Raw genomic sequence first — 57357 nt, 5'->3', positions numbered from 1 at the left:
CCGAATTTGGCGCCCAGCCCAAGCAGCAGGGCTGCCACCCGTTCCGGCCCGTACACCGCCCGGCGGGCAGCACTGACCTTCCCGCCGCCGTCGGAATGCAGCACCACGTCAGGAGCCAGCACGTCCAGCAGTGCCTGGGTCTGCCCGGTCAGCGCAGCTTCCAGGAAACGCTCGACGGCGGCACGGTGCTCATCCTTGTCCGGCAGGCTGCGCGGCTGTGGTGTGCGCACCCGGCCCCTTGCGCGGTGGACCAGCTGCCGGACAGCGGGCTCGGAGGACTCCAGGACCGCTGCGACCTCCGAATACGCGAATCCGAAAACGTCCCGCAGCACCAGGGCCACGCGTTCGGGTCCGCTGAGCTGCTGCAGCAGCACCAGCATGGCGGTGGATACTTCCGCCTCGGTCAGTGCTGCCGCCTCGGGGTTCAGCCTCCCGCCGGCGTCCGGTCCGGTTGGCAGCGGCTCGGGCAGCCATTCACCCTGATAGTCCTCGCGCCGCCGTGACGCGGCGCGGACTGCATTGAGGGCCTGCCTGGACGCTGCCCGCGCCAGGTATGCCCGCGGATGCGCCGGGGCCTGGGCAACGGCGGCATACCGCAGGTACGTTTCCTGAACCACGTCCTCGGCGTCGGCTACCGAACCGGTGACGTTGTACGCGATGGTGAACACCATCCGGCGGTGCGCGAGGAACTCCTTCCCGCGGTCTGCCCTCAGGCTTCCGCCAGTGCCGGTGCTGGGGTCATCCGGGGTCCGGCCGGCCATGTGTACGCTCCGCTTCTCTTGGCTTCGCCGCGGATCCACTTCAGAGTCATGCGGCACAGTATTTCTTTTAGCATTGCGGCGGCCCTCCCGTGCAGGTGGATTCTGCGTGGGGTGTAGCCGGCGTGCAGGAATTGCAAAGCGCCGTCCTGCCGTCCGAGTGAGACACACTGCCCCTGGAAGCCGCTGTTGTGAGGCGGGAGCGGTTCCCCTGCCAGAGTGCGCAGGATGTTCGACGCCGCTTCGGCGCCCATCGGCATGGCGGTGGCACAGGTCTGCGGCAGGTATGAGTATCCGGGGTCGGTAATGACCGCGGCGTCGCCGGCTCCGAAGATCCGTTCCCGGCCCACCGCCCGCAGGCGTGAATCAACCGCCAGCCGCCCTGCGGCGTCAACTGCTAGTCCGCTTCGTGCTGCCAGGTCCGGGACCCCAAAACCGGTGCACCACAGCACTGCTGCTGCTTCGGGCAGGCGGTCCGCCTCCACCATCTCCTGCCGCACGGAAATTCCGGCGCGCTCCAGGCTGCGGAGCACACCATGCCTGGTACTGTCCGAAAAGTGTTGGATCACCGGCCCGGCGGCGTAGATCGTCACGGGGTTGTGCGGATAGGCGTGCGCCGTTTCCGCAGCAACTTCGACGGCGGTCAGTCCGCCTCCCACCACCGCTACCGGGTCCCCGGGCTTTAAGCTTCGCAGTTTGTCCCGCGCTGGACCGGCACCGGAGAGACAGCTCGGTGCTTCCGCTCCGGCGGGCACGGAGCTGTTTCCGCTTCCCACGGCGTAGACCAGCCAGTCGTAGTCCAGCACCGCCTCATTGGAAAGCGCGACGCGGCGCGAAGCTGCGTCGATGTCCTCCGCAACGCCGTACACCATCTCAATGTCCGGATGCAGCAGGCTGCTGAAGGGAACGGTCGGGTCAGCCCTGGTGCCGGCGGTGAACTCATGGAGCCGGATACGCTCCGTAAAGCGCCGTTCGGGACTGACCAGACGCACCCGCACGCCCTGTCCTGCCAGCCTGTTCGCTGCCATGACGCCGGCGTAGCCGGCGCCAAGAATTACTGCTGTCGTGTCCACGGATCTTCCTCCTGCTCTTGGGTGCCGCACCGTATTTGCGGTTGCACATAAGACACCGCCGGCAGCCGTTTTGTGACAGCAGGCACACGCGGTTTTCAGGATCAGCGCTTTGGCTAGGGCTTATCAGGATTTTCCTAGGAAATAACCGTAAGCTCTTGGCTACTATGGACGACCCTTCTCATAAACCCATGCCCTCCCCTGACCCAGATGAAGTTCTGGATGATTTGGTTCGAGGAGGGCACCCCAATTGAACGACTGGTATGAATGGCTGATGATCGGCGTCGGCCTTGTGCTGACGGTCGGTACCGGCCTGTTCGTTGCTTCTGAATTCGCCCTGGTCAACCTCGACCGCAGTGACCTCGAGGCCCGCCAGGCCGCCGGGGAGAAGCGTCTTGGTCCCACGATCAAGGCCCTGAAGATCACTTCCACCCATCTCTCAGGTGCCCAGCTGGGCATCACCCTGACCACCCTGCTTTCCGGTTACACCTTTGAACCGGCCATCAGCTCCCTGCTCCGCGGCCCGCTCACGTCGGCGGGAGTGCCCGAAGCTGTCGTCGGCGGCACCGGAGCGGTCATCGCCATCGCGGTGGCAACCCTCCTCTCGATGATCATCGGTGAACTTGTCCCGAAGAACTTCGCCCTGGCCCTCCCGAAGGCCACCGCAAAGGTCGTTGTGCCTTTCCAGGCCCTGTTCACCACCGTTTTCAAGCCCGTCATCCTGCTGTGCAACAACACCGCCAACAAGGTGATCCGCTCCTTCGGCATCGAACCGAAGGAAGAACTCTCCGGCGCCCGCAGTGCCGAGGAACTAAGCTTCCTGGTCCGCCGGTCCGCCCTGGAAGGCGTGCTGGACCAGGACCATGCCGAGCTGCTGCACCGAACCCTGCGGTTCTCCGACCACACGGCCGAAGACGTCATGACCCCGCGCGTGCGGATGGTCGGCGTCCAGGCCACGGACACTGCTGAGGACATCATCACCATTGCCGTCTCCACCGGCTACTCCCGCTTCCCTGTCCTCGGCAGGGACTCCGATGACATCCTTGGTGTGCTGCACGTGAAGCAGGCGTTCGCCCTGCCGCTGGACCAGCGTGCCACCACAACCGCGGCAGACGTCATGGTCCCGCCGCTGCGGGTCCCCGAATCCATGGGCGTTGACTCCCTGCTGGCCATCCTGCGTTCCCAGGGGCTGCAGATCGCTGTGGTGACCGACGAACACGGCGGAACTGCCGGCGTCGTCACCCTCGAAGACCTGGTAGAGGAAATCGTCGGCGAGCTGGAAGATGAACACGACCGCGCGCGCGTCGGAGTCGTCCGCACCGGACGCGCGGTCACCTTCGACGCTTCCCTGCGCCCGGATGAACTGCTTGACCGCGCCGGCATTACCGTGCCGGAAGGCGAGGACTATGAAACCCTCGCCGGCTTCGTCACGCACTGCCTGGACCGAATGCCTGAACTCGGCGACGAAGTGGAGGTTGACGACGGCGTCCTGCGCGTCGAGCGCGTGGTGGGCACGCATGTCGAGCGCCTGCGCTTCACCCCCAACCCCGGTTCGGAATCACCGCGCAGCGCGCACGACCGCCTGGTCGACACCCTGACGAAGGAAGCCATCCATGAGTGAGTACCTGCCCGGCATTATCTGGCTGTTTGTGCTGCTTGCCGTCAACGCCTTCTTTGTGGGTGCCGAATTCGCCGTCATCTCTGCCCGCCGGTCCCAGATTGAGCCCAAAGCCGCCCAGGGCAGCAAGGCCGCCAAGACCACGCTGTGGGCCATGGAACATGCCACTTTGATGCTGGCAACCAGCCAGCTGGGCATCACCGTATGTTCGCTGCTGATCCTGAACGTCTCCGAACCGGCCATCCACCACCTGCTGGAAATCCCTCTGGCCGGCACTCCGCTGACTCCGGAGGCAATCAGCATCACCGCCTTCGTCGTGGCGCTGCTGCTGGTGACCTTCCTGCACGTGGTGGTAGGCGAGATGATCCCGAAGAACATCTCCTTCTCGGTGCCGACCCGTGCGGCGCTGCTGCTGGCTCCCCCGCTGGTGCTCGTGGCAAGGATCTTCAAGCCCGTGATCTGGAGCCTGAACTCCACCGCGAACGGCGTGCTGCGCCTGTTCAAGGTGGAACCCAAGGACGAAGCCACCAGCGCCTACACCCTGGATGAAGTGGCGACGATTGTGGAGCAGTCAACCCGCGAAGGCGTCCTGGACGATACAACCGGCGCCCTGACGAACGCCTTCCAGTTCACGTCCAAGACCGTTGCCGATGTTGAGGTTCCCCTGGCCGAGATGGTGCTTGTGCCTGCTGAACCCACCCCCGCGGATATTCAGGCGGCGGTAGGCAGCCACGGCTTCTCCCGGTACATTCTGGCCGATGCGGACGGCGGGCTGACCGGCTACCTTCACCTGAAGGACGTCATGGACCTGAATACTGCGGAGAAGTTCAATGCTCCGGTTCCGGCCAAGCGGATCCGCCGCCTCGCCTCTGCGTTCCGCGGCAGCGAGCTTGAGGACGCCCTGGACACCATGCGGCGGACCGGAGCGCACGTTGCCCGCGTGTTTGACGCCGAGGGCAACACCACTGGCGTGCTCTTCCTGGAGGACATCATCGAGGAATTGGTCGGCGAAGTTCAGGACGCCACCAGCGTCTAGCTTCTCCGCCCGGTCACAAGACCCGGAATCCGCGACTCGCGGGTTCCGGGTCTTGCCGTATCTGCCGGAATTTGCTGGGCTGGAGGCGGCCTGCGCCACGCGGCGGCAACCCTTGCAGCCTAAGTTACTGGCTAGTAACATTGAGCGTGAGCTAATCCACATCTCAAAGAGGAGCAGTACGTGAGCCCACAGAGCCGAGCACGGCAGATCAGGGACGTAGTTTTCGTCGACGGCGTCCGCACGCCTTTCGGACGCGCCGGCGAGAAGGGCATGTACGCCGACACCCGTGCCGATGACCTGGTGGTCAAGTGCATCCGCGAACTCCTGCGCCGCAACCCTTCACTGCCGCCCGAGCGCGTTGACGAGGTGGCCATCGCAGCCACAACCCAGACCGGCGACCAGGGGCTGACCATCGGCCGCACGGCTGCCCTTCTGGCGGGCCTGCCCCGCACTGTTCCCGGCTTCGCCATTGACCGCATGTGCGCCGGCGCCATGACCGCCGTCACCACTACCGCTTCGGGCATCGGCTTCGGTGCGTACGACGTCGTGATTGCCGGCGGCGTAGAGCACATGGGCCACCACCCAATGGGGGCGGACGCAGATCCCAACCCGCGCTTCGTCACCGAACGCCTGGTGGACCCCGCCGCCCTGAACATGGGCAACACCGCCGAGAACCTGCACGACCGCTTCCCGGACATCACCAAGGAGCGCACCGATGCCTACGCGGCCGCCAGCCAGGAGAAACTGGCCAAGGCCTACGCCGGCAACCAGATCCAGCCGGACCTGGTTCCCGTTGCCACCAAGAAGGCCGGTGCCGGCTGGACCCTCAGCACCGTTGATGAAGGGCCCCGCCCGGGAACCACAGTCGAGGATCTCGCGACCCTGCGCACCCCCTTCCGCCCGCACGGCCGGGTCACCGCAGGCAACGCCTCCGGGTTGAACGACGGCGCCACCACGGCCCTGCTCGCTTCCGCCGACGCCGCCGAGGAACTCGGCCTCCCGGTCAAGATGCGCATGGTCGGCTACGCCTTCGCCGGCGTCGAGCCGGAGGTGATGGGCATTGGCCCGGTACCGGCCACGGAGAAGGCACTGAAGCAGACCGGCCTGTCCATCGAGGACATCGGCCTGTTCGAAATCAACGAGGCCTTCGCCGTGCAGGTGCTCTCCTTCCTGGACCACTTCGGCATTGCGGACGACGATCCCCGGGTGAACCGCTACGGCGGTGCAATCGCCGTCGGGCACCCGCTGGCGTCCTCGGGCGTTCGCCTGATGACCCAGCTGGCCCGCCAGTTCGAGGAAGACCCCTCGGTGCGCTACGGCATGACCACCATGTGCATTGGCCTGGGCATGGGCGCCACCGTCATTTGGGAGAATCCCAACCACCCCGAGTACAACACCGAGTCCACGGAGGCTTCGAAGTAAATGACTGCCACTGATTTCAAGCGCCTCGCCGGGTTGTTCCCCAACGAGGTTGTCACCCACTCCTACGTCTCCGATGTGGAGCTGCCCGGCGGTGCCGGCACCTTCGCGCTGATCACGCTCGACAACGACGTCGACCACTCCCGTCCCACCACCCTGGGCCCGAACACGCTGCTGGAACTCGGCGGTGTCCTTGATGCGCTCAAGGAGCGCGCAGACAAGGGTGAGATCGTGGGCGTCGGCGTCACTGGAAAGCCGCACTACCTGGTGGCCGGCGCGGACCTGTCCGCAGTGAAGACCCTCGGTGAGTACGAGGACGGGGTAGCCATGGCGGCACTGGGCCACGAGGTCTACGCCAAGCTCGGCAACCTTGGGGTCCCCAGCTTCGCCTTCATCAACGGTGTGGCACTGGGCGGCGGACTCGAGATTGCCCTGCAGTCCGACTACCGGACGGTCTCCACCGGTGCCGGGGCCCTCGCCCTGCCCGAGGCATTCATCGGCCTGGTTCCGGGCTGGGGCGGCGTCTACCTGCTCCCGCGCCTGATCGGTCCGGAGAACGCCGTCAAGGTGATGATCGAGAACCCGCTGAGCAACAACCGGACCCTTTCCGGCCCGGCTGCCTACAAGCTCGGCGTCGCCGATGCTCTGTTCGAACCGGCCGACTTCCTGGAGCAGTCCCTCGCCTGGGCCTCCCGGGTGATCACCGGTGCTGAGAGCGTGAACCGCCCCAACGCCGTCGAGCCTTCCGAGGTTGCTGACCGCTGGGACGCCGCCGTTGCCGCCGGGCGTGCCTTCGTTGAAGCGCGCACCTCCAACGCCGCACCGGCTCCGGCCAAGGTGCTGGACCTGCTCGAAGCGGGCAAGGACTGGACCCGTGAGCAGTCCCGCGAAGCCGAATGCGATGCCCTGGCAGAACTGATGCAGACCCCGCAGTTCCAGTCCACCGTGTACGCGTTCCTGGATCTGGTGCAGAAGCGGGGCAAGCGCCCCGCCGGAGCCCCGGACAAGAAGCTGGCCCGTCCGGTCACCAAGGTCGGCGTCGTCGGCGCAGGCCTGATGGCCAGCCAGCTCGCCCTGCTGTTCGCCAAGCAGCTCAAGGTGCCGGTGGTCATGACGGACATCGACCAGGAGCGTGTGGACAAGGGCGTGGGCTACGTACATGCCGAGGTGGACAAACTGCTCGGCAAGGGCCGCATCTCCCCCGACGCCGCGAACCGCACCAAGGCCCTGGTCACCGGATCGGTGTCGAAGGAAGCCTTCGCTGACGCGGACTTCGTCATTGAAGCTGTCTTCGAGGAAATGTCGGTCAAGAAGCAGGTCTTCGCCGAGGTGGAGGCCGTCGTCTCCCCCGAGTGCATCCTGGCCACGAACACCTCCTCGCTGTCGGTGACGGAAATGGCTGCTGACCTGCAGCACCCCGAGCGCGTTGTAGGTTTCCACTTCTTCAACCCGGTTGCCGTTATGCCACTGCTGGAGATCGTGCGCGCGCCGAAGACCGACGACGCCGTGCTGGCTACCGCGTTTGTCCTTGCGAAGCAGCTGAAGAAGACCGCCGTACTGGTCAAGGATGCTGCTGCGTTTGTGGTGAACCGGATCCTAGGGCGTATGTTCGGCGAGATCACCAAGGTCTTTGACGAGGGCACCGATGCCGCCACGGCGGACAACGCGCTGCGCCCCATGGGCCTGCCGATGACCCCGTTCAGCCTGCTTGCCCTGGTGGGCCTGCCGGTGGGACAGCACGTGCAGGAATCCCTGCGCACTGCGTTCGGTGACCGGTTCTACGTCTCGGAGAACTCGCAGAAGCTGATCGACGCCGGCATCAAGTCGCTGTGGCAGAAGGACGGGGACGGCAAGCCGTACGTGCCGCAGGAAACCCTGGACCTGCTGACGTTCGGTGACTCGCCGTCCACTTCCGAGGAAGTCCTGCGCCGCACACAGGACGCCCTCGCTGAGGAGATCGGCATGATGCTGGATGAAGGCGTTGTGGCTGGTCCGGAGGACATTGACCTCTGCGTCATCCTGGGCGCCGGCTGGCCTATGCACCTGGGCGGAATCACTCCGTACCTGGACCGCGTTGGCGCGTCGAACCGCGTGAACGGGAAGCTGTTCAACGCCGGTGCTGTTCCGGTGGCTGCTGCCTAGTTCTTCACCTGTTTTGCCCGCTTAGCCCGCTTGGCCCGCTTGGCCCGCTTGGCCCGCTTGGCCCGCTTGGCCCGCTTGGCCCGCGCCGGGCGGACCGGAACGGCGGCAACGAAACTCCTTTGCTCGCAGAGCTCGCCGGAGTATTAACGCCGCCTAACCCGGTCCGTCCGGCGCTTTTTGCGTGTGCTGCTCCCTGCTTGTCTCAGGTGCGTGCCCGGCGGAGCAGGACGGCGACGGTGGCGCCGAGCGCGGCGGCCAGCAGGAGACCGGCGGGGATGAGCCGCATCCCCGTCGGGGCATCCGCCACGATAAGAATGATGTTCAGAGCGGTGAATACGCCGAGGAATGCCGCTATTGGCCACCACTTAAACCTGGAGGCGGCCTGCGGTGGCTCGGCGTCATTCCCCGTTGATACACCGTGCTCGCTGTCATTTCCTGCTGAGTCGCTGGCCATGAGACCCAGTATGCATGGGTCCCGCCATTCACGGCCGCCGAGGTTCTCCCGCCGCCGACGAACCTTCGGGGAGATAACGCTGCAATGGGTCTTTCGCGCCCAACCTTCGGGGAGTTGACGCCGGAATACGGCTCCCATAAGGGCGGTACCTCACCGAAGGTTGCGCCGAAGCGTCCCTAAAAGCCGTTATCTCCCCAGAGGATGGGGGAATCCCTCGGATCCCCTGAGGTGTTTGCCTCGGCTCGAACCGGGCAGCCCGATCGACGGCACGCGGCGGCCGGTGGAGCCGGCGATATGCAAGGATGAGCGGATGAAAACAGAGCCTGGCCTGCTGCTCGAGGGTCCCCGCGGGCGGCGCCTGTGTCTTGAACTCGCGACGGAACTTGATTCCGGCGTTCGAAGCGCAGTCTTCCATCTTGGGTATGACCTGGACCCCGGCAAAGGAACCTCCACAGTCATGTTCGCCTTGTCCAGCTCCAGTTCAGACGGCGGTACACCCAGCGAGGACCCGTCCGTGGAGGGCCTGGCAACAACACTTCTATCGATCGATACGTCCAGCATCACGGACGAGAACGTCGCGCGGGCCCTGGAACGAGCTGTCGGTACGGCACGCTACTGGCAGGAGCCTGACGGTGAGGATGTGCTCGCCGGGATTCCAGCCATCGCCGACGCGCTCCGTCCGATCGCCGGGCAGGTCCTTGCCACCCATGCCGGGCAAACATGGTCGCAGGAGCATCAGGCAGGGCAATGGGCCATCGACTGGCGTTCCGCAGAGGATCCGGCACCGCTGCCCCGGAATCCGCAGGAGGTACTGAACAGGTGGGCGGAAGAAATCCGCGCCGACGAAGCGCAGGCCGCACAGGACCGCCCTGACAGTGTTCATGCCAACGTCTCCGGCAACTGGTGGTCTTTCCCCCTCGGCCTCCTCCGGACAACCGGTGCCATCCCCGCCGCCCTGAACCTTGTGGAGGACTCTATGGGCTGGCAGGAAGCAACAACCATTCCGGTCTACGCGGTCGGCCGGACTTTCGAAATCCGCACCGCCACTGACTGGAGTGCACTCTGCCGGCGCTTTCCCCTGGACGTCACTGCTTCCCGCCGCCATGACTGGTTCCGCACCACCGGACGGGACGGCCCCTGGGTGATCCCGGATTGGCAGCGGGTTGCCAATGAATGGGACGCAGTACATCTGACGACCATGGGCTACCTGAACACGGCTGGCCGGGCGCTTGATGTGGACGCTGACACTGCCACAGTGCTCGCCGGGTGGGATCCCGACAGCACACTGTGGCTGACCGACGTCGTCCGTGAAGCAGAGACGCCGCGGCAAACATGGTCCCGCAGGCCAAACGACGACCTTTGGTCCCGAACGCGCTGACTCCACACATGGACAGGACTATGTGCCGGAACCGTCGTCAGCGTGGTGCTTTTAGCCCTCCTCACGGGCGGAGCGCCCGTGGGCCAAACCAGTGGGTATACCCAGGAAAGCCGGCTCCGGTGCAGCACAGCAGGATGACTCCGCTTCCTCATCAGCCGCAGGCGCATCACAGCAGCTGCCGCCGAGGTCCGTAGAGCAGACACCGGTTTCCGGCAGGACAAGCTCCACCCTCTCCGCAGCTTCCCGGTCTCCCGCCAAGGCTGCGGCAATGGAGCGGACCTGCTCGTAGCCGGTGGCCATCAGGAACGTGGGAGCGCGACCGTAGGACTTCATGCCCACAATGTAGAAGTCCTTTTCCGGGTGGGACAGGAGCCTGGCACCGTGCGGCTCCACGGTGCCGCAGCTGTGGAACTCGGGGTCGATGAGCGGTCCGAGCTGCCGCGGGGCTTCCACCGCCGGATCAAGGTCCAGACGGACCTCACGCAGCATGTCCAGATTGGGACGGAAGCCGGTGGCGGGCACCAGCAGGTCCACGTTCAGCTGACGTTCGCCGGCAGGAGTACTTCCCACAACGGTGAGGCTGTCCGACGTCTTGAATCCGGTGATCCGGAATGAAGTGTGCAGTTCAATTCGTCCCGCTTCGACGAGGGCACGCAGCCGGGTTCCAAGGGCGCCGCGGGCGGGCAGTCCGTCCAGGTCGCCGCCACCGTAGACCCCGGCGGGCGAGCTGCTGCGGATGGCCCAGCTGATCCGGGTATCCGGCTCCAGTTCAGCCAGCTCCCCCAATGCCAGGAGCGTATTGGCAGCAGAGTGGCCGGCGCCCACAACCAGGACATGCCTGCCCGCAAACCGGTCACGCTCACGGCCGGCTCCATCAGGAAGCGGGGCAGTGATGACGCCGGCAGCGCAAGCCTCTGCTTCGCCGGCGGCAGGAAGTCCCGACTGGCCGAGCGGGTTTGGGGTGTTCCAGGTACCGGAGGCATCAATGACTGCGCGGACCCGGTAATCAGCCACACTGCCGGATGCTTCCCGGACCCGGAGCAGGAACGGCGCGCTCTCCCGTCCGCCGGTTCGGGTCTTGTCCAGGCCGTCACGGGTGACGGCCAGGACTTCACTGTTCAACCGCAGGGCGGCCCTGAGTGCAGGGACGGCAGCAAGCGGGCGAAGGTACTGCTCCACGAGTTCGTTTCCGGTGGGCAGCGACTGCGCATCCGGTTCCTGCCAGCCGGTGCCTTCCAGCAGGCGGCCGGCGGCGGCGTCGACGTCGTACTGCCACGGTGAGAACAGCCGGACGTGCCCCCAGGCGCTGACGGCGGCGGCTGGTGTACTGCCGGCCTCGAAGATGACGGGATTCAGTCCGCGTTCGAGCAGGTGCGCGGCGGCAGCCAACCCCACCGGGCCGGAGCCGATGACAGCGACGGGAAGCTGGGACAGTGCGGTGTCGGTCTGCGACATTGGATTCCTTAGGCGAAAGGGGTGGGTTGGGATGAGTCGCCGGCCAGCAGGTCGGCAACCAGGGCTTCGATGCGGGACCGGATGCTGTCGCGGATCGGGCGGACGGCGTCGAGGCCCTGTCCGGCGGGATCGTCGAGTTCCCAGTCTTCGTAGCGTTTTCCCGGGAAGACCGGACAGGTGTCCCCGCAGCCCATGGTGATGACGACGTCGGACTCCCGCACCGCGTCGGTGGTCAGGACCTTCGGCAGCTCGGCGGACATGTTGATGCCGTCTTCGGCCATCGCTGCAACGGCGGCCGGGTTGATCCGGTCCGCGGGCTCGGATCCGGCAGACCGGACGTCGATGCGCCCTGCGCCAAGGACCCGGAGGTAGGCGGCGGCCATCTGCGAGCGGCTGGCGTTGTGGACGCAGACGAACAGGACGGATGGTTTGGCTGCGGAGGTCATCGGCGTGCCTCTTCTGCCGGAGCTGCGGGGGCTGGTGTAGCAGCAGGCCAGTATTTCTTCCGTGCCCACACGGCGACGTAGACAAGGGCTACGAGGACGGGAACTTCGATCAGCGGCCCTACGACGCCGGCCAGCGCCTGGCCGGAGGTCGCACCGTAGGTTCCGATCGCCACGGCGATGGCGAGTTCGAAGTTGTTTCCGGCGGCAGTGAAGGCCAGCGTGGTGGTGCGCGGGTAGCCCATCTTCAGGATCCGGCCGAGCAGCATCCCGGCACCGAACACCACTACGAAGTAGACCAGCAGCGGCAGGGCGATGCGTGCGACGTCGAGCGGGTTCGCGGCAATCTCGTCGCCCTGCATCGCGAACAGCACCACGATGGTGAACAGCAGCCCGTAGAGTGCCCACGGGCCGATCTTCGGCAGGAACCGCCCCTCATACCAGGCGCGCCCCCGGGCCCGTTCACCGAACGTACGGGTGAGGAATCCGGCCAGGAGCGGAATGCCGAGGAATATGAGCACACTGAGCGTGATGGCCCAGAAGGAGAAGTCCGTGCTGGTTGTCTCCAGGCCCAGCCAGCCGGGCAGGACCTGCAGGTAGAACCAGCCCAGCGCGCCGAAGGCAAGGACCTGGAACACCGAGTTGATGGCCACCAGCACCGCCGCGGCCTCACGGTCGCCGCAGGCAAGATCGTTCCAGATCATCACCATCGCGATGCAGCGGGCCAGCCCCACGATGATCAGCCCGGTGCGGTATTCGGGCAGGTCCGGGAGGAAGATCCAGGCGAGGGCAAACATAAACCCAGGCGCCGCCACCCAGTTCAGGATCAGGGACGTGACCATGAGTTTGCGGTCAGCCACCACCTTGCCGGTCTCGCTGTAACGGACCTTCGCCAGCACCGGATACATCATCACCAGGAGCCCGACGGCGATGGGCAGGGACACGTCTGCGACCTTCACTGAGTCCAGGGCGGCTCCAATACCTGGAATGAAGCGGCCCAGAAGCAGACCTGCCGCCATGGCAGCGACGATCCAGACCGGCAGGAACCGGTCAAGGGTGGAAAGCCGTGCGGCGGCCTGGGCGGCTGCTGGTGCGGCGGCGGGGTTGGGCACGGTGCTCCTCAGCGGAAAGGGGTTTGGCGCGGCCGGGCGCGGCCGGGACCTATATCGATATCTGTCAATGTCGACTATCCCGCCAGGCATCGATGAATGTCAATCTGAGTGCATAATGGTTCGGTGGACACTGCCGAGAGAGCTCCCGAGCCCGTTGCCGATGCCTGCTGCCCGTCCGTGACCCAAGAGATACTCAGCGCCGAGGACGCGCAGCGCTTCGCCCAGCTCCTCAAGGCCGTGGCGGAGCCAACTCGGCTGCGCCTGGTGTCTATCATTGCCGCGCAGGAGAACAAAGAGGCCTGCGTCTGCGATCTCACGGAACCCGTCGGCCTGGGACAGCCCACTGTCTCCCACCACCTGAAGATCCTGGTGGACGCCGGAATCCTGCGCCGCGAGAAGCGTGGAGTGTGGGCGTATTACGCCATCATCCCGGGCGCCCTGGAGAGGGCTGCAGCTGTCCTGTCCCCTGCTTCCTGAACCTGGCAGCCGACGTCACACGGGCCGGATTTATCAGCATCCTTGCTAGACTGGACGCCATGACTGCCCGCCGCCTCCTGTTTACCCGTGCTTCTGCACAGGTGCTGACGGCGTACCTGAAGCGGCTGCTGCTGGCCAAGCGGGCCAGCGGAACCAACGGCTGGATGAGTTCCTGGGGCACCAACGCGCACGGCGAGATCGCCGGCTGCCCGCCGCCACGCACCTGCTAAGCACCTGCGTTCTGATCTGAGGACGGACAGGTGCACTCTGCCCTGCCCCCGGTACCCCGCGTGAAAGAACCAGCCATGTCCCACTCTTCCCCTGCCCTACCCGAAAACCAGCAGCCGCACTCAATTTGGCGCGGTGTCCACCAGACCCTCGGCAAGGACACAACAGGAGGTGCCCTCCTGCTGGGCGCCACCGTGATTGCACTCATCCTGGCCAACTCGCCCCTGGCTGACTTTTACGAGTCAGTACGGGAGTTTTCCTTCGGCCCCGAAGCCCTGCACCTGAATCTCAGCGTTGCTGCCTGGGCGGCGGATGGCCTGCTGGCCGTCTTCTTCTTTGTTATAGGCCTTGAGCTGAAGGAGGAGTTCGTCGCCGGCAAGCTCCGCGACCCGCGCACCGCCGTCGTGCCTATTGTCGCCGCCATGGGCGGAGTCGCCGTCCCGGCGCTGATCTTCACGCTGATCAACCTCAATGCCAGCGGAGACGCCCTCAACGGGTGGGCGATTCCGGCCGCCACCGACATCGCCTTCGCTGTAGCCGTCATCGCAGTGGTGGGCAGGATGCTGCCGCCGGCACTGCGGACCTTCCTGCTGACCCTGGCCGTCGTGGACGACCTGCTGGCCATCTCCATCATCGCCGTCTTCTATACCGACGAGATCGCGTTCCTTCCGCTGCTGGCCGCCCTGCTGCCGCTGGCGGTCTTCGCTGTGCTGGTCCAGCGCGGCGTCCGGACCTGGTGGGTGCTGATTCCCCTGGGTGTGTGTGTCTGGGCCCTGATCCATGCCTCCGGCATCCACGCTACGGTGGCCGGCGTCCTGCTTGGCTTTATGGTTCCCGTTATTGCGAAGGGCCGTGCCAAGGTTCCGGCCGGCACGCGGGAAGACGGCACCCCGCTCTTCGAGGGCCTGGCCGCCCATTTTGCGGACAAGTGGTCCGTGTTCTCCAGCGCCGTCGCTGTGCCGGTCTTCGCATTCTTCTCCGCCGGGGTTACGGTGGGCGGCTTCAGCGGACTGCTCGAGTCCCTCGGAGACAGCATCGCGCTCGGCATCATCGGCGGGCTGGTCCTCGGCAAGGCGATCGGAATCACCGGAGGTACGTTCCTGATCACGAGACTGCGCGGAATCACCATAGACAAGTCCCTGGCCTGGATCGACATCGTGGGGATGTCCTTCATCGCCGGCATCGGCTTTACCGTGTCCCTGCTGGTTGGCGAGCTTTCCTACGATCCTGCCGGCGCCGCGTCAGACCACATGAAGGTGGGAGTCATCGTGGGATCGATGATTTCCGCGACGATCGGCGCCGTGATCCTAACCGCCCGGAACCGTCATTACCGCCACTAGTCACCGGCGTCGAGCCCCGTCACCGGAATCCCCGAACGTTCATAGACCAGGCGGACAACGCCGGATGGGAAAGCCTGCGGTTCTGCGGCAAGGGTGAAGGCAGCGGGAACACCGGAACCGTTGGCGAAAACGCGTTTCCCTGAGCCGAGCGTTATGGGATAGAGGAACAGGTTCAGCCGGTCCAGGATTCCTGCCGCCAGGAGCGAACCGGCCAGTGCCCCGCTGCCCACGACATGAATGTCCTCATGGCGTTCCTTCAGCTGCGCCGCCTTGTCCGCGGCGGACAGGACCGTGGTCCCGTCCCAGCCGGCGCCTTCCAGTGTCCGGGACACCACGTACTTGTCCATCGAGTTGAACTTCTCCGCGATCGGGTTGGAATTCCCGCGCTGAGGCCAGTACCGGGCGAAGATGTCGTAGGTCCGCCGTCCCAGCAGGAGGGCGTCCATGTCATTGATTCCCTCCATGATCGCGGCGCCGGATTCAGCATCGGCGAAGGCAGCCTGCCAGCCGCCGAGGGTGAACCCTCCCGAGGGGTCCTCATCCGCTCCGCCGGGGCCCTGGTAAACGCCGTCCAGTGTGAGAAACAGGTCAAGGGAAATCGTTCCCATGGTTCACTCCCCCGCCTGCCGGCGGACGATCTCCGTAATCCACACTGGTGCGTAGGGTGAGGTGCAGTTTGGCGGCGTGGGATAGTCCTTGAGCACTTCCAGCCGTTCGCCGATGGCTATGGCGCGGGAGCGAAACTGGGGGTGAGCGATGCCGATCTGGGCCAGGCAGGTGTTCATGGCCCACTGCAGCCGGCTGGGTGCGTCCTGCATGTGCGCCTCTATTGTGTCCAGGAGGGCTGGCAGGTCCAGGCCATCGGCGTTTCTGGCCACCTGATCGCTGGTCAGCGCCCAGCCGGCGCTTGCCACCACGGGATCGGCGTCGGTGAACCAAGCGCGGCGCAGGTCTTCGACGTGCTGATTCTTCTTGACGACATAGTTCACCAGCCAGTCCTGCACCTTTGGACTACGTGCCTCGCGCAGCATGGAATCCAGTTCGTCCTGGGTGAAGGACTTGGGCCTGGAGATCAGCAGCGCCAGCAGGCGAGCCGCGGTGTCACCGGTTTGCCAGAGCTGACGGGACAGGTCCTGCTGCGCCTTCAGCTCCTTGGCGACGGCGCGAAGCCGGGTCAGGTTCACCCCGTGGTCGTCACCGTGCCTCTCGTTGATCGCCCGCATCTTCGGGTCCTCAAGGGAGGCCAGCTGGTCCATCACCTCATTCACCGTGGTTCCGGTGCTTGTTACGGGCATGCTGCTGTTTCCTCTCACGTCCAGTGGGCGGGCCCGGGGATCTCTGCGGTGCCGCTGCTGCCTCGCAGGACCCTGTTCCGCAGCGCAACCGCAGCAGGAACGAGCGCCAGCCCGGCAAGAAGCCCCATGAGCATCAGCGGGCCGCCCACGGAGGCTACGGACCCGGCGTGTGCGCAAATCCCGGCAACGGTTATGCCGGACAGACCGAGAGACGCTGCGATGACGTTTGCCGGTTCGGCTGCGCCGAGAGTCAGTCCGCCTTCTGCCACCACGATGCTGAGTATCCGCCACGCCGCCAGCAGCGCCGCTTCAAGGCAGGCTACTGCCACAATCGCCGCAATCGCGTACGGGACGGCGAGATGTGCGGCCTGCGGATACGCCGCGGCGTACTCGCCCGCAAGGCGCGGCAGCAGCACTGTCTGTGACAACAGGGCCAGGAGTCCCAGGGTCACCAGGACAAAACGGAGCGGCAGTGCTTCGTGCTTGGTCATAGCGCAATGCTCGTCAGGTCCGTTCGTACTGTCAACCACACGTTTGTGGGCCCTGCTCGTTCGTTCGGGCCAGCAACCTTCGGGGAGATAACGCTGGAAAGCAGCATCCGGGTTTAGCCTTCGTGGAGATAACGCTCGTATGGAGCTCCCAATACGGCGTTATCTCCCCAAACGTTTCGCGGAACCCGCTCCAAAGAGCGTCAAGTCACCGAAGGTTGTTGTGCCAACCGTATTGCCGGCGATCTCTACGGCAGTGGGGCTTGGGCCAGGCGGCACGCCGGTTGCCGATCCGCCGGTCCGTTCCTTCCGGCCGCCCTGTCAGAGTCTCGTCAACGCAGCAGCCAGGTACGGCGCCGTCCGGCTCGCTTCACAGGCAGCAACTTCCTCGGCGGGTCCGGCACAGATGATCCGGCCGCCGTCGCCGCCGCCTGTCGGACCCATGTCGATCACCCAGTCAGCAGACGCCACCACGTTCATCGAGTGCTCAACCACTACAACGGTGTTGCCCGCGTCCACGAGCCGGTTCAGCTGGGCCAGCAGAAGCTGCACATCCTGCGGGTGCAGGCCGGTAGTTGGCTCGTCCAGCAGGTAGAGGGTGTGCCCGCGCCGGGCGCGCTGCAGTTCGGTGGCCAGTTTAATGCGCTGCGCTTCGCCGCCGGAGAGCTCCGTGGCGGGCTGGCCGAGCCTCAGGTAACCGAGGCCGACGTCGAGCAGGGTGTGCAGGCTGCGGGCTGCGGCCGGAAGGTCGGACAGGAACTCCGCCGCGGTTTCCACCCGCATGCCAAGGACATCCGCAATGGATTTGCCCCGGTAGGTGATTTCCAGGGTCTCGTCGTTGTACCGGGCACCGTGGCAGTCGGGCCAGCGCCTGAATTGAGGGGCGCGCCACTACCGCCGCACTCCCCGCACCACAAGATCCTGAACCCGATTCCAGCGTCCGTTCCTTCAAATGGATCCGACACGGGCCGGCTTTCTCCGTCGTTCAGCGATGCGGCATAGCGTAAGCGCACCTCACTCACACTCGCATTCACTAAGGGGATCATGTGAAGCAAGAATTCAGGCAGCGCAATCTGCGGTGCGCGCTGGCACTCGCCCTGGGCGGCGCCGTCGTCCTGGCTCCAGTCCCGGCCATCGCTGCTCCGGCGCCTGACAGTGCCACCAGTGCTCCTGCGCCGGACGGAAGTCCGGGCAGGAGCGACGACCGCCCGGATGCGGCGGCCGACGAACGCCGGACTCTCAACCGGCAGGCAGTGGAAAAGGTCATCCGCAGCGAAGCCCCGTGCAGAAGAGGGGAGGATCCCAGGCCGTCCAGGTCGCTCCGGGCCAGTGGGCCGAGTACGGGCTGGAAGACAGCGACCAGATCCTGTCCTTCCTGATCGACTTCGGCGACAAGGTCGATCCGCGCTTCCCTGACAGCGAACCCGGACCGCGGCACAACCAGATCCCGCAGCCGGACCGTTCCACGGACAACTCCACCTACTGGGAGGAGAAGTTCGATCGCGAGCACTACATGGACCTCTTCTTCAACCCGCAGGGCGAGTCGATGAAAACCGTCTTCGAGGAACTCTCGAGCGGTCGCTACACCGTTGACGGAGACGTCAGCGACTGGGTCACCGTCCCGTACAACACCGCCAGCTACGGGGAAACGGAAAGCCAGACGGACATGACAAGGTTCGTCCAGGACGCGGCGGATGCCTGGTACGAGGCGCAGATTGCCGGCGGCAAGACAGCTGCCGAAATCGATGCGTATCTGGCCGGTTTCGACCAGTGGGACCGCTACGACTACAACAACAACGGCAACTTCGATGAGCCGGACGGGTACATCGACCACTTCCAGGCCATCCATGCCGGCGAAGGCGAGGAAGCCGGAGCGCCGTCGTCCTCGATCTGGGCACACCGCTGGTCTGTCGGGCAGGCCGGACGCGGCACTCAGGGACCGGCAGCGAACCCCTTTGGCGGCGTAAAGATCGGCGGCTCCCAGCACTGGATCCGTGACTACACGACCGAACCCGAGAACGGCGGTTTGGGTGTCTTTGCCCACGAATACGCCCACGACCTGGGCCTGCCCGATCTTTACGACACCAGCGGCGGCGAAAACGGAACCGGATTCTGGACGCTGATGAGCTCCGGCTCGTGGCTCGGACATGGGAACGGAGACATTGGCACCACGCCGAACCACATGGGCGCGTGGGAGAAACTGCAGCTCGGCTGGCTGGATTACGACGCCGCGAAGGCCGGGAAAAAATCAACGCACATGCTCGGCCCGTCTTTCCATGCGACCAAGAAGCAGCAGGCGCTCGTCGTGGTGCTGCCCCGGGACGCGCAGGGCAACGGCCGGTACTACCTCGCCGAGAACCGGCAGTACATGGGCTACGACTCGACCCTGCAGACCGGGCCGTACAACTTCGGCTGGCCGCTGACCGCCCCGAACACTGTCGAGCACTACCCGTACCAGGACGGCCTGCTGATCACGTACTGGAACGAGGGACAGCGCAACAACAACACGCGGCAGCACCCCGGCGCCGGGCTGGCCCTTCCGGTCGATGCCCGGCCGCAGGCACTGAACTGGTCCGACGGCGTCGTGGCCCGGAACCGGATCCAGAGCTTCGATGCAACGTTCGGCAAGGAATCCACGGATCCAATCAGCCTGCACCGGGAAACACCGGCGGGAATGACAACCCTCCAGGTGCCGTCCCGCGCGGGCATCCCCTTCTTCAATGACACGAATCCGAATGCCTACTACGATCCCGCGAACCCGCAGAACAGCGTCATCGTGGGCGGAACAGGTACCACCATTGAAGTCATCCAAAGCAATAAGAAGGGCATGATGACGGTCCGCGTCAACTAAGCGGCACGACACGGACACGGTGCGGCCAGGGCCGGGCGGACGAAGCCGAGTTGGAACACTGCTTCACTCCGTCCCGGTCTCACCGTTCCGGATGAAGCTTGTCAGTGTTTTCGTGAAGCGGGGCAGCGGCCCAGGGAGTGTGCTCGTGAGTGATCCAGACGTGCTCGGGCTGCAGGGCACGGATCAGGAGCTGCCCTTCGGTCACGGGGTTGTCCAGTTCCCCGAACCAGACGGCGGTGTCGCCGGCGATGATCGTCGGCCGCTCCCCCGACTCTACGACGACGATCTGAGAACCGCGGGTGTGCCCTGGGGCCGGGAGGAGGCGGACTCTCGGAAGCAGTTCGAGTTCTCCGTCCACGGGCACATAATGCGTGCCGGGCGGGTCAACCCATTCTCGGATCGTGTAACCGTCCTCGGTACGGGCGTCGTCGAGTTCCTGACGCTGGACGTAGATCGGAATGCCGGGGAAGAGGTGATTCCCGCCGCAGTGGTCGAAGTGCAAATGGGTATTTACGACGATGTCTACGCTATCGAGATCGAATGCATGCTCGTTGAGCGGATGAGGTTGCGGGTCGAGGGAGGCGGCTGCGGGATGGATCTCGGTGAAGCCGCTGTCAACGAGAATCGTAGCCTCGGGATGTTCGATGAGGTGCACATAGACGGGCATCGGATAGCCCTCGGCGGTCAAATCGCCGACAAGAAGGGGCGTGATTTTGATTGATCCGTTCATGATTCCTATCCTTTCCGGACTTTGATCCGGGGTGCGATGTTCACACCCCAAAACTAAAAAACCCTCTGTGCAACGTGAAGGACCATTTGCCGACCCCTTGAGTGGACCATTTGGGTATGGTGAACGCATGGCTGTCGACTGGGCCAGTGGAGGGCCCGACCTCTTGGTAATGCTGCAGAATGGTGTTGCTCCGATCGGGGAGCAGATCCAGGACCAGCTGCGTGCGGCCATCCGTGAAAGACGGCTTGCCGCCGGCGAACGAATACCATCGTCGCGGCGCCTCGCGGAACTGCTCGGAGTCTCACGGGGGACGGTCGTAGACGCGTTCGGGCAGCTGGTGGCTGAAGGATACCTCGTGGCGGCTGTCGGCTCTGGAACGCGAGTCGCTGCTATTGACGGCGGACCTCTCCGCCAGCCGACCTCAGCCATCATCCCGACCGCGTCGAGTGCACCCCGGGCGGCCGAAATCGACTTTGGATACGGCATTCCCGATCTCGGTTCGGTGCCCCTCACTGATTGGAGTTGGGCCGTGTCGGAGGCGACCAGGACGCTTCCGAAAGCGGAGTTGGGTGATGCCATCCCGGCCGGTTCCAGACACCTAAGGGAGGTCGTCACCGCATACCATCGTCGTGTCCGGGCAGGTTGCGCTGTCGCTGAAGACGCGGTTATTGTCTCCGGGTTTCGCCAGGGGCTTACCTTTGTCCTCGCAACCCTGGTACGGCAGGGCGTCCAGCGGATCGCGCTCGAGGATCCCGGCCCGCGCGAGCATGACGTCATCGCCCGGCGGGCAGGCTTGGATGCGGTACCGGTTCCGGTCGACGAGGACGGCATCGATGTGGGCCACCTGCGACGAACTGGGGCGCGGGCTGTTCTGGTGACACCAGCCCATCAATGCCCGACCGGTGTCGCGCTCGGACCCTCACGGCGGCGCGAGCTGAGCGCCTGGGCAGACGACGTCGACGGGGTGATCCTCGAAGACGACTATGACGCTGAATTCCGCTACGACCGTCAGCCCGTCGGCTCCCTACAGGGACTCAACCCGCATCGCGTGGTCGCACTGGGATCGGTGAGTAAGACACTCGCCCCCGCAATCAGACTTGGTTGGGTGCTCGCACCGCAGCGATTCGTGTCTGGAATCGTCGAGGAGAAGCGACTCAGCAGTCGCGAAGCACCTGGTCTGGACCAGGAGGCCCTCGCGCTGCTCATGGAGACTGGGCGATTTGACCGTCATCTGCGGCGTATGAGGGAGAACTACCGTGCGCGCAGGGACGTCCTGACGGCCGAGGCGGAACGGGCGTTCGGCAGAGGGCGCTTGCGCGGAGTGGCTGCGGGCTGCCACGCCATGCTGGGCCTGCCCGACGGCGTATCCGAACTCGCCGTCGTATCGGCCGCGGCAGTCATAGGCGTCCGGGTCAACGGTCTGGGCAGCTACCGGTTCACGCCCCTGGCCACACAACCCCATCCGCCTCCGCTCCCGCCGGCCCTCGTGCTCGGATTCGGCAACCTCAACGAGCACCAAATCATCCGCGGAATCCGGGCACTCGCTGGAGTGCTTCAGCACGAGGCGGCCATTCCCGCAGATGGCCCACAACTTGAACGGAACAGCGCCCCGGACCCGTGAAGGCAGGCAGGGACATCAGGTCGGTTTCGGCCGCCCCATCAGAGCCGCTTCAGCGCACCAGCCAGGTACGGTGCGGTCCGCGACGCTTCGCAGGCAGCCACCTCCTCGGCGGTCCCGGCACAGATGATCCGGCCGCCGTCGTCGCCGCCCGCCGGTCCCATATCGATCACCCAGTCAGCAGAGGACACCACATTCATCGAGTGCTCCACCACCACCACGGTGTTTCCCGCGTCCACCAGCCGGTTCAGCTGGGCCAGCAGCAGTTGCACGTCCTGCGGGTGCAGACCTGTGGTCGGCTCGTCCAGTAGGTAGAGGGTGTGCCCGCGGCGGGCGCGCTGCAGTTCGGTGGCCAGCTTGATGCGCTGCGCCTCACCGCCGGACAGTTCCGTTGCCGGCTGGCCCAGCCGCAGGTAACCAAGGCCGACGTCGAGCAGGGTCCGCAGACTGCGGGCTGCGGCCGGAACATCGGCGAGGAACTCCGCCGCAGTCTCCACCCGCATGCCCAGGACATCTGCGATCGACTTGCCGCGGTAGGTGACCTCCAGCGTCTCCTCGTTGTACCGGACACCGTGGCAGTCCGGGCAGGGACCGTAGGTGCCGGGCAGGAACAGCAGTTCGACGGCGAGGAATCCCTCGCCCTGGCAGGTTTCGCATCGGCCGCCGGCAACGTTGAAGGAGAACCGTCCGGCGTTGTAGCCGCGGGCGCGCGCTTCGTCCGTACCTGCGTAGAGCCTGCGAACATTGTCGAACAGGCCGGTGTAGGTGGCCAGGTTCGAGCGCGGTGTCCGGCCGATAGGCCGCTGGTCCACCCGGACCAGCCGGTCCAGCTGCTCGAGTCCTTGAATGCGCCGCACCTGGACGCCGGGGTCGTCAGTGGCGTCCCGGGCTTCGTCGTCGTCCTCAGCTTCCGGCGGCGCGCCGTTGACCTGAGTGCCTACGGCTTCGGCGAGGACCTGGCTGACCAGGGTCGATTTACCGGATCCGGATACGCCGGTGACGGCGGTGAGCACGCCGAGCGGAATATCGGCGTCGAGCTCCCGCAGGTTGTGCCGCGAAATGCCCTTCAGCGACAGCCACCGCTCGGCCCGGCGCCGGGCGGGAACCGTATCCGCGGCTTCCCCGAAGAGGAACGGCCGGGTGGCGCTGTCCGGTACGTCTGCGAGTCCTGCCACCGGGCCGCTGTAGAGCACGGTGCCGCCGCCGTCGCCGGCCTGCGGACCGACGTCGACGATCCACTCGGCGCTGCGGACCACGTCCATGTTGTGCTCGACGACGAACACTGAGTTCCCGGCGTCCTTGAGCTCCTGCAGAACGGCCAGCAGCGGTTCGGCATCCGCCGGGTGCAGACCCGCTGACGGCTCATCCAGGACGTAAACGACGCCGAACAGGCCCGAGCGCAGCTGCGTGGCGATGCGCAGCCGCTGCATCTCCCCTGGCGAGAGCGTCGGGGTCGCGCGGGACAGGCTGAGGTAGCCCAGGCCCAGGGAGATCAGGATCTCCAGCCGGGATAGCAGGTCACGGGTGATGGTGACGGCAACCTCGGTGTCCTCGTTGGATGCCGCAGACCGGGAGGCAGTGCCCGCAGCCTTGAGTTCCGCCGTCGGCCGGATGATCTCGGCCAGCTCGCCGAGGGTTGCTCCGTTGAGCTCGGCGATGTTGCGGCCGGCGAAGGTGACGGCCAGTGCCTCAGGGCGCAGGCCTGCTCCTCCACAGACCGGGCAGGGACCGGACACCATGTATTCCAGGACCCGCTCGCGCATCTTCGCGCTGCCCGAATCGGCCAGGGTGTGCAGCACGTAGCTGCGGGCGCTCCAGAAGCGGCCCTTGTACGGTTTGGCTACGCGGTCGCGCTGCGGAGTGATGGTGACCACGGGCTGTTCCTCGGTGAAGAGGATCCAGTCACGGTCCTTCTTCGGCAGCTTCCGCCAGGGCACATCGACGTCGTAACCGAGGTGGATCAGGATGTCCCGCAGGTTCTTGCCCTGCCAGGCACCGGGCCAGGCAGCAATGGCCCCTTCACGGATAGTCAGGGACGGATCAGGGACCAGGGACTCCTCGGTGACGGTGTGGGCGACGCCCAGGCCGGAGCACTCGCGGCACGCGCCGGCAGCCGTGTTGGGTGAGAAGGCATCCGAATCCAGGCTGCCGGGCTCGGCGTCGGCCGGATAGGTGCCGCCGCGGGAGAAGAGCATCCGCATCGAGTTTGAAAGCGTGGTGAGCGTGCCAACCGTCGACCGCGAACTGGCCGTGCCTCGGCGCTGTTGGAGCGCGACGGCGGGGGGCAGGCCCGTGATGGCCTCCACCTTGGGATTGTGGCCCTGGGAGATCAGACGCCGCGCATACGGCGCAACCGATTCGAAGTACCGCTTCTGTGCCTCGGCGTAGATGGTTCCGAACGCCAGGGACGACTTGCCTGAGCCGGAGATTCCCGTGAACGCAACGATCGCGTCGCGGGGAATGTCGACGTCTACGCTGCGCAGGTTGTTTTCCTGGGCGCCGCGGACACGGACCATGCCGTTGCCCTCGGGGTCGGACGAGGAGCTGGGAGCGGACTGGGCAGCAGATACGGGTTTAGTGCTCACCCATCGACGCTAACAGGCAGCCTGCTTCCCAATCAGTGAATCGGGCTGGGTTTCACCAACGGCGTGATCAGCGCACAAACGGATAGGTTGGAATCTATGAAGGACCAGATAGAGCAGATCCTGGCTCAGTGGACAACGGAACGGCCGGATCTTGATGCCTCCCCCATGGCTGTCATCGGGCGGATCTCCCGGGTGTCCCGGAAGGTGGATACCCGGCTGGCGGCAACCTTCGCGAGGCATGGTCTTGACGCCGCTGCTTTTGATGTCCTGGCGACCCTGCGCCGGTCCGGCGCTCCGTACACCCTGAGCCCGTCAGAGCTGACGGCCAGCACCATGGTCACCTCAGCCGCCATCGCGCAGCGGCTGAACCGGCTGGAGGAACGGGGTTTGGTGTCCCGTACCAAAAACTCCTCGGACGGGCGGGGAAAGAAGGTGGCGCTCACAGCTGACGGCCTTGCGCTGGTTGAGCGGGCGCTGCCGGATCATCTGGCGACTGAGGAGAGCATCCTGGCGGGCCTCAGCTCCGAGGAGCGGAAGGCTCTCGCCGGACTGCTGGCTCGCATCGAGGAAACACTGGACCGGCAGTAGTCTGTACAACCTCCGCCCGCGCTGGTTGAGTACCGGGCATGAGATCCCGAAGCAGCTCTTCCGTCTGGCCGGCAGTGCACGAGGAACGACGCGCACTGATTGCGGATCTGGAGGACCTTCCGGACGATGTCTGGCAGACGCCGTCGCTGTGTCCCGGCTGGAGTGTCCACGACGTCCTCGCCCATCTGGTGGACACTGCGCTGACCACCCGGCTGGGTTTCCTGCGCGGCATGGTGAGGGCCCGCTTCGACTTTGACCGCAGCAATGCCGACGGCGTCCGAAAGCACCGCGGAAGCAGCCCCGCTGAAACCCTGGAGGCGTTTCGCTCGGTTCAGCACCGGACCAGCGGCCCCCCGGCGCCCCGCGCCACCCGACTGGTTGAAGCAGTGGTCCATGGTGAGGACATCCGCCGGCCGCTGGGGATTGTCCGCGGGTACCCCTTGGATGCTGTCGCCGTAGCCCTGGCCCACCAGGCGGCGGCTTCCGTGAGTATCGGCGGCGGCCGGGAACTGGTGGACGGCCTGCGGCTGGCGGCTGCCGACGGCCGTTTCCGGCACGGCGGCGGCGCCGAGGTCCGCGGGTCCTCCATCGCGCTGCTGCTCGCGGTCTCCGGACGGCCGGTCCGGGACGATGAGCTATCCGGGCCCGGAGCCGGAACACTGCGTGGACGCCTGTCAGCGCAGCTGTTCGGCAACCAGTGACGTCAACGATCTAGAATAGCCCGACCATCTTCCGTCCACCGTGAGGGGAACACAATGTCATTTCAGGCGTACCTGGACACTATCGAGAAAAAGACGGGGCGAACTCCCCGCCAGCTCGCGGACGAAGCCCGGGCAAAGGGTTTCGACGGGCCTGACGTTAAAGCCGGTGAAATCCTTGAATGGCTGAAGACCGATTACGGACTCGGCCGCGGCCACGGGATGGCGCTGGTGCACGTGATCCGGAACGGCCCCTCGATCGATGCCAGGCATGTGGGGACCTCCGGGCCGCACCAGGACGAATCCGACACGCTGTGGCTGGACGGGATCGCAACCAAACCTTCGTGAGGCGCCGGAGGGCACGGGGTTTCGAGCGCGAAGGCCACGGACAGCGCAGGCCGGAGGGCCCGGGGGAAGGCGGCTCTAATACTCCGTGCGAGCTCTGCGAGCAAAGGAGTTTCGTTGCCGCCGTCCCGGGCTCTCCGGCCGCCCAGGGCGGCACCGAGAGTGACGCCCAGGAACGCCTAGAACAGAGCAACCTTCGGGACCTGCGGGAAGATCCGGTCCAGTTCCTCAAGGTCCTTCTCCGATGGCACCCACGAGGCTGCTTCGGCGTTCTGCTGCACCTGCTCCGGTTTGGTGGCTCCGGCAATGACGGAAGAAACCGAGGGCCGGGAGGCCAGCCAGGAGAACGCCACCTGCACCTCGGTCAGGCCACGTTCCCGCGCGAACTCACCGAACTCACGGAGCTGGTCAAAGTCGGCGTTCTGCAGCAGGTTGGTGCGCGAGTGCGTCAGCCGGCTTCCCTCGGGTGCCTGACCGGAACTGTACTTGCCGGTGAGCAGGCCGTTGGCCAGCGGGAAGTACGGCAGCACCCCGAGCCCGTAGGCTTCGGCGGCGGGAGTGACTTCCAGTTCGGCACGGCGGTCCAGCAGGTTGTAGTGGTTCTGCGCCGAGATGAAGCGGGTGCTGCCCTTCATGCGGGCGGTGAACTCAGCTTCGGCGATCTGCCAGCCGGTGCGGTTGGAGTGGCCAATGTAGCGGACCTTGCCGCTGGTGACGAGGTCGTCCAGCGCCGCCAGAGTCTCATCGATCGGGGTCAGCGGGTCCGGGGTGTGGAACTGGTAGAGGTCGATCCAGTCCGTGCCCAGGCGGCGAAGGGAGGCTTCCACGGCGGTCACGATGTACTTGCGGGAGCCGCGGGCGCCGAAGTCGGGTCCGTTGGCGCCGTGCATGTCCATGCCGAACTTCGTGGCCAGGACAATGTCTCCGCGGCGGGATCCGAGGGCCTTGCCCAGCCGGGTTTCGCTCAGGCCGGGTTCGGCACCGTAGGTGTCGGCAGTATCAAAGAGGGTGATGCCGGCGTCGATCGCGGCATGGACGACGGCGTCTGTCCCCTCCTGGGATTCGGTGACGGTACCCGTTCGGCCGAGGTTGTTACAGCCCAGGCCGACGGAGGAAACGGTCAGCCCGGAATTGCCAAGTCTGTTGTAGGTGGTCATCCTGCCACGCTATCAATTGCCGCCGCGCAGCCGGGGCCGCGACAGACTAGGAGCCGAAGGTGCTCATGGGACCGTTCGGGCTGGGAGGCTTATCCGTTTCCAGGATGTACTGGATTGGAATTGGCCCCGTGGGAAGCATCCCGGGATAAATGCTCTCGTGGTTGCGGCGGCGGGGATAGTTACCACTCTGCCGCAGCCGGCGTGAAAACGAGTTCGAGGACACGGGGTCCAGCTGGCCCTGCTCACACCAGATGATGTACATCCCGTACAGGTCCGCCGCGGGGGTGGCTTCGCTCTCGCTGAGGCCGGTGATGGTGCATTCCTGCAGAAAGTCCTCGACGGGACCGGATTGTGCCTGTTCCATACTGTTGACACTAGCCACGCCGCCTGCGGGTGGGAAGAGCCGCTAAGGTGAACTCTTCCCTTCGCTGCGCAGGTAATCCTCAAAGCTCTCCGGCGCCACACCGGTGAGTTCCGCGACGTCATCACTGACCCGGTCCATCTCCCCGGTGGCGATGGCTGCGTAGCTGGTCGCCCAGGCAACGGCCTGCCACTGCGTGGCCCCCGCCGCGAGGCGTGATTCAACGGCTTCGTCCAGGGACTCGGCGTAGTAAGTGATGCGCTCCCCTGTCACGCGCGAGAGGATCTCGGCTACCTCCGCCATGGACAGGGACTGGGGCCCGGTCAGCGTGTAGGTCCGGTGGGCATGCGGCACGGGATCGGCCAGGATCCGGGCAGCCGCCCGCGCGACGTCGGTTCGCGCCACGGGCGCGAACCTCCCGTCAGCGGCGGGGCCGCTGATGACGCCGTCGCGCCCGACGAAGGACGGCAGGATGTCCTGGTAGAAGGCGTCGCGCAGGAACGTGTACGCCAGGCCGCGCTCCTTGATGTACTGCTCGGTGTCCCAGTGGTCCCGGCCCAGGGTGAAGACGTCGTTCTCCGCAGCGCCCATAAAGGACGTGTAGACAATGTGCTCCACCCCGGCGTCGACGGCGGCATCCACGAACGTGCGCTGGTCCTGTGCCCGGTACGGGTTCTCCGCCGCGGACACCATAAACAGGGTCTGCGTTCCGCGCAGCGCACGTTCGGCATGCTCCCTGTCCGCATAGGAGACTGCGAATGTTGGGGTATCCGGCTGCTGCGGGATCCGCGCCGTATGCCGTGCCAGCAGGCGGACCGGGATACCGGCGTCACCCAGCAGACGTGCGACCATACCGCCAAGTGCACCGGTGGCTCCGGTGACGGCGAGAGGAGGGAGGTTGTTCGGCATAAAAGCCACCTGCTTTCCTTTGCCCCGCCGGGCCTGCGGGGCTTACTTGATCTTGGGTATCTGTCCTGTGGGCGCCTGCTGCCCGGGCAGCGGACGGGCGAAGGGAACCTTGGTTCCCAGCACCTGCGCTACGACGTCGTTGGCTACCTGGCGGGCTGTGAGGCCCACCCGCTCCAGGACTTCGGCCCGCGTGCCGTGGTCAAGGAACTCGACCGGCAGGCCAACCTCGTTGAGTGCGGTGTCCACGCCGGCGGCCCGCATTTCCTGGCGGATCCGGGAACCCACTCCCCCGGCCCGCACGCCATCCTCGATCACGATCACGATCCGGTGCTCGGCTGCCATGCGCACGATTGACCGCGGCACGGGCAACACCCACCTGGGGTCCACCACCGTTGAACTGATGCCCTGGTCGCCAAGCCGGTCAGCAACCTCAAGCGCCATTTCCGCCATCGCGCCGACACTGACAATCAGCACGTCGTTGCTGGCGTCACCGGAGGGGCGGCGGGCCAGGATGTCCACACCGTCCTCGGTGCGTTCCTCGGCATCGACGTCGGGCCCCACGGTTCCCTTGGAGAAGCGCACCACGCTGGGTGCGTCGGAGATGGCCACGGCTTCGCGCAGTTCTTCGCGCAGCCGGGTGGCATCCCGCGGCGCGGAAAGGTGCAGCCCCGGGACGATCTGCAGCATGGACATGTCCCACATGCCGTGGTGGCTGGCGCCGTCGGGCCCGGTCACTCCGGCACGGTCCAGGACAATCGTCACCCCGGCTTTGTGCAGGGCAACGTCCATCAGCAGCTGGTCGAACGCGCGGTTCAGGAAGGTGGCATACAGTGCGACTACGGGATGGAGCCCGCCGTAGGCCATCCCGGCTGCAGAAGTCAGTGCGTGCTGTTCGGCAATGCCGACGTCGAACACCCGGTCCGGATGCCGTTCGGCGAACCGGTGCAGGCCCACGGGGATGAGCATTGCGCCGGTGATCCCGACGATGTCCTTGCGTTCATCGGCGATGTCCGCGATCTCGGTGGCGAAGACGGAGGTCCAGGACTGCTTGCCGCCGGCGGCGACGGGCGCACCTGTTTCAGGATCGATCACGCCAACTGCGTGGAACTGGTCTTCGACGTGTGCACGGGCCGGAGCGTAGCCGTGGCCCTTCTCGGTGATCGCGTGAACGATCACGGGTCCGCCGTAGTTCTTGGCCTTCTCCAGTGCCTGCTCTACCGCACCAAGGTCGTGCCCGTCGATCGGCCCAACGTACTTCATGCCCAGGTCCTCGAAGAGCCCCTGCGGGGCCCACCAGTCCTTGATGCCCTTCTTGGCTGCATGCAGGCTGTGGTAGGTAAAACGGCCCACCGGGCCGGCGCTCTGCAGGCGGCCCTTCCACCAGTCCATGGTGTTCTCGTACATCTTGTGCGTGCGCACGGCATCAATGGTGGGACGCAGTGAGGCGAGGTAATCGGCAACGCCGCCGATGGTCGGGGCGTAGGAACGGCCGTTGTCGTTGACGACGATCACCACACGACGCCGCTGGTCGGCAGCGATGTTGTTCAGGGCTTCCCAGGCCATGCCTCCGGTAAGGGCGCCGTCGCCCACCATGACGACCGTGTAGCGGTCGCCTTCTCCGTTCAGCTGGCGGGCACGGGAAATTCCGTCAGCCCAGGAAAGCGAGGAGGAAGCGTGGGAGCTCTCAACAATGTCATGGACTGATTCGGCCCGTGACGGGTATCCGGAGAGGCCGCCCTGCTGGCGCAGCGTGGAGAATTCCTGGCGGCCGGTCAGGATCTTGTGTACGTAGGACTGGTGCCCGGTGTCAAAGACAATGCTGTCCCGCGGGGAGTCGAATACCCGGTGAATGCCCATCGTCAGTTCAACGACGCCCAGGTTTGGTCCCAGATGCCCGCCGGTCTGGGCGACATTCGTGATGAGGAAGGAGCGGATTTCCTCGGCCAGGGCTGAGAGCTGGGAGCTGCTCAGCTTGCTGAGGTCCCGCGGATCACGGATGGTTTCCAGAAGTCCCAAGAGGGCGCCTCCCTTGCGTCTTAGGCAACGGGCAAACGCACCGTCACAGCTTTTAACTCTAACGCCTGCCCCGCGCCCCGGGTTTCCACCAAACGCAAAACGCCCCGTTTCCTTCCATCCGGAAGGAAACGGGGCGCTGAGCTTAGCGGCTGTGCAGGCCTACTTTGCCGAAATCTGGCGAAGCACGTACTGCAGGATGCCGCCGTTGCGGTAGTAGTCAGCCTCACCCGGGGTATCGATGCGCAGGACAGCATCGAAGGTGATGGCTTCACCGTTCTCCGGCACCGCGGTGACCTTGACGGTCTTCGGGGTGTTGCCGTTGTTGAGTTCGGTGACGCCTTCAACGGAGAAGGTTTCCGTACCGCTCAGGCCCAGGGACTCGGCGTTGACGCCGACCGGGTACTGCAGCGGAAGGACGCCCATGCCAATGAGGTTGGAGCGGTGGATACGTTCGTAGCTCTCGGCGATGACAGCCTTGACGCCCAACAGTGCGGTGCCCTTTGCTGCCCAGTCACGGGAAGAACCGGAACCGTACTCCTTGCCGGCCAGGACAACCAGCGGAGTGCCGGCGGCCTGGTAGTTCACCGATGCGTCGTACACGGTGTTCTGCGGGGCATCGGGCTGCGTGAAGTCACGGGTGAAACCGCCTTCCACGCCGTCCAGGAGCTGGTTCTTGATGCGGATGTTCGCGAAGGTACCGCGGATCATCACCTCGTGGTTGCCTCGGCGGGAACCGTACGAGTTGAAGTCCTTGCGGGCCACGCCGTGCTCCAGCAGGTACTTGCCTGCCGGGGTGTCCGACTTGAAGGAACCGGCCGGGGAGATGTGGTCGGTGGTGACCGAATCGCCCAGCTTGAGCAGCACACGGGCACCTTCGATGTCCGTGACGGGCTCCGGCTGTGCCTTCATGCCCTCGAAGTACGGGGGCTTCCGCACGTACGTGGACTCCGAATCCCATTCGAAGGTTGCGCCTTCGGGGGTCGGCAGGGACTTCCAGCGGTCGTCACCTTCGAAGATGGTGGCGTAGGAATCCGTGAACATTTCCTGGCTGATGGACGCGTCGATGATCTCCTGGACCTCGGACGGGTTCGGCCAGATGTCCTTCAGGAAGATGTCGTTGCCTTCGGAGTCCTGGCCCAGCGGGTCATTCTCGAAGTCGAAGTCCATGGAACCGGCCAGTGCGTAGGCGACCACCAGCGGCGGGGAAGCCAGGTAGTTCATCTTCACGTCCGGGTTGATGCGGCCTTCGAAGTTGCGGTTGCCCGAGAGCACTGCGGTGACGGCCAGGTCGGCTTCGTTAATCGCGGTGGAGATTTCATCTTCCAGCGGACCGGAGTTGCCGATGCAGGTGGCGCAGCCGTAACCGACAACGAAGAAGCCAAGCTTCTCCAGGTACGGGATCAGGCCGGACTTCTCGTAGTAGTCGGTGACTACCTTGGAACCCGGAGCAATCGAGGTCTTGACCCAAGGCTGGGCGACGAGGCCCTTTTCGACGGCGTTGCGTGCCAGTACGGCAGCGGCCATCATCACTGAAGGGTTGGACGTGTTGGTGCAGGAGGTGATCGAGGCGATCGTCACGGCTCCGTGGTCCAGCTCGAAGCTGCGGCCGTCCGGCATGGTGACGGGAACCTTGTTCACCGAACGCTCGGCAGGCGCGTCTGATTCCTTGACCAGGTCGTGTTCCTTGTCCTGGATCTTGGTGCTGCCCTCGGCGAAGGACGGGGCGTCCGAGGCCGGGAAGGTCTCTTCCAGTGCCTCGTCAACGGTGCCGTTCTCGGCCTCAACGCTCTCGTGCACGTAGTTCTTGAGGTCGGCACGGAACTGCTGCTTGGCGTTCGTGAGCTCGACGCGGTCCTGCGGACGCTTTGGGCCGGCGATCGAGGGAACAACAGTGGAGAGGTCCAGCTCGAGGTACTCGGAGTACTTGATTTCCTTGGACGGGTCGTGCCAGAGGCCCTGCTCCTTGGCGTAGGCCTCAACGAGGGCTACGTTCTCCTCGGAGCGGCCGGTGAGGCGCAGGTAGTCCAGGGTCACGTCGTCGATCGGGAAGATCGCGGCGGTGGAACCGAACTCGGGGCTCATGTTGCCGATGGTGGCGCGGTTGGCCAGCGGCACGGAGGCTACGCCTTCGCCGTAGAACTCAACGAACTTGCCGACGACGCCGTGCTTGCGCAGCATCTCGGTGATGGTGAGGACGACGTCGGTGGCCGTGGCGCCGGCCGGGATTTCACCGGTGAGCTTGAAGCCGACAACACGCGGGATGAGCATGGAGACAGGCTGGCCGAGCATTGCTGCTTCGGCTTCGATGCCGCCAACGCCCCAGCCGAGCACGCCCAGGCCGTTGACCATGGTGGTGTGGGAGTCGGTACCGACACAGGTATCCGGGTAGGCCCGCAGGACGCCGTCAACTTCGCGTGTCATAACCGTACGGGCCAGGTACTCGATGTTGACCTGGTGGACAATGCCCATTCCCGGGGGGACAACCTTGAAGTCGTCGAATGCGGTCTGGCCCCAGCGCAGGAACTGGTAACGCTCGCCGTTGCGCTGGTATTCGATCTCCATGTTGCGCTCGAGGGCGCCGGCGTTGCCGAAAGCATCGATCTGCACGGAGTGGTCGATGACCATTTCGGCCGGTGCCAGCGGGTTCACGCGCTTGGGATCGCCGCCGAGGTCGGCAACGGCTTCACGCATGGTTGCCAGGTCAACGATGCAGGGAACACCGGTGAAGTCCTGCATGATCACGCGGGCAGGCGTGAACTGGATTTCGGTGCTGGGCTCTGCGTTGGCATCCCACTTGGCCAGTGCACGGACGTGGTCCGCAGTGATGTTGGCACCGTCTTCGGTGCGCAGCAGGTTCTCCAGCAGAACCTTGAGGCTGAACGGAAGGCTCTGGGCGCCCTCGACGGAATTCAGCCGGAAAATTTCATACTCGTTCCCGCCGACGTTCAAGACGCCTTTGGAACCGAAGCTGTCCACATTACTCATAACAGGACTCCTCTCGCCACCGTTTTATCTTTGTCCAGTGATCCGCCGCACGCTAGTTAGGATTTCCTAACCGGCACAGCTGTTGGGCCCGGCCGGGAAATGGTGGGTGATTTCCCGGGCTGGCTAGTCCCCCCTGCCGTGCAAACGTTCCAGCGGGAATCCCTACGGCACGGAGCCGGACAACTGCTCCCATCCTAGCCGGATACGCGCCTGCCGGACCTGATCACCGCGCCGGGGTGGAAGCATAACGCTCGCCACATCCCGCCGCGGTGTCCCTGGCCGGCAGCCGCGGGCGCCGCGCTACGGCCGGTTAAGTACGGCGAAGGACTCCATGTGATGGGTGTGCGGGTACAGGTCGAAGACGCGCAGGGTGTCCAGTTCCCAGCCCGCTTCGCGGAACCAGGCAAGGTCACGGGCGAAGGATGCGGGATCGCAGGAGACGTACCCGATGGCACGCGGACCGGCAGCCGATACCTGGTCGACTACAGTCCGGCCCGCGCCGGTGCGCGGCGGATCCAGAAGTACGACGTCGAGCCCTCCTTCGCGGGTCCGCAGGACACGGTCCACCCTGCCCTGCACCACTTCGACCTGACCGGCGGCGAAAAGGTTCTTGCGAGCATCCCGGCTTGTCCCGGGTGAGCCCTCAACGGAGAGCACATGCCCTGAGGGGCCCGCGGCATCGGCCAGCGGAGCGGTGAAGAGGCCTGCACCGGCAAAGAGGTCGGCAACCCGTTCGCCTTCCTGGACCTGCAGTCCGGACAGAGCGGCCGAGGTCAGGACTTCGGGGGCACTGCGGTGGATCTGCCAGAAACCTGCACCGGTGACCCGGTATTCGTGTCCGGCTGCATGCTCACGCACCCACGTCCGTCCCCGCAGGCGGGTCAGTTCATGGTTTTCGGGATCCCACGCTGCCACGGAGACGGTTTCTCCTGCACCGGCGTCAGCCGCCGCTCCCACCTCGGATGCAATCCGCGCCAGCGTCCTGGGATGGGTTCCGGCTGACGGGATGAGAAGGACCAGCGGAGGCCCGCCAGCCGCAGGAGCTGCAACCTCAACGCGGTCCGCACCGGTGAAATCCACTTCCCAGAGGCTAAGGGCATTGATGGCGGCAGAGGCCAGGGGCATTTCCTGGACCGGAACAAGGTCATCGGACCGGTGCGGGTGCATCGCCAGCCGGCCGCCGGGAGCCACGGAGAAGCTCGCCCGGGTACGCCAGCCGAGGCCGTCCGGGTTCTCATCCGCAGGCACCTCTACGGATATTTCCCGCTCAACGCCCCCCAGCCGCTTGAGCTGTTCAGCGAAGATCCCGGCCTTAAGCCGGCGCTGCTCGCCGAGCTCGATGTGGCCGAACTCGGCGCCGCCTACGGGCAGCCGGCCGCGGGATCCGGCTTTGAGCGCATCGGCGGGCGCCCAGAAGTGCGCCACGCGCGAAGGCGAGGCTTCCAGGACCTCCACAGTGTCGGCACGCCAGAACTTAGCCTTTGGACCGGCGTCCGTCAGCCGTGCACGCACTCGCTCCCCGGGCAGCGCGTGGCGGACAAACACCACGCGGCCTTCGTGCCGGGCAACGAAGTGCCCGCCGTGTGCGGCAGGGCCGACAGTCAGTTCAAGCTCGCGGGGCGGATTCATTTCGGGCAGGTTTTCGCGGGTCATTGTGCGTTCGAACTTCCGTGTTGGTGCTAAAACACCATCACACCACGATTTCGGGCCGCTGCCGGACTATGCTTTCCTTTGGCCCGGAGCGGGATACGGCAGTATGCGGGGAATCCCGCTTGAACATGAGGTAGGACACGGTGGCCCATTACGTGATCATGGGGTGCGGAAGGGTTGGCGCCATGCTGGCGCACACCCTGGACAATGCCGGACACTCGGTGGCGGTCATCGACCAGGATCCCCAGGCTTTCCGGCGCCTGCGCCCGGCCTTCACCGGAAGCCGCGTCACCGGCGTCGGATTTGACCGCACCACACTTGAACAGGCGGGAATCGAGGAGGCGTACGCGTTCGCGGCGGTTTCGAGCGGCGACAATTCGAACATCCTCTCCACCCGGGTGGCACGTGAGACGTTCCATGTTCCGCACGTGGTTGCACGGATCTACGATCCCGGCCGCGCCGAGATCTACCAGCGCCTGGGTATTCCTACGGTCGCAGCCGTGCGCTGGAGCGCAGACCAGGTGCTGCGGCGGATCCTGCCCGAACAGAGCATCAACGGGGATTTCCGTGAGTCCTCAGGCAGGCTCATCCTGGGCGAACTGTCGCTGGATCCGTCCTGGCTGGGCCGGCCCCTTCATGAGGTGGAAGCCGCAGCAGGGGTCCGCATTGCCTACCTGACCCGCTTCGGCGAAGGGGTGCTCCCCCGCCCGGATACCAGTTACCAGCAGGGCGACGTCCTGCACGCCATGATGCACGTTGAACGAACCGCGGAGATCAGCCGGGTGCTCTCGGCTCCGCCGGCAAAGGAGAATCCGTGAAGGTTGTGATTGCCGGCGCAGGCAGCGTTGGATCCTCGATCGCCAAGGAACTGCTCTCCCACGGGCACGATGTCCTGCTGATCGATGAGAAGCCGGGCACCGAGGGGCGCAGCGAGCTCGACGGCGCTTCCTGGCTGATCGGCGACGCCTGCGAACTCTCCACCTTGAAGGACGCAAAGCTGGATCTGGCTGACGTAGTTGTCTCCGCCACCGGTGATGACAAGGTGAACCTCGTCGTCTCGCTGCTGGCAAAGACCGAGTTCGGCGTGGCCAGGACCGTGGGACGGGTCAACAATCCCAAGAACGACTGGATGTTCGACGATTCCTGGGGCGTGGATGTTGCCGTCAACACTCCTCGGCTGATGACCGCGCTGGTGGAAGAGGCCGTGGAGGTCGGCGACCTGGTGCGCCTGCTGACCCTGCAGACCGGTGTCTCCTCGATGGTGGAGTTCACCGTGCCGGGCGCTTCGCCGATGGTCGGTGCCCGGGTGGGCTCCGTACCGTGGCCGCAGGACTCAACGCTGGTGGCGATCCTGCGGGACGACGCTCCGATCACGCCCAGTGCCGACGACGTGGTTGAAGGCGGCGACGAGCTCTTCTTCGTCACCACCATCGCCGCGGAAGATGAACTGCGTGACCTGCTGGCCCCGAAGGACTAGGGTTCGCGGACCGCAACCGGCCGGGAAATGACCCAGGCCAGCCAAAGGCCCAGTGCGTAGAGAGGCACTCCCATTGCCAGGCGCATGGTGCCAAGGGCCGCAACGTTGTCCGCAAGGTAGAGCGGCAGCTGCACGGCAAGGCGCAGCGCGAAAACGGAGATGATGATCCAGGTGGCCAGGGTGTAGGACCGCAGCCGCTTTGGCTCGTTGCGCCAGGACACGTTTTCCCCGCGGATAAACCCGAACAGCAGTCCGGCCACTGGCCACTTGACCGCCACGGAAATGATGAACGCCAGGATGTACGCGCCGTTGAGGTAGAAACCGGGCAGAAAGAACGTGGTTCCGCTTCCGCTGCGCAGGGCAAACACTGCACAGATGGCGACGCCGATGACTCCGGTGAGCGACTGCACCAGCGGCCGCTTCTGCACAAGGTTGGCGGCGGCGAAGGCGCCTGCGGCGACCACGGCGGCACCCAGCGAGAGATACAGGCCGGACGTAATGGTGTAGAGCAGCGTGAACAGCAGGCCGGGAAGAATCGCCTCCGCCAGTCCGCGGACTCCCCCTACCGACTTCAGGACATCAATCTGTCCGTCATCTCCGCGCTCGACGCCGGAGCGTGCGGCGTACTGGCCCGCCAGCTCACTCATCGAAGGCTGGCCGTCGGGACGGCCCTTTCCTTCAGACTCTGGGCTGGTGTTCATAGCTGGCCTTCCGGACGTCCAATGATTTCGTAACGGGGGTTGAAGACGGTGGGCTGCCCGCCGACACTGCACACCATCCCTTCGAACGCTACCTGAGTCCCGGCGACGATGCCGGGGATGCGCCGCTGACCGATCCAGACCAGACGGACCCGGCGACGCGCCTGCGCCGCAGCCGGATCCCGGTAAGCGCCCTGCAGGTCGCCCAGCACGGCCGTAAAGCGCGGAGCGGCATCAGCGGGCACCAGAGTGACTGACTCCACGTAGCCGCTGCTGTGTGCCCGCCCGCGTTCGGGGAGATCGGCGATCCGCAGCCGGGCGGATGCTCCGGCCACCGGCGGCATGCGCTTAGCCAATGGTGGTGATTTCCGGTCCGCGCTGCGGCGGCTCCGGCTTCGATGCTTCCTCGCCGCGCTTCGGCAGCGGAGAGGCATCGCGCGGCAGCGTCAGCTGCAGCAGGTCCCGTGGCGGCAGCGGGGCGTCGCCGCGGACCACCACAACGTTGCGGAAGACATCTTCCAGCGGGGCGGCTGCGTCCGGGTTCATCGCTGCCGGGCCGCCGAAGACACCGCGCAGGAACCAGCGCGGACCGTCGACCCCCACGAAGCGTGCCACCCGGTAGCCCTTGGACCCGTCCTGGGCCTGGGCCGGCACACGGGCCAGCAGCTCGGTCCCGAGCCTGCCCTCGAGTTCATCAGCTGTGCCGCCCTGGGAAGAAACGGACTTCACGATCTGCCCGCGGATCTCATCCCAGAGTGTTTCCGACTTCGGCGCAGCGAAGGCCTGCAGCTGGAGGCTGGACCCGTCCATGTCCAGGGTCACGGCGACAACGCGCTTGGTCTTCTCCTCGACTTCAAGCCGGAGGGCAAGTCCCTGCGTCGCGGCGATGCGGAGCGCGCCGAGGTCCACGTAGCCGTCCTCGGAGGGACGGTCGGCGACGTCGAAGGGTCCGTGCTCGGGACCGCCGTCAGCGGCGCTTCCGCCGTCTGCTTCCTCTGCCCCGGGCACGTAGCCGGATTCCGCCCGGTCTTTCCTGCGGCGTCCAAATGCCATCGCCTGATCCTCTTTCCTCGTCTGTTCCGGGCAGTTGAACCCGGGATAAAGCGGCCTAAGCCGTCGCCGTACCGAATCCGCCGGTGGAACCAAAGCCGCCTGCGCCGCGGACGGAATCGGAAAGCTCCGCCACCGGCTCGAATTCTGCGGTTTCAACCCGCTGGATGACCATCTGCGCGATTCGGTCTCCGCGCTTCAGCCTGATCGGTTCAGCCTTGTCCGTATTTAACAGTGTGACGGAGATTTCACCCCGGTAACCCGCGTCAACGGTACCGGGTGCGTTAACTACCGTGAGCCCGTGCTTCGCAGCGAGCCCTGAACGCGGGTGGATAAGCGCCACGTAGCCAAAGGGAAGGGCAATGGCGACGCCGGTGGGAACCAGGGCACGCTCGCCGGGGGCCAGTTCGACGTCGACCCGTGCACGGAGATCCGCACCGGCATCCCCGGGATGGGCGTAGGACGGCGCTTCGAGGCCGTCGTCGAGCATTTTCAGCTGGACTTTCACACTGGGTCCTGCTTGCTGCACAGCTGTCTCCGGGATCTTTCTGGAACGGGTTTTCGGGGCACGCGGACCCGCAAAGGGGGTGTCCGGCAGCGCCTTGACCACTTTAGCGCGTACAACTCCCGTCAGCCCGCCCGCCGCGCGGGGTCCCGGCCGGCAGGCCCGCAAGATGAAAACCCGGCGCAAAGGTGGAAAGCTGGGAGTATGTCGACCCCCGCTGCCCAAAGCCCTGCCCAGACCGTCCTTTATTCCGAGCGGCTGCTGCCGGCATTCTGGATCTGGCTGGTGGTCGCCGGCATCGCGGGGACTTTCGTCCTGGCCTTTATCCCCATCAGTCTGCTCACCGGCATTATCGTCGCCGTGGTTGCGGCCGTGGCGCTCACGGTCCTGCTGCTGATGTCCACACCGGTAATCCGGGTAACACCCCAGGTCCTGCAGGTGGGGCGGGCCCAGATTGAGCGCAAATGGGTGGGCGAAGTCCAGGCCTTCCGCGGCGAGGATGCCACCCAGCAGCGGGGCCCGGCCCTGAATGCCACCGCTTACCTGTGTATCCGGGGCTGGATCAGTCCGGTCGTAAAGATCGAGATTACTGATCCCGCTGACCGCACCCCCTACTGGCTCACGTCCACCCGCCATCCGGAGAAGCTGGCCGCAGCGCTTCAGGCTGCGGCGTAACCTTCCCGGACTGCGCTCAGCCTACGCAGTCGATGCAGTAGTAGAGCCCGTCTTTTTCCTCCGCGATCTGGGACCTGTGCCGAACCAGGAAGCATGATGCACAGGTGAATTCGTCCTGCTGGGCCGGCAGGACCCTAACCATCAGCTCTTCACCCGAAAGATCTGCTCCCGGCAGTTCAAAGCTGTCTGCGGTTTCGGCTTCGTCTTCATCCACTACTGCGGACTGGGTGTTCGTCCGCCGTGTCTTGAGTTCTTCAATTGATTCTTCGCTGGCGTCCTCGTCGGCCTTCCGCGGCGCGTCGTAGTCTGTCGCCATATTTCTCATCCCACCATCCGGTGTCGGTACTGCACGGGTATTTCCGGCACGTTGCTGCGGTACCGGGCTTCGGCCCGGAACCGCAGAGCGGCTCGGAGTACTCAACGCCGCGGACCGCATGTTTGTGCCCGCAGAAGAGAGATTTTTGTCCGCTGGGAACGAAATAGCCACGCCCGCGCGTCCTGGAGCGTCCGTACGGGCAAAGAATGGCGCCGCCCGCGGCTGCGGATCCGCGCCACACCGGCCTAAACGGTAGGATTTTCAAGGCCCGGGTGGCATTGTTTCAAGGAGGAGTTGGCATCGATAGCGAGGATTTTTTCATGCAGGATCTACGGCTCGTGGGTGTCCATGAGGGCGGCGAACATCTGCTGCTGAGCGGTCGGGGCGGCGAAACCTTCCGGCTCCGCATCGACGAAGCCCTGCGCGTTGCCGCTGCCCGTCCGGCACGGCGGGCCGGGCAGCCGGCTGAGCCGGACGCCGGACCAACCATGACCCCCCGTGATATCCAGGCCCGCATCCGTGCCGGAGCCAGCGCAGAGGACGTCGCTGAGCTCTCCGGACACGACCTCGCGCACATCCGCCGTTATGAAGGTCCAGTGCTTGCTGAGCGTGAGTACATTGCCCGCCAGGCACAGTCCGTAGAGGTTGCAGCTCCCATGTCCGCAGCGCAGGACAGCCACCGTTCAGCGTTTGGCGACTCCCCTGTGAGCCTCGGCGAAATGGTCAGCCACCGCCTGCGTGCCTTCGGTGTTGATCCCGAAACCGTGGTGTGGGACTCGTGGCGCCGCCCGGAAGGCTCCTGGGACGTCGTTGCCCGCTTCAGCCTGGCTGAGAACTCCCGCGTTTCCGTCGGCGAAGAACCTCCTGCCCGCTGGACCTACAGTCCGCTGCGCCGTCAGGTCACCAATTCAAACCGGTGGGCCCAGCTGCTCAGTGAACTCGCGCCCGTTGACTCCCCTGTGCCGGCCCGGAGGCTTTCCGCGGTGGCCGACCGCGTCTTCGACTTCGAAACGGATACGGCTCCCGAAGAGCCCGTTACCGTAAGCGAGGAGGAAACCGACGAGCTGCTGAACGTACTGCGCTCCCGCCGTGGACAGCGGCTTGGTACCGATGAAGAGGGCGACGACGCATTGGCCGCCCTGCTCGCAAAAGGCAGCATCCCGGCCGCCCACCCGCGCGAAGGCCAGGCCGAACTCGAAGACGAGTCCGCACACCGGCCGCGCACCGGCAGGCTGAGCCTTGCCCCGGTACCCCCGGGCGGGGAAGAGGACGCGACGGACGCGCCAGACCCTGAGCCGGTTGCCGATCCGCTGCGCCTTGACGAAGGAATCAGTACCTCAACCAGGGAGATCAGCATCCTGGCCAAGCCGCTGCGCGGCTCCCGGCCGGACAGCCAGTCCGCCCCGGAGAAGCCCGACGAAGACCGTGGGGAAACCCCGGAACAGGCGGTCAAGGAACCGGTCACCGAACGCCGGATCAAGCCGAAACGCTCTTCCGTGCCCAGCTGGGACGAGATCGTCTTCGGCACCAAGGGCGATTAGCGGGGCATTGCCGGTCTCTGCGGACTAGCTGCGCGGCCTCTCGAGGGCGCAGACGTCCGGGTCCTCTCCCACACCGGCGAAACGGGCAGCCTGCTGGGCGCCCATCCGGCGCATGTAGTGGCGGCGGCAAAGAGTCTCGTAGCCCACGACCGGTGCGGCTCCGGCTTCCTCCGGCTCAAACAGTGCTTCCGGTGCGGGGTCCGCTGAACGCTTGTCCACGTCTCCCACAACCACCTGGTCACCGGTCACGACCATTACGCCGTCCACCGTGCGGGCGTTGTGCGTAGCCCGGCGGCCGCACCAGCACAGCGCCCGCACCTGCAGTACTTCGATCCGGTCCGCGAGCTCGATCAGCCGCCGGGAACCGGGAAACAGCCTGGTGCGGAAGTCCGTGGTGATGCCGAAGGCGAAGACGTCGATGTCCATCTCATCCACTATCCGGGCAAGCTGCTCGATCTGTCCTTCGCTGTAGAACTGTGCCTCATCGCAGATCAGGTAGTCCACCCGGTCACCCGCGCCGCGGCTGCGGATTACTTCGTCCCAAAAGTCGGTGGTGTCCCGGACCTCCGCCGCGCGGGTTTTCAGGCCCAGCCGGCTTGAAATCATGGCGTTGCCGGCACGGTCGTTGCGGCTGAAGAGGATCCCTCCGCGCCCCCGGGCACTGTGGTTGTAATCCATTTGCAGCGCCAGGGTGGACTTGCCGCAGTCCATGGTCCCGGAGAAGAAAACGAGCTCTGCCATAACCTACTTCCGCCCGCTCTTTGCCGGCCGCGCCAGCGTCAGGAGCGGGACTTCGCGCTCGGCACGGGTCAGGGAGCCGTGCTGGCCCACCATCTGCAGTGCGGACGGGCTGGCCCTCCGGGTGTCATAGAGGGCAATCGGTTCGCGTGCGGCGACCAGCAGGTCGCCGATGCGCGGGAGCACTTCGGGCCGGACCGGGCCGAAGAGCCCGGCGGCCACGGCTTCGTCCCGGGTCATGATCCAGGTCTTGGAACCAAGCGCCCGGCGCCATGCGGCGGCCAGCCGCTCGAGCGTGCCCGACGGCGCATCCGGCTCAAGGTGCAGCTGCACCAGCCGCGGGTCGCCGGCTGTATGCCGGACCCCGTCCACCAGCGCCGGGTCGGCGGAGAAATCGATCCTGTCCGCTGGGGCAGTGTCCACCATCCCGTGGTCGGCCGTGAGCAGCACCAGGGTGTCCTGCGGCAGCTTGGCGGTGAAGCGCTTCAGGGCGGAGTCGAGCTCTTCCAGCGCCCCGCCCCACTCGGAGGACTGTGCTCCGTGCCGGTGCCCGATCTTGTCCAGCTCGTTGAAGTAGAAGTACATCAGCATGCGCTTTTCCGAGGCGAGGGACTCGGAGGCCGCCTGGATCCGGGCATGTATTCCTATGCCGGAGGCGTGGGATCCGCCGCGCAGGGCCGCCTTGGTCATCGCGGAGTCGGCAAACCTCGGCAGGCTGACAGTTGTGACCGGCACGTGCTCGGCTGCCTGTTCCAGGACGGTGGGGAACGGCTGCCACAGCCGGGGATTCACGCCCGGATCCCAGTTCCCCAGCATGTTGACTACCTTGTCCTGTGCCGGGTCCAGTACGTCATAGCCCACCATGCCGTGCTGGCCCGGCGGGAGGCCGGTGCCCAGCGAGGCAAGTGAGGCCGCAGTCGTCGTCGGGAAGGCAGCGGAAAGTGTCCGTCCGCTGTCCAGCAGCGAACGCAGGTAGGGCGCGTGTCCGGCCCGCTGTTTCAGCAGGCTGCGGCCCAGGCCGTCAACCATAACCACACAGACCCGGCGTGCGGCGGGCAGCTCAAGGGTGTTCGTGAAGCCTGGAACCTGCAGTGCTGCTGCTGCGCTGCTGAGGACTTCGGCTACGGAACTGCGTCCGTAGCCGGGCGCTTTCGGAAGCGGTTCGGGAGCGGCGGGAGAGTCCACGCCCCTTACCGCTGGTGGTGGCCGCGGTTGAAGCGGCTGCCGATGCCGGGCATCCGCTGCCGGTCAAGGGCGGGGTCCACGGCACGCACGTTCATGGTGTCAGTGTTGACCTTGCGCAGGGCGCGGGCAAAGGCCTTGGCGTTCTGGACAGCCTGGATCCCGTCGGCTTCAGCCGAGACGCGCAGCACGATGTCTTCCTGCGCAATGGTTCCGGTGTAGCCATGGTCGGCTTCGCACTGGGGATCTGCGCAGCCTGCCGGCCCCATGTCCAGCCGCTGTCCCCCGGACCAGGCGATTGCCAGGGTCAGTTCCCGGGCCTGGTCGGACGGCTTATAGTTCTGCGGCTGTGAGTACATATAGCCGAGCACAACCGAACGGATCTGTGTGACGGGCACGGACTCGGTGGAGACCTGGGCCATCATCTGTTCGCCGGCTTCGTCCAGCTGCTGGTCGTCCACGTGGGTGATCACCAGCATGTCCTCGGTGAGGACCAGGACGGTGATATGCCGGTGCACTTCCGTCCGGTCAAAGTGCGTCTCAAGATGGATCAGGTGAGAGAGCGGTTCACGCCCGTCCAGGGCGTCATGCACAACGTCTGCCAGAAGCGTGGGATAGAAGCCTGCGCGCTCCATGGAGGCGTCAAGGCTGCGGCGTTCAGCTGAAAGTAGCGGCGACATGCATCCAGTTTCCCCCAGATTTGCCCTGAGCACCTAAAAAGGCGCGCTGACAGTGCATAACTTCAGGCAGCGCGGGGTTAGTCACGCAGGGCCCGGCGGGCGCTGTCTGTCCGCTGCTGCGGGTTGCCCAGCCGGATATCAGCGCTCAGGACGGTGACTCCCTGCACCGAGACGAGCACGGGATTGATTTCCAGGAGCGCAATTTCCGGGTGCTCGTCCTTCAGCAGCGCCACCTTCGAAATCAGCTCCTCCAGGGCAGCAACGTCCACCTTGGGCAGCCCCTGGTAGCCGAAAAGCCGCCGGGAGGTCCGCGGTGTCCGTACCAGGTCGGCGATGTCCACGTCCGTGAGCGGCGGGATGCCGTGCGCCCAGTCGTCGAGGAGGTTCACCGCGTCCCCCGCAATGCCAAAGGACAGGACCGGGCCCAGCAGCGGATCCTCAATGGCCCGCAGTACGCAGCCCTGGCCGGACGGGGCCATGGACTGCACCTCAAGCTCAAACCGCCCATAGGGCTCCAGCGCCGTCCGCATCTCGGAAATGTTGCTGCGAAGCGACTGTTCAGAGGAGATGTTCAGCCGCACACCGCCGAGGTCCAGGCGATGCCGCAGGTGCTCATCCATGGTCTTGAGCACCACGGGCCAGCCCAGCCGGTTGGCTGCTTCCACTGCCTCATCCTCGCTGCGGAACGGCAGCGAAGGGAGGACGTCAATACCGTAGAAACCCAGCAGCCGCGCAGTCTCGGCAGGCCCAAGGCGCAGCAGCTCGGTGTTGGCCACACGGGCCATCTGTTCCTCAATGAAGGCGTGCGCGGCCTCAGTGTCCACGCCGGCGGGCGAGGTGAAATGGCCGTGTTCCCGTCCGGACCACTCGGTGTAGCGGACCAGCGCGGCCAGGGCAGTGACCGCGGCACCCGGGCTGGCGAAGCACGGCAGCCCGGCAGGCAGCTGCGCATCGGTTCCCGGTTCAGCACCGTCTTCGTCCGCCGCGGCCGGCTGGAGGGCAGCACGCAAGGCCAGGACACCTTCGGTGTGCTGGTTCGGATCCATGATTCCGGTAAACACGGCCACAACCGGCTTCGAAGCCTCCAGTGCGCAGTCCAGCAGCGTCTCCGCCACCGCGTCATTGCTCAGCCCCGCTGAGGGAAGCAGGGTCACGACGGCGGAATGCACTGCTTCGTCGGAGAGAGCCTTCGCCACGGCTTCACGCAGTGCGGGCAGGGCTGCGCTTTGGCCCCGGTCCAGTTCCAGGTCGGTGCGAAGGTGCACGGTATCCAGGTCCAGCGCGACGGCGGCGTCCGCCAGCACCCGGCCCAGCGCTGCGGAGTTGCTGAGCACGGCCAGTCCCCGGCCGCGCGGCAGCGGCTGGCTGCAGGCAATCTGCGCAACATCCATGAGCTGTTCATTGGTGGGGACGCGGATGACTCCGGACTGGCGCAGCATTGCGTCCAGTGCGCCGCGGGGCGCCTGGGTCAGCCGGACAGAGTGCCCCGGGGGCAGCTGCAGCCCGGTGACGTCCGACTTCGCCACGATCACCGGCTTGCTGGTGGCCAGCCGGCGTGCAATTCGGGAGAACTTACGCGGGTTTCCCACTGACTCGAGGTAGAGGCCCACCACTTTCGTGTCCGCGTCGTCTTCCCAGTACTGCATCACGTCGTTGCCGGAGACATCTGCCCGGTTACCGGCGGAAATCGTTGAGGAAAGGCCCAGCCTGCGACGCTGCGCCGCCGCGTACAGCAGCACGCCGATTGCAGCCGACTGGCTGAACAGGCCCAGTCCCCCGCGGCGCGGCAGGGCCGGAGCCATCGAGGCGTTGAGGGAGATTTCAGGACGCGTGTTGATCAGGCCCAGGGACGCCGGGCCAACCACCCGCATGCCGTTGGCCCGGGCGTAGCGCACCAGCCGGCGCTGGCGTGCCAGTCCTGCCTCGCCGTCGTCGAACCCTGCACTGACCACCAGCAGGTGCTTCACTCCGGCAGCAGCGCATTCCTCAGCCACGCGCTGCACCTGGTCATACGGCACGGCGATGACTGCCAGGGAGACGGGCTCGGGGATCTCAGAGATCTTCCCGTAGGAAACCATGCCGGCCAGTTCAAAGGCCTCGGGGTTTACCGCGTAGACGCTGCCGGTGAATCCGCCCTCGACGATGTGTTCCATGAGCTGGTAGCCAACGCTCCCCCACTCACGGCTGGCACCAATCACTGCAATGGACGACGGCGAGAGCAGGTTCGCGACGCTGCGCGCCTCGGCCCGGTGTTCCCGGGCTTCCATCACTGCACGGGATTTCTCGGTGGGGTCAATGTCGAAGTCAAGGGCGATCACGCCGTCGTCGAAAGCCCTGCGGACCTCATAGCCCGCATCGGCAAAGACGCTGAGCATTTTGCGGTTCTCCGGAAGCACCTCGGCACTGAAGCGGCGGATCCCGTTTTCGCGGGCCGCCGCGGCCAGGTGTTCAAGGAGGATCGAGCCGATTCCGCGGCCCTGGTGCTCGTCGGAAATGTTGAAGGCGACCTCGGCCTCGGTGGGGTCGTCCAGGCGGTCATACCGGCCAATGCCCACGATCTCGGTGCCGAGTGTGATGACAAACGCAACGCGATCCCGGTAATCGACGTTGGTAAAGCGCTTCAGCTCGCGGCCGCTCAGTTTAGCCTTGTAAGTGAAGAAACGAAGATAGATGGAGCTCTGGGACTGCCGCATGTGGAATGCCTGCAACGCCTCGGCATCGGCCGGGGAAACCGGGCGGAGATGGCCCGTACCGCCGTCCCGCAACACGACATCAGCTTCCCAATATTCGGGGTATTGTCCCTGCTCCGCCATAGACTCAGCCTAGTGGGCATTTTTTAGAACCCGCCACCGAACCGCCATAAGGCACCAAAACCCACAACCTCAAGGACGCAAGAAATACATGGCCCGGCGCTCCGCCTCCGCACCCACTCCCGGTGAACCAATCGCCGAGAACATCATCGATATAGACGTCACCACCGAGATGGAAGGGTCCTTCCTCGAGTACGCCTACTCGGTGATCTATTCACGTGCCCTGCCGGATGCGCGTGACGGATTGAAGCCGGTGCAGCGCCGCATCCTGTACATGATGTCCGAGATGGGGCTGCGGCCCGACCGTGGCCACGTCAAGAGTGCCCGCGTGGTGGGCGAGGTAATGGGCAAGCTCCACCCGCACGGCGATTCAGCCATCTACGACGCCATGGTCCGGATGGCCCAGGACTGGGCACTACGCCTCCCGCTGATCGACGGGCACGGCAACTTCGGTTCGCTCGACGACGGCCCGGCTGCCTCGCGGTACACCGAGGCCCGCCTTGCCGCTGCGGCGCTGACGCTCACCGACCACCTCGATGAAGACGTGGTGGACTTCGTCCCGAACTACGACAACCAGCTGACCCAGCCGGAGGTGCTGCCGGCTGCGTTCCCGAACCTGCTGGTCAACGGCGCCAGCGGTATTGCCGTTGGCATGGCGACCAACATGGCACCGCACAACCTGGGTGAAGTCATTGCCGCCACCCAGCACCTCATCCGCCACCCCGAGGCAACCCTCGAAGACATCATGCGGTTCGTGCCGGGACCTGACCTGCCCTCCGGCGGCCGGATCGTCGGCCTGGATGGAATCCGCGACGCGTATGCCACCGGGCGCGGTTCGTTCAAGACCCGGGCCAAGGTGGAAGTTGAACAGCTCACCGCCCGCCGCACCGGCCTGGTGGTCACCGAGCTTCCGTACATGGTGGGTCCGGAAAAGGTGATCGAGAAGATCAAGGACGCGGTGACGTCCAAGAAACTCCAGGGCATTTCCGACGTCGTTGACCTGACCGACCGCCAGCACGGTCTCCGCCTGGTCATTGAGCTGAAGAACGGGTTCAATCCCAAGGCTGTCCTGGCCCAGCTCTACCGGTACACGCCGATGGAAGATTCGTTCGGCATCAACAACGTCTCCCTGGTGGACGGCCAGCCCCGGACCCTGGGCCTGGTGGAGCTGCTGCAGGTTTATGCCTCGCACCGCCTCGGCGTGGTCCGGCGCCGCACTGCCTACCGGCTTGGGCGCAAGAAGGACCGGCTGCACCTCGTTGAGGGCCTGCTGATCGCGATCGTCGATATTGACGAGGTCATTCAGGTGATCCGCTCCTCGGAGGAAACGGCCGAGGCCCGGACCCGCCTGATGTCCATCTACGACCTCACTGAAATCCAGGCGAACCACATCCTGGAACTGCGCCTGCGCCAGCTGACCAAGTACTCCCGCCTCGAGCTGGAGAAGGAACAGGAAGAACTCCGCGCTGCCATCGAGGAGCTCCAGGCGATCCTGGATTCCGAAGAGCGCCTCCGCGGACTTGTCTGTGACGAGCTGGGCGAAGTCGCTGCCCGGTACGCGACTCCGCGCCGGACCGTGCTGCTGGAGTCCGAAGCCGTGGCGCCGATGGCTTCCGAAGCCGTGGCCGTGAAGGCAGGCAAGGGTGCCAAGGCCGTTCTGCCCCTGCAGATCCCTGACGATCCCTGCTGGGTGATTCTCTCTGCCTCCGGGCAGCTGGCCCGGACCGCCAACCAGGAGCCGCTCGCCGAGGGCGGCCAGCGGACCCGGCATGATGTGTTCCGTTCCGTGGTCGCCACCACCGCCCGCGGTGAAATCGGCGCGGTCACCTCATCCGGCCGCATGATCCGGGTGCAGGTGATGGACATGCCGGCGCTGCCCCCGACCAACGGGCTGCCGAATCTCGCCGGCGGTGTGCCTGCCAAGGACTTCATGACCCTGGCCAAGGGCGAGAAACTGATCGGCATGGTGCCGCTGAACGCCGTACTGGCCCTCGGTACCCGCAACGGCGTGGTCAAGCGGGTCAATCCCGACTACCCGCTGAACCGGGACGACTGGGAAGCCATCACCCTGAAGCCCAAGGACGAAGTGGTGGGTGCCGCCGTCGCTGCGAACGAGGACGACGAACTCGTCTTCGCCACCCGGGGCGCCCAGCTGCTGCGCTTCCCTGCTTCCGTCGTCCGTCCGCAGGGACGGACCGCGGGCGGTGTGGCCGGCATGAAGCTCAGCGATGGTGACCAGGTCATCTTCTTCGGCGTGGTCCCGGCCGGCGACCCGGACGCCGTCGTGGTCACCGTTGCCTCCGGCACCGAAACGATTCCCGGAACGCCCGGCGGGTCGGTTAAGGTCACCGATTTCTCCGAGTACCCGGCGAAGGGACGTGCAACGGCGGGTGTCCGGGCGCACCGGTTCCTCAAGGGCGAAGATGCGCTCGTGGTGGCCTGGGCCGGGCACGGTCCGGCGAAGGCTGCCGCTGCCAACGGTGTTGCCCGTGCCCTGCCCACCGAGCACGGCCGGCGGGATGGATCGGGTGTGCCCCTGGCGAGCCCGGTCGACCACGTGGGTCCCAGCTTCTAGCCGCTGTAACGCAGTTCGGCCGGGCCTGGCTAACCAGGCCCGGCCGGACTTTTGTCCTGTGGCAGGTTGTTCGTGCTACTTGCCGAAGCTGCGCAGCCGCAGCGAGTTCAGCACAACGAGCACAGAGCTGGCTGCCATGGCTGCGCCGGCGATCATGGGGTTCAGGAGCCCGAAAGCCGCAACCGGGATGCCTACAGCGTTGTAGAAGAAGGCCCAGAACAGGTTGACCTTGATGGTCCGCAGCGTCCGGCGGGAGAGCTCAATTGCCGTCGCCACCTGTCCCAGCGAACTGCCCATGACGGTCAGGTCCGCAGCGGCCATGGCAGCGTCAGTACCCGAACCCATTGCGATGCCAAGGTCGGCCTGGGCCAGTGCCGCGGCGTCGTTCACGCCGTCACCGGCCATTGCCACCGTGGCGCCCTCCGACTGGAACCGGCGGACTGCTTCGACTTTGCCCTCCGGGCGGACGTCTGCGAGCACGTCCCCAGCGGGAATGCCGACTTCCCTGGCTACTGCTGCAGCCACCACGGCGTTGTCCCCCGTGAGGAGAACAGGCCTCAGACCGAGTGCGGAGAGCCGGGCAACAGCTTCCCGCGAACCTTCCTTGATGGTGTCCTGCAGGCTGATCACGCCAGCGGGAACCCCGTCCACAGCCACAACGACGGCGGTGGCACCGGTTTCCTGTTCGTGCAGGAGCACGTCCTGCGCAGCAGCGTCGAGCAAAATCCCGTTTTCCTGCAGCCAGCCGGGACGGCCTGCGACGACGCTTCGTCCCTCGACCATGCCGCGTACTCCGCCGCCCGGTGAGGACTGGAAGCCGCTGACCGGTGCCAGCCCCGGTCCCTGTTCGGCAGCTGCGGCTATTGCACGTGCGATCGGATGCTCACCGGCGTTCTCAAGCGATCCGGCAAGGCGGAGCAGTTCAGTTTCATCTTCGGTGCGGCTGCCCGGCAGCAGGACCGTGCGGGCAACGGAGAGCTTTCCGCTGGTGACCGTCCCTGTCTTGTCCAGCAGGATGGTGTCCACCATGCGGGTGTCCTCAAGGACCTGCGGGCCCTTGATGAGGATGCCAAGCTGGGCTCCGCGGCCGGTACCGGTCAGCAGGCCCACCGGAGTGGCCAGCCCGAGCGCGCAGGGGCACGCAATGACCAGCACGGCAACGGCAGAGGTGAAGGCACCCTGCAGGTCGCCGGTGAGTACCAGCCACAGCACAAAGGTCAGTACGGCAATGGCCAGGACCACGGGCACGAACACGGAACTGATCCGGTCTGCCAGCCTTGCGATCGGAGCCTTGCCGGACTGGGCAGCACTCACCAGTGCGCCCATCTGGGCCAGCGTTGTTTCACTGCCCACGCGGGTAGCGCGGACCAGCAGCCGTCCCGAAGTGTTGACGGTCGCCCCTGTCACGGGATCCCCGGCATGGACTTCCACCGGCAGGGATTCTCCGGTGATAAGGGCAGCGTCAATGGCGGATTCGCCGTCGACCACTATTCCGTCAGTGGCGACCTTCTCCCCCGGACGGACAACGAACACGTCCCCGGGAACCAAATCGCCTGCCGGTATCTTCTCTTCCCGGCCGTCCCGAAGGACTACTGCCTCCTTCGCGCCGAGTGAAAGGAGCGAGGTGAGGGCGTCCGCCGCGCTCGTTTTGGCGCGGGCTTCCAGGAACCGGCCAAGCAGCAGGAAGGTAGTGACCACGGCGGCCACTTCGAAGTAGAGGTGCGCCTCGCTCATCCCCGGATCCGCGGTCAGCGCGGGATCGGCGATCAGCTGCCCCAGGGAGAAGAGGTAGGCCGCGGAGACACCAATGGAGACCAGTGTGTCCATGGTGGAGGCAAGGTGCCGCGCGTTGACCGCCGCCGCCCGGTGGAACGGCCACGCAGACCACAGCACCACGGGAAGGGACAATAGCGCTGCTGCCCATCCCCAGTTGGGGAACGCGAACGCCGGGACCATGGAAATGAGCAGCACGGGAACTGTCAGCACGGCTGCCGTTATCAGGCGGGGCCGCAGTTCGCCGGCAGTGCCGCCGTGGGCCATGTGGTCCTCATGGCCGTTGTGTGCCGGAGTGGCCACGCTTGCCCGGTAACCGGCTGCTTCGACGGTTTCCACCAGCTGCTGGTCGCTGACGCCTGCCGGAACCTTCACCGTGGCTGAGTTGAGCGGAAGGTTGACGCTGGCCTGCACACCGTCAATCTTGGCGAGCTTGCGCTCAACCCTGTTGACGCAGGAGGCACAGGTCATGCCCTGAATGTCCAGCGACACCTCGCGCTCAGCGCCCAGGTGCTGCTGTTCACGGGTTTCCATGATTCTCCTTTCAGCCCACCACGGTGTAGCCGGCTTCTGCCACGGCTTCCCCGAGCAGCTTCGGTTCGATCGGCTCGGCTGAGGTAACGACGGCGGTTGAAACTCCTCCGGCCACCAGGTCCACCCGGACATCCTGTACCCCGCTGACCTCCTTTAGTTCCTCAGTCACCGAGGCAACACAGTGCCCGCAGGTCATTCCGGAAATGTTTAGCTGGGTTTCCATTCTTGGCTCTCCTTGTTCCCGGGCATAAGCCCTGGTTTGTGCTTGGTGGTCGGACAGGGGTTCAGCGAAGCAGCCGTCCGATTGCGTCTGCTGCTTCCTGGACCTTCACATCCACGATTGCGGGATCTCCTGCTGCTTCGGCTTCCCGCGCAGCCGAAACCACGCAGTGCGAAATATGGTCCTGGACCAGGCCCAGGCTCACCGCATGCAGCGCCTTGGTCACGGCTGAAACCTGCGTCAGGACATCGATGCAGTACTTGTCTTCATCAACCATCCGGGCGATTCCCCGAACCTGTCCCTCAATGCGTTTCAGCCGCCGCAGGTACGCCTCCTTGTCACTGGCATAGCCGCGTTCTTCAACAGCATCAACTGAACTGGCATCCACGATTCGACCTCCCGGTAATCTCTGGCAACATCCCCAAGCTATACCCCCTGTAGGTATCAGTCAAGTACCCCCTAGGGGTATCAACCTGACCGGGATCCGGCCGCTGGCGTAAGGTGGGACCCGTGGGAAAGAAAGAGCTGACCAGCGCCGCGGAAGACTATTTGAAAGTCATCTGGACGGCCCAGGAGTGGACCGATGCGCCGGTCACGGTATCGGCGCTCTCCGCCCATCTTGGATTCTCCGCTTCTTCGGTCTCGGAGGCGGTCAAGAAACTGGCTGCGCAGGGGTTCCTGACCCACGCACGCTATGGTTCCGTTTCCCTCACCCCGGCCGGCGAGCAGGCCGCCGTCAACATGGTGCGGCGCCACCGGCTGATCGAAACCTTCCTGGTGGAATATCTCGGTTACGGCTGGGACGAGGTGCATGATGAGGCAGAGAACCTCGAACACGCCGTCTCAGACAAGATGGTGGAAGCCCTCGCCGTCAGGTTGGGCCATCCGGTCCGCGACCCGCACGGGGATCCAATTCCCGCCCGCGACGGCAGCCTGCCGGCCCTGGACGCGTCCCGTCTTAGCCATAGCGAACCGGGTACCATGCTGCGGATTGCCCGGGTGTCAGACAACAATCCGGAGCTGCTCCGGTATCTGGGCGGCATGGGTCTTGGACTGGACACAGAGATCAGCGTCCTTGAACGGCAGGCCTATGCGGGCACCCTTACGTTGGAGCGTTCGGGAGACCGGGTGGAGCTCGGCCTCCCGGCCGCAGAGGCGATCTGGGTAGTGCAGGCCTAGGCCGGCTCAGCATCTAGCGGGAGGTCATAGACGATCTGCCGGCTGACGGGCGTATATCCCAGCTGCTCGTAGATCCGCAGCGCCCCGGAGGGGTTCTCCGTATCCACGCCCAGACCGGCGTTCTGCATCCCCGAAGCACGGAAACGCCGCATGGCTTCGGCCAGCATGGCAGGGGCAATTCCCATGCCCCGCCAGTCCCGCAGCACCCCGAGCAGCTCGGTGTAACCCTCCGAGTAGCCGAATATCTCCGGCGACTCGGGGTCGTAGCTGGCCAGCTGGTATGCAGCGATTCCGCCGGAGGACTTCTCAATCACTACGAAACTCCAGTCGCGGCGGAACTGGGGATGGCCCACCGTGAAGCGCCAGCTCTGCTCATCCCGGGGCTCGCTGCCCCAGTGGTCCAGGAAGGCCTCGTTGTGCGCCACGCGCAGGCGCTCGGAGATCTCATCAGAAAAGGTCTGGAACTCCATTCCCTCGGGCAGCCGCGCATCCGGCAACCCGTCGGAGAGCGGCCTGGTCATTTCGGTGAAGTACCGGGAAACCCGGGCCCCGGCCGACTCGAGCATGGCAACGTGGGAGGGGTTGTCCGCCTCCGCATAGCTCCGCAGCAGCGGCTGCTCGTCGCTCTTCCTGTCCTGGACCCGTGCCCGGGCGCGGTCCGCCTGCCAGCGGTACACGGCCGTGCCGATGCCGCGGCGGCGCCACGCAGGATCCACCCCGCCAAACCCGATGACGCGGACTGAGTCCGGGTTCAGGTTGACCAGTCCGAAAGCCCTCGGAACGCCGTCGGAATCGACTCCCAGCAGCGAGTCCTGCCCCGGATCGTTATTGGCGCGGTCCAGCGCGTGCTCCAGGTCTGCGCGTTCCTCTGACCAGCCGGGTTTGTCTGCCTCAGCAATCCGGCGGGTCAGGGCATACCAGTCATCCAGGTCGGCGTGCGTGATGGGACGCCATGCCAGCCGTGTCTGCGGTCCGGGCAGCTGCACTGTGCTTGAAAAGGCCATGGCCCCTAGCGTAGGGCAAGGCTGCTTTCCGCTGCACCCAGCTCAAGCCGCCGGCTGCACCAGGCGGCGTCGGCCGGGTTATGGGTCACCACGACCACCGTCTTGCCGGCCAGGCCTACACTGAGGTCGGCCATCAGCTGCCGCCCCGCCGGCGGATCAAGGTGCGCCGTGGGCTCATCCAGGAGCACCACGTCAGCCTCCGTCAGGAGCGCGCGCGCGACGGCCAGCCGCTGGCGCTGCCCGCCGGAGAGCAGGTGCCCCCCGTTGCCGATGCGGGTGTTGATGCCGTCCTCGAGTTCCGCGGTCAAGCTGCCCAGTCCCACGGCATCGAGCGCCGCGAGCATTTCGGCCTCACTGGGGGCCTTTGAACGGTCGCGGGCCAGAAGCAGGTTTCCGCGCAGGGTCGAATCGAAGAGGTGCGCTTCCTGCGGGCACCACGCCATCCCGCGGTTTTCACGGCTGAAGCTCGATGCCGGCTGCCCGCCGATGCTGAAGGTTCCGGCCTGGGGCTCCAGGAAACCGAGAAGCACACCGAGCAGGGTGGACTTGCCGCTGCCGGAGGGGCCCGTAACGGCCAGCCAGTCCCCGGGTTCCAGGTGCAGGTCGACCCCGGAAAGAACGTCGCGGGATCCGCCCGGATACCGGTAGCGGATGCCGGAGAGCTCGATGGCACCCGGGCGCGGCGGGCGGGCCTGCGCCCCGGGGTCCGCCCCGGGATCAACGGAGTCCGAGCCAAGATCCGGGAGCACCTTGTCTCCCAGCACCTGCCAGGCCGTGAACTGCTGGATGGAGCCGTTGACGGCGGCGAAGCATTCAAGCAGGGCAAGCTGCATAAGGACGATCACCGCGGCGACCGTGGCGGGAACGTTCTGCGCCACGGTGAGGATCCAGAGGGCCGATCCGGCGCACGCGAGTGCGGTGAGGGCGTTGGCCAGCCCCTGGGCCCAGGCGCTGCGGCGTGCGGCATCGGCAGTGGCAGCATCCAGGAGCCGCTGCCGGGTGACCACTGGTGTGGAGGAGGAATTTGCCTCCAGGTCCCGTGCGGCTGTCAGCAGTTTAGCCATGGATGCCATCGCCTTTGACTGCAGTGTCACAGTCCGGGCGCGTGCTGCGGAGTCCGCCCACAGCGCTACGGCCGGTGCGGCGATGAGACCCACCAGGCAAAGCCCAACCTGGATCCAGAGCGCTTCCGGTATCAGCAGCCCGGTGGCGACGCAGGCCGCGATCGATGTGACGAAGGCAGTAAGCGGTGCGAAGACGACGCGCGGCGCAATGTCGCGCAGTTCATCGACGTCGCCCACCAGGCGTTCCAGCGCTCCCCCGCCGCGCGCCAGCCGACGCCAGCCTTCGGGACGGTTTAGGAGCCCGTTCCAGAGCCGGATGCGGATGGAGTTGGTGGCGCGGAAGACCGCGTCATGCAGGTGCAGCCGCTCCCGGTAACGCAGGACGGCGCGGCCAATGCCGAAGAACCGCACTCCCACAATGGCCGTGAGCAGGTAAAGGATAGGGGGCTGCTCTGCGGCACGGACAATCAGCCAGCCGGAGAGGGCGCTGAGGGCAACGGCAAACACCGTCGCCCCGGTCCCGTAGGCCAGTGCCTTCAGGAACTGCGGGCTCCAGGGCCGAAGCACCAGGAGGTTCTTCCACAGCGGCTGGTGCCCTGGCGCCTCCTGCGGTGCGGACCCGGCGAAATCCACGGGCAGCACCTGTTCGGCAGGGACGTATTCCTCCTGCGGAGGTACCGGATCCAGGTCGCGGCCGGAGCCGCCCACGGCAATCACCGTATCGGCGATGGCCGCTGTGCGGCGGTCGTGTGCCACCAGCAGGACGGTGCACCGGGAGCGCAGCCGGGCAAGTGCCGTCCGGACTGCTGCGGCACTTGATTCATCAAGGTGCGCCGTGGGCTCGTCGGCGAGCAGGACCCGGACGCCGGGAACGTTGTATATGCGGGCAAGGGCCCGGGCCACGGCGACGCGGCGCTGTTCACCGGGGCTGAGGTCTGCGGTGTGGGCGTCGAGCAGGTGCAGCGAGTTGATGTCTGCCAGTGCCTGCTCTGCTGCAGCACGCTGGGCCCCTGGATCGGAAAGACCGGAGTAAAGCCCGATTTCGGCGGCGACAGTGTCTTCCACCAATACGGGGTGCTGCGGAATCCAGGCGATTCGGTCCCGGTCCACTCCCCTGGCTTCACCGCTGACCTGTGCTTCGTCGCCGTCGCGCCGCAGACCTGCCAGCACTTCCAGCACCGTGGTCTTGCCGCAGCCGCTCGGCCCGGTCAGCGCGGCGATGCTTCCGGCCGGGAGTACGAAGGACAGGTCCTGCAGGACGGCCTCGGGCCGCCCGGGGTAATGCACGGTCAGGCCGCGCACTGCAACACTGCCGTCCTCCTGCCGGCCGGGTTCTCCGGTGCCCGTTTCCGCCAGCGGACGGGCCGCCGGCGCCTCCAGGACGCTGTTCGTCCGTTTCAGGGCTTCCAGTCCATCCTCGCTGGAGTGGTGGGCGGTGCCCAGATCCCTGAGCGGCTGGTAGCACTCCGGCGCCAGGATCAGCGCCAGCAGGCCGACTTCGAGTGACATGTCCCCGTGAACCAGCCGGACGCCGATGAACACTGCCACCACTGCCACGGAGATGGTTGCGATGAGTTCCAGTGCCAGCGAGGACATAAACGCCACACGCAGGGTTTGGAGCGTGGTGGTGCGGTAGCGGTCGGCTACGTCGCGCAGCGCACGGGTCTGTGCGCGGGCACGTCCCAGCCCCACCAGCACGGGCAGGCCCTTTGCCAGTTCCAGCATGTTGTCCGACAACCGGTTCAGGGCATCGATGGCCTTGGCCGTTTTGTCGCCGGTGTGGAGCCCAATGAGCACCATGAACACAGGTACCAGCGGCACGGTCAGGACAATAACGACGGCACTGACCCAGTCGGCGGCAAGGATGCGGACGCCGATCAGCAGGGGCAGCACGGCACAGGTGACAAGGGCCGGCAGGTACTTGGCGTAGTAGTTGTCCAGGCCGTCGAGTCCACGGGTCAGCAGGACGCTCAGCGCTCCGCTGCCCATCCCGGGCACACTCCCGCCGTCGGCCAGCACCCGGCCGGTCAGCTGGCCGCGCAGCTCATCCTTGACACCGGCCGCGGCACGCTGGGCAACGGTGTCCTGCGCCCAGATGGCAAGGGAGCGCAGGAGAGCACCGGTGATGCC

General features: G+C 65.7%; 50 protein-coding genes and 1 pseudogene (2 of these 51 running past the window's edge). 19 read left to right on the top strand and 32 right to left on the bottom strand.

Annotated elements, in window-relative coordinates; genetic code table 11:
• Both sigJ and FYJ28_RS00755 read right to left on the bottom strand, forming a co-directional pair.
• On the bottom strand, window positions 1-761 hold the 5' portion of the coding sequence (sigJ, locus tag FYJ28_RS00760; RefSeq protein WP_154577952.1) for an RNA polymerase sigma factor SigJ. The gene continues 163 nt to the left of window position 1, outside the view; only the first 761 of its 924 coding nucleotides appear in the window; the start codon lies at window positions 759-761; the stop codon falls past the left edge of the window.
• Complete coding sequence (locus tag FYJ28_RS00755; RefSeq protein WP_154577951.1) at window positions 710-1831, bottom strand: NAD(P)/FAD-dependent oxidoreductase; 1122 nt, start codon at window positions 1829-1831, stop codon at window positions 710-712. The genes sigJ and FYJ28_RS00755 overlap by 52 nt, the downstream gene beginning before the upstream one ends.
• Before the next feature lie 271 nt (window positions 1832-2102).
• Between FYJ28_RS00755 and FYJ28_RS00750 the strand changes: the two genes are divergently transcribed.
• From FYJ28_RS00750 to FYJ28_RS00735, 4 genes are all read left to right on the top strand, one after another.
• Window positions 2103-3449, top strand: a complete 1347-nt coding sequence (locus FYJ28_RS00750; RefSeq protein WP_055242276.1) for a hemolysin family protein — start codon at window positions 2103-2105, stop codon at window positions 3447-3449.
• Complete coding sequence (locus tag FYJ28_RS00745; RefSeq protein WP_154577950.1) at window positions 3442-4482, top strand: hemolysin family protein; 1041 nt, start codon at window positions 3442-3444, stop codon at window positions 4480-4482. The genes FYJ28_RS00750 and FYJ28_RS00745 overlap by 8 nt, the downstream gene beginning before the upstream one ends.
• A gap of 180 nt (window positions 4483-4662) precedes the next feature.
• Window positions 4663-5904 (top strand): thiolase family protein, encoded by a 1242-nt coding sequence (locus FYJ28_RS00740; RefSeq protein WP_326831412.1) that lies wholly within the window; start codon window positions 4663-4665, stop codon window positions 5902-5904.
• Complete coding sequence (locus FYJ28_RS00735; RefSeq protein ID WP_154577949.1) at window positions 5905-8043, top strand: 3-hydroxyacyl-CoA dehydrogenase NAD-binding domain-containing protein; 2139 nt, start codon at window positions 5905-5907, stop codon at window positions 8041-8043.
• A gap of 202 nt (window positions 8044-8245) precedes the next feature.
• On the opposite strand, the gene FYJ28_RS00730 is transcribed toward FYJ28_RS00735, so the two are convergent.
• Window positions 8246-8497, bottom strand: coding sequence for a hypothetical protein (locus FYJ28_RS00730; RefSeq protein ID WP_154577948.1), 252 nt, complete (start codon window positions 8495-8497; stop codon window positions 8246-8248).
• Window positions 8498-8807: 310 nt separating this feature from the next.
• Here FYJ28_RS00730 and FYJ28_RS00725 point away from each other — a divergent pair, with 310 nt between their 5' ends.
• Window positions 8808-9875, top strand: coding sequence for a hypothetical protein (locus FYJ28_RS00725; protein WP_154577947.1), 1068 nt, complete (start codon window positions 8808-8810; stop codon window positions 9873-9875).
• A gap of 51 nt (window positions 9876-9926) precedes the next feature.
• Here FYJ28_RS00725 and FYJ28_RS00720 read toward each other — a convergent pair whose 3' ends face one another.
• From FYJ28_RS00720 to arsB, 3 genes are read right to left on the bottom strand one after another with little or no spacing between them, the layout of a single operon-like run.
• On the bottom strand, window positions 9927-11330 hold the full coding sequence (locus tag FYJ28_RS00720) for an FAD-dependent oxidoreductase (RefSeq protein WP_154577946.1): 1404 nt from the start codon (window positions 11328-11330) through the stop codon (window positions 9927-9929).
• An 8-nt stretch (window positions 11331-11338) separates the two neighbouring features.
• On the bottom strand, window positions 11339-11776 hold the full coding sequence (locus FYJ28_RS00715; RefSeq protein ID WP_154577945.1) for an arsenate reductase ArsC: 438 nt from the start codon (window positions 11774-11776) through the stop codon (window positions 11339-11341).
• Window positions 11773-12885, bottom strand: coding sequence for an ACR3 family arsenite efflux transporter (arsB, locus tag FYJ28_RS00710; protein WP_326831411.1), 1113 nt, complete (start codon window positions 12883-12885; stop codon window positions 11773-11775). The genes FYJ28_RS00715 and arsB overlap by 4 nt, the downstream gene beginning before the upstream one ends.
• A gap of 123 nt (window positions 12886-13008) precedes the next feature.
• Here arsB and FYJ28_RS00705 point away from each other — a divergent pair, with 123 nt between their 5' ends.
• From FYJ28_RS00705 to nhaA, 3 genes are all read left to right on the top strand, one after another.
• Entirely contained in the window at window positions 13009-13362 is a 354-nt protein-coding gene (locus tag FYJ28_RS00705) for an ArsR/SmtB family transcription factor (protein WP_326831410.1), read from the top strand.
• Between the two features lie 59 nt (window positions 13363-13421).
• The gene (locus tag FYJ28_RS00700; RefSeq protein WP_154577943.1) at window positions 13422-13592 is read left to right on the top strand and encodes a hypothetical protein; all 171 of its coding nucleotides are present in this window, start codon (window positions 13422-13424) and stop codon (window positions 13590-13592) included.
• Between the two features lie 75 nt (window positions 13593-13667).
• A complete protein-coding gene (gene nhaA, locus FYJ28_RS00695; protein WP_154577942.1) occupies window positions 13668-14930 on the top strand; it encodes a Na+/H+ antiporter NhaA in 1263 nt (420 codons plus the stop codon).
• Here nhaA and FYJ28_RS00690 read toward each other — a convergent pair.
• The 4 genes and pseudogenes from FYJ28_RS00690 to FYJ28_RS00675 all read right to left on the bottom strand — a co-directional run.
• Window positions 14927-15538, bottom strand: a complete 612-nt coding sequence (locus tag FYJ28_RS00690; RefSeq protein ID WP_154577941.1) for a dihydrofolate reductase family protein — start codon at window positions 15536-15538, stop codon at window positions 14927-14929. The genes nhaA and FYJ28_RS00690 overlap by 4 nt on opposite strands.
• 3 nt (window positions 15539-15541) lie before the next feature.
• The gene (locus FYJ28_RS00685) at window positions 15542-16225 is read right to left on the bottom strand and encodes a DNA alkylation repair protein (protein WP_154577940.1); all 684 of its coding nucleotides are present in this window, start codon (window positions 16223-16225) and stop codon (window positions 15542-15544) included.
• A 14-nt stretch (window positions 16226-16239) separates the two neighbouring features.
• Complete coding sequence (locus tag FYJ28_RS00680) at window positions 16240-16716, bottom strand: DUF2975 domain-containing protein (protein WP_154577939.1); 477 nt, start codon at window positions 16714-16716, stop codon at window positions 16240-16242.
• Between the two features lie 318 nt (window positions 16717-17034).
• A pseudogene (locus tag FYJ28_RS00675) lies at window positions 17035-17577 on the bottom strand (ABC transporter); the annotation flags it as partial.
• Window positions 17578-17995: 418 nt separating this feature from the next.
• Between FYJ28_RS00675 and FYJ28_RS00670 the strand changes: the two are divergent.
• Window positions 17996-19564 carry an immune inhibitor A domain-containing protein gene (locus tag FYJ28_RS00670; RefSeq protein ID WP_326831409.1) on the top strand — a complete coding sequence of 523 codons (1569 nt, stop codon included), beginning with the start codon at window positions 17996-17998 and terminating at the stop codon, window positions 19562-19564.
• A gap of 79 nt (window positions 19565-19643) precedes the next feature.
• On the opposite strand, the gene FYJ28_RS00665 is transcribed toward FYJ28_RS00670, so the two are convergent.
• A complete protein-coding gene (locus FYJ28_RS00665) occupies window positions 19644-20294 on the bottom strand; it encodes an MBL fold metallo-hydrolase (protein WP_154577938.1) in 651 nt (216 codons plus the stop codon).
• Window positions 20295-20421: 127 nt separating this feature from the next.
• Between FYJ28_RS00665 and pdxR the strand changes: the two genes are divergently transcribed.
• Complete coding sequence (pdxR, locus tag FYJ28_RS00660) at window positions 20422-21915, top strand: MocR-like pyridoxine biosynthesis transcription factor PdxR (protein WP_154577937.1); 1494 nt, start codon at window positions 20422-20424, stop codon at window positions 21913-21915.
• Window positions 21916-21953: 38 nt separating this feature from the next.
• On the opposite strand, the gene uvrA is transcribed toward pdxR, so the two are convergent.
• The gene (uvrA, locus tag FYJ28_RS00655; RefSeq protein ID WP_154578175.1) at window positions 21954-24428 is read right to left on the bottom strand and encodes an excinuclease ABC subunit UvrA; all 2475 of its coding nucleotides are present in this window, start codon (window positions 24426-24428) and stop codon (window positions 21954-21956) included.
• A 165-nt stretch (window positions 24429-24593) separates the two neighbouring features.
• On the opposite strand from uvrA, the gene FYJ28_RS00650 reads away from it, so the two are divergent.
• Genes FYJ28_RS00650 through FYJ28_RS00640 form a run of 3 tightly spaced genes read left to right on the top strand, consistent with a single transcriptional unit; the run spans window position 24594 to window position 26131 of the window.
• The gene (locus FYJ28_RS00650; RefSeq protein ID WP_154577936.1) at window positions 24594-25085 is read left to right on the top strand and encodes a MarR family winged helix-turn-helix transcriptional regulator; all 492 of its coding nucleotides are present in this window, start codon (window positions 24594-24596) and stop codon (window positions 25083-25085) included.
• A 38-nt stretch (window positions 25086-25123) separates the two neighbouring features.
• Window positions 25124-25786: a maleylpyruvate isomerase family mycothiol-dependent enzyme gene (locus FYJ28_RS00645; protein ID WP_154577935.1), complete on the top strand. Its 663-nt coding sequence runs from the start codon at window positions 25124-25126 to the stop codon at window positions 25784-25786.
• A 54-nt stretch (window positions 25787-25840) separates the two neighbouring features.
• Window positions 25841-26131 (top strand): DUF4287 domain-containing protein, encoded by a 291-nt coding sequence (locus tag FYJ28_RS00640; RefSeq protein WP_154577934.1) that lies wholly within the window; start codon window positions 25841-25843, stop codon window positions 26129-26131.
• Window positions 26132-26307: 176 nt separating this feature from the next.
• Here FYJ28_RS00640 and FYJ28_RS00635 read toward each other — a convergent pair whose 3' ends face one another.
• From FYJ28_RS00635 to FYJ28_RS00610, 6 genes are all read right to left on the bottom strand, one after another.
• Window positions 26308-27285, bottom strand: a complete 978-nt coding sequence (locus FYJ28_RS00635; RefSeq protein ID WP_154577933.1) for an aldo/keto reductase — start codon at window positions 27283-27285, stop codon at window positions 26308-26310.
• 46 nt (window positions 27286-27331) lie between these two features.
• The gene (locus tag FYJ28_RS00630) at window positions 27332-27649 is read right to left on the bottom strand and encodes a primase-like DNA-binding domain-containing protein (protein WP_154577932.1); all 318 of its coding nucleotides are present in this window, start codon (window positions 27647-27649) and stop codon (window positions 27332-27334) included.
• Window positions 27650-27691: 42 nt separating this feature from the next.
• The gene (locus tag FYJ28_RS00625) at window positions 27692-28555 is read right to left on the bottom strand and encodes an SDR family oxidoreductase (RefSeq protein ID WP_154577931.1); all 864 of its coding nucleotides are present in this window, start codon (window positions 28553-28555) and stop codon (window positions 27692-27694) included.
• Between the two features lie 42 nt (window positions 28556-28597).
• Window positions 28598-30571 (bottom strand): 1-deoxy-D-xylulose-5-phosphate synthase, encoded by a 1974-nt coding sequence (gene dxs / locus FYJ28_RS00620; RefSeq protein ID WP_154577930.1) that lies wholly within the window; start codon window positions 30569-30571, stop codon window positions 28598-28600.
• 159 nt (window positions 30572-30730) lie between these two features.
• On the bottom strand, window positions 30731-33556 hold the full coding sequence (gene acnA / locus FYJ28_RS00615) for an aconitate hydratase AcnA (protein WP_154577929.1): 2826 nt from the start codon (window positions 33554-33556) through the stop codon (window positions 30731-30733).
• A gap of 300 nt (window positions 33557-33856) precedes the next feature.
• Window positions 33857-35209, bottom strand: a complete 1353-nt coding sequence (locus FYJ28_RS00610) for a class I SAM-dependent RNA methyltransferase (RefSeq protein WP_154577928.1) — start codon at window positions 35207-35209, stop codon at window positions 33857-33859.
• A gap of 140 nt (window positions 35210-35349) precedes the next feature.
• Here FYJ28_RS00610 and FYJ28_RS00605 point away from each other — a divergent pair, with 140 nt between their 5' ends.
• Both FYJ28_RS00605 and FYJ28_RS00600 read left to right on the top strand, forming a co-directional pair.
• Window positions 35350-36024 carry a potassium channel family protein gene (locus FYJ28_RS00605; RefSeq protein ID WP_055241643.1) on the top strand — a complete coding sequence of 225 codons (675 nt, stop codon included), beginning with the start codon at window positions 35350-35352 and terminating at the stop codon, window positions 36022-36024.
• Window positions 36021-36683, top strand: coding sequence for a potassium channel family protein (locus FYJ28_RS00600; RefSeq protein ID WP_055241646.1), 663 nt, complete (start codon window positions 36021-36023; stop codon window positions 36681-36683). Before FYJ28_RS00605 ends, FYJ28_RS00600 begins: the two co-directional genes overlap by 4 nt.
• Here the strand turns inward: FYJ28_RS00600 and FYJ28_RS00595 are convergent.
• The 4 genes from FYJ28_RS00595 to dut are packed head-to-tail and all read right to left on the bottom strand — an operon-like array spanning window position 36680 to window position 38975.
• The gene (locus FYJ28_RS00595) at window positions 36680-37384 is read right to left on the bottom strand and encodes a DUF3159 domain-containing protein (RefSeq protein ID WP_055241648.1); all 705 of its coding nucleotides are present in this window, start codon (window positions 37382-37384) and stop codon (window positions 36680-36682) included. The genes FYJ28_RS00600 and FYJ28_RS00595 overlap by 4 nt on opposite strands.
• Window positions 37381-37737, bottom strand: coding sequence for a hypothetical protein (locus tag FYJ28_RS00590; protein ID WP_229780067.1), 357 nt, complete (start codon window positions 37735-37737; stop codon window positions 37381-37383). The genes FYJ28_RS00595 and FYJ28_RS00590 overlap by 4 nt, the downstream gene beginning before the upstream one ends.
• The gene (locus FYJ28_RS00585) at window positions 37730-38434 is read right to left on the bottom strand and encodes a DUF3710 domain-containing protein (protein WP_055241652.1); all 705 of its coding nucleotides are present in this window, start codon (window positions 38432-38434) and stop codon (window positions 37730-37732) included. The genes FYJ28_RS00590 and FYJ28_RS00585 overlap by 8 nt, the downstream gene beginning before the upstream one ends.
• Window positions 38435-38489: 55 nt before the next feature.
• Window positions 38490-38975 (bottom strand): dUTP diphosphatase, encoded by a 486-nt coding sequence (gene dut / locus FYJ28_RS00580; protein ID WP_235472114.1) that lies wholly within the window; start codon window positions 38973-38975, stop codon window positions 38490-38492.
• Between the two features lie 165 nt (window positions 38976-39140).
• Between dut and FYJ28_RS00575 the strand changes: the two genes are divergently transcribed.
• Window positions 39141-39611, top strand: coding sequence for a DUF3093 domain-containing protein (locus FYJ28_RS00575; protein ID WP_055241655.1), 471 nt, complete (start codon window positions 39141-39143; stop codon window positions 39609-39611).
• A gap of 16 nt (window positions 39612-39627) precedes the next feature.
• Here the strand turns inward: FYJ28_RS00575 and FYJ28_RS00570 are convergent, their stop codons facing one another.
• Window positions 39628-39927, bottom strand: a complete 300-nt coding sequence (locus tag FYJ28_RS00570; RefSeq protein ID WP_055241657.1) for a DUF4193 domain-containing protein — start codon at window positions 39925-39927, stop codon at window positions 39628-39630.
• A 320-nt stretch (window positions 39928-40247) separates the two neighbouring features.
• Here FYJ28_RS00570 and sepH point away from each other — a divergent pair, with 320 nt between their 5' ends.
• Window positions 40248-41468, top strand: a complete 1221-nt coding sequence (gene sepH, locus FYJ28_RS00565) for a septation protein SepH (protein ID WP_154577927.1) — start codon at window positions 40248-40250, stop codon at window positions 41466-41468.
• 24 nt (window positions 41469-41492) lie between these two features.
• Here sepH and FYJ28_RS00560 read toward each other — a convergent pair whose 3' ends face one another.
• From FYJ28_RS00560 to FYJ28_RS00545, 4 genes are all read right to left on the bottom strand, one after another.
• On the bottom strand, window positions 41493-42209 hold the full coding sequence (locus FYJ28_RS00560) for a thymidine kinase (protein ID WP_154577926.1): 717 nt from the start codon (window positions 42207-42209) through the stop codon (window positions 41493-41495).
• Window positions 42210-42212: 3 nt separating this feature from the next.
• Window positions 42213-43391, bottom strand: coding sequence for an alkaline phosphatase family protein (locus tag FYJ28_RS00555; RefSeq protein WP_055241663.1), 1179 nt, complete (start codon window positions 43389-43391; stop codon window positions 42213-42215).
• A gap of 5 nt (window positions 43392-43396) precedes the next feature.
• Window positions 43397-44068, bottom strand: coding sequence for a DUF5998 family protein (locus tag FYJ28_RS00550; protein ID WP_055241665.1), 672 nt, complete (start codon window positions 44066-44068; stop codon window positions 43397-43399).
• Window positions 44069-44145: 77 nt separating this feature from the next.
• Window positions 44146-46881 (bottom strand): bifunctional acetate--CoA ligase family protein/GNAT family N-acetyltransferase, encoded by a 2736-nt coding sequence (locus tag FYJ28_RS00545; RefSeq protein WP_055241667.1) that lies wholly within the window; start codon window positions 46879-46881, stop codon window positions 44146-44148.
• A gap of 88 nt (window positions 46882-46969) precedes the next feature.
• On the opposite strand from FYJ28_RS00545, the gene FYJ28_RS00540 reads away from it, so the two are divergent.
• Complete coding sequence (locus FYJ28_RS00540; protein ID WP_154577925.1) at window positions 46970-49453, top strand: DNA gyrase/topoisomerase IV subunit A; 2484 nt, start codon at window positions 46970-46972, stop codon at window positions 49451-49453.
• Window positions 49454-49528: 75 nt separating this feature from the next.
• Here FYJ28_RS00540 and FYJ28_RS00535 read toward each other — a convergent pair whose 3' ends face one another.
• The 3 genes from FYJ28_RS00535 to FYJ28_RS00525 form a co-directional block, all read right to left on the bottom strand.
• On the bottom strand, window positions 49529-51760 hold the full coding sequence (locus FYJ28_RS00535; protein WP_055241672.1) for a heavy metal translocating P-type ATPase: 2232 nt from the start codon (window positions 51758-51760) through the stop codon (window positions 49529-49531).
• A 10-nt stretch (window positions 51761-51770) separates the two neighbouring features.
• The gene (locus tag FYJ28_RS00530; protein ID WP_055241674.1) at window positions 51771-51983 is read right to left on the bottom strand and encodes a heavy-metal-associated domain-containing protein; all 213 of its coding nucleotides are present in this window, start codon (window positions 51981-51983) and stop codon (window positions 51771-51773) included.
• Between the two features lie 61 nt (window positions 51984-52044).
• A complete protein-coding gene (locus tag FYJ28_RS00525) occupies window positions 52045-52368 on the bottom strand; it encodes a metal-sensitive transcriptional regulator (protein WP_152969967.1) in 324 nt (107 codons plus the stop codon).
• 122 nt (window positions 52369-52490) lie between these two features.
• On the opposite strand from FYJ28_RS00525, the gene FYJ28_RS00520 reads away from it, so the two are divergent.
• Window positions 52491-53159, top strand: coding sequence for a metal-dependent transcriptional regulator (locus FYJ28_RS00520; protein WP_200907627.1), 669 nt, complete (start codon window positions 52491-52493; stop codon window positions 53157-53159).
• On the opposite strand, the gene FYJ28_RS00515 is transcribed toward FYJ28_RS00520, so the two are convergent.
• Window positions 53156-54163, bottom strand: coding sequence for a GNAT family N-acetyltransferase (locus tag FYJ28_RS00515; RefSeq protein WP_082413565.1), 1008 nt, complete (start codon window positions 54161-54163; stop codon window positions 53156-53158). The two genes, FYJ28_RS00520 and FYJ28_RS00515, sit on opposite strands and share 4 nt — an antisense overlap.
• A gap of 5 nt (window positions 54164-54168) precedes the next feature.
• Window positions 54169-57357: the 3' portion of a thiol reductant ABC exporter subunit CydD gene (gene cydD / locus FYJ28_RS00510; protein ID WP_326831408.1), read on the bottom strand. Its footprint extends 168 nt past the window's final position; only the last 3189 of its 3357 coding nucleotides appear in the window; its start codon lies off the right edge, out of view; its stop codon occupies window positions 54169-54171.

Source organism: Arthrobacter sp. BL-252-APC-1A (genome assembly GCF_009696625.1).
Lineage (GTDB): Bacteria > Actinomycetota > Actinomycetes > Actinomycetales > Micrococcaceae > Arthrobacter_B.
The sequence above is the reverse complement of the archived record's forward strand: the minus strand, read 5'-3'. Positions and strand labels throughout refer to the sequence as shown.

Bases quoted from the DNA above. Each gene is read 5' to 3' on its own strand.
- sepH (WP_154577927.1), top strand. From the start codon at position 40,248: ATGCAGGATCTACGGCTCGTGGGTGTCCATGAGGGCGGCGAACATCTG.
- FYJ28_RS00570 (WP_055241657.1), bottom strand. From the start codon at position 39,927: ATGGCGACAGACTACGACGCGCCGCGGAAGGCCGACGAGGACGCCAGC.
- FYJ28_RS00610 (WP_154577928.1), bottom strand. From the start codon at position 35,209: ATGACCCGCGAAAACCTGCCCGAAATGAATCCGCCCCGCGAGCTTGAA.
- FYJ28_RS00665 (WP_154577938.1), bottom strand. From the start codon at position 20,294: ATGAACGGATCAATCAAAATCACGCCCCTTCTTGTCGGCGATTTGACC.
- FYJ28_RS00645 (WP_154577935.1), top strand. From the start codon at position 25,124: ATGAGATCCCGAAGCAGCTCTTCCGTCTGGCCGGCAGTGCACGAGGAA.
- FYJ28_RS00720 (WP_154577946.1), bottom strand. From the start codon at position 11,330: ATGTCGCAGACCGACACCGCACTGTCCCAGCTTCCCGTCGCTGTCATC.
- FYJ28_RS00640 (WP_154577934.1), top strand. From the start codon at position 25,841: ATGTCATTTCAGGCGTACCTGGACACTATCGAGAAAAAGACGGGGCGA.
- FYJ28_RS00515 (WP_082413565.1), bottom strand. From the start codon at position 54,163: ATGGCCTTTTCAAGCACAGTGCAGCTGCCCGGACCGCAGACACGGCTG.
- pdxR (WP_154577937.1), top strand. From the start codon at position 20,422: ATGGCTGTCGACTGGGCCAGTGGAGGGCCCGACCTCTTGGTAATGCTG.
- FYJ28_RS00575 (WP_055241655.1), top strand. From the start codon at position 39,141: ATGTCGACCCCCGCTGCCCAAAGCCCTGCCCAGACCGTCCTTTATTCC.
- FYJ28_RS00745 (WP_154577950.1), top strand. From the start codon at position 3,442: ATGAGTGAGTACCTGCCCGGCATTATCTGGCTGTTTGTGCTGCTTGCC.
- FYJ28_RS00545 (WP_055241667.1), bottom strand. From the start codon at position 46,881: ATGGCGGAGCAGGGACAATACCCCGAATATTGGGAAGCTGATGTCGTG.
- FYJ28_RS00630 (WP_154577932.1), bottom strand. From the start codon at position 27,649: ATGGAACAGGCACAATCCGGTCCCGTCGAGGACTTTCTGCAGGAATGC.
- FYJ28_RS00735 (WP_154577949.1), top strand. From the start codon at position 5,905: ATGACTGCCACTGATTTCAAGCGCCTCGCCGGGTTGTTCCCCAACGAG.
- FYJ28_RS00650 (WP_154577936.1), top strand. From the start codon at position 24,594: ATGAAGGACCAGATAGAGCAGATCCTGGCTCAGTGGACAACGGAACGG.
- acnA (WP_154577929.1), bottom strand. From the start codon at position 33,556: ATGAGTAATGTGGACAGCTTCGGTTCCAAAGGCGTCTTGAACGTCGGC.
- nhaA (WP_154577942.1), top strand. From the start codon at position 13,668: ATGTCCCACTCTTCCCCTGCCCTACCCGAAAACCAGCAGCCGCACTCA.
- FYJ28_RS00680 (WP_154577939.1), bottom strand. From the start codon at position 16,716: ATGACCAAGCACGAAGCACTGCCGCTCCGTTTTGTCCTGGTGACCCTG.
- FYJ28_RS00550 (WP_055241665.1), bottom strand. From the start codon at position 44,068: ATGTCGCCGCTACTTTCAGCTGAACGCCGCAGCCTTGACGCCTCCATG.
- FYJ28_RS00685 (WP_154577940.1), bottom strand. From the start codon at position 16,225: ATGCCCGTAACAAGCACCGGAACCACGGTGAATGAGGTGATGGACCAG.
- FYJ28_RS00715 (WP_154577945.1), bottom strand. From the start codon at position 11,776: ATGACCTCCGCAGCCAAACCATCCGTCCTGTTCGTCTGCGTCCACAAC.
- FYJ28_RS00595 (WP_055241648.1), bottom strand. From the start codon at position 37,384: ATGAACACCAGCCCAGAGTCTGAAGGAAAGGGCCGTCCCGACGGCCAG.
- FYJ28_RS00690 (WP_154577941.1), bottom strand. From the start codon at position 15,538: ATGGGAACGATTTCCCTTGACCTGTTTCTCACACTGGACGGCGTTTAC.
- FYJ28_RS00725 (WP_154577947.1), top strand. From the start codon at position 8,808: ATGAAAACAGAGCCTGGCCTGCTGCTCGAGGGTCCCCGCGGGCGGCGC.
- FYJ28_RS00635 (WP_154577933.1), bottom strand. From the start codon at position 27,285: ATGACCACCTACAACAGACTTGGCAATTCCGGGCTGACCGTTTCCTCC.
- FYJ28_RS00585 (WP_055241652.1), bottom strand. From the start codon at position 38,434: ATGGCATTTGGACGCCGCAGGAAAGACCGGGCGGAATCCGGCTACGTG.
- FYJ28_RS00730 (WP_154577948.1), bottom strand. From the start codon at position 8,497: ATGGCCAGCGACTCAGCAGGAAATGACAGCGAGCACGGTGTATCAACG.
- FYJ28_RS00625 (WP_154577931.1), bottom strand. From the start codon at position 28,555: ATGCCGAACAACCTCCCTCCTCTCGCCGTCACCGGAGCCACCGGTGCA.
- FYJ28_RS00540 (WP_154577925.1), top strand. From the start codon at position 46,970: ATGGCCCGGCGCTCCGCCTCCGCACCCACTCCCGGTGAACCAATCGCC.
- FYJ28_RS00750 (WP_055242276.1), top strand. From the start codon at position 2,103: ATGATCGGCGTCGGCCTTGTGCTGACGGTCGGTACCGGCCTGTTCGTT.
- FYJ28_RS00700 (WP_154577943.1), top strand. From the start codon at position 13,422: ATGACTGCCCGCCGCCTCCTGTTTACCCGTGCTTCTGCACAGGTGCTG.
- FYJ28_RS00535 (WP_055241672.1), bottom strand. From the start codon at position 51,760: ATGGAAACCCGTGAACAGCAGCACCTGGGCGCTGAGCGCGAGGTGTCG.
- uvrA (WP_154578175.1), bottom strand. From the start codon at position 24,428: ATGGTCCGTGTCCGCGGCGCCCAGGAAAACAACCTGCGCAGCGTAGAC.
- FYJ28_RS00560 (WP_154577926.1), bottom strand. From the start codon at position 42,209: ATGGCAGAGCTCGTTTTCTTCTCCGGGACCATGGACTGCGGCAAGTCC.
- FYJ28_RS00530 (WP_055241674.1), bottom strand. From the start codon at position 51,983: ATGGAAACCCAGCTAAACATTTCCGGAATGACCTGCGGGCACTGTGTT.